At 39.1% G+C, this 57,671-nt stretch carries 45 protein-coding genes and 1 other RNA gene (2 of these 46 cut by a window edge); 29 read left to right on the top strand and 17 right to left on the bottom strand.

The features are described 5' to 3' along the window. The 12 genes from DXB63_RS07950 to DXB63_RS07900 all read left to right on the top strand — a co-directional run. Nucleotides 1-10: the 3' portion of a polysaccharide pyruvyl transferase family protein gene (locus DXB63_RS07950; protein WP_122125867.1), read on the top strand. Its footprint begins 1,184 nt before the window's first position; only the last 10 of its 1,194 coding nucleotides appear in the window; the start codon falls outside the window, past its left edge; the stop codon is at nucleotides 8-10. Further along, nucleotides 7-1,860 (top strand): hypothetical protein, encoded by a 1,854-nt coding sequence (locus DXB63_RS07945; protein ID WP_122125866.1) that lies wholly within the window; start codon nucleotides 7-9, stop codon nucleotides 1,858-1,860. Before DXB63_RS07950 ends, DXB63_RS07945 begins: the two co-directional genes overlap by 4 nt. 4 nt (nucleotides 1,861-1,864) lie before the next feature. Then, nucleotides 1,865-2,779, top strand: coding sequence for a glycosyltransferase family 8 protein (locus DXB63_RS07940; RefSeq protein ID WP_122125865.1), 915 nt, complete (start codon nucleotides 1,865-1,867; stop codon nucleotides 2,777-2,779). A gap of 303 nt (nucleotides 2,780-3,082) precedes the next feature. Continuing rightward, nucleotides 3,083-3,529 (top strand): DapH/DapD/GlmU-related protein, encoded by a 447-nt coding sequence (locus DXB63_RS18370; RefSeq protein WP_304650815.1) that lies wholly within the window; start codon nucleotides 3,083-3,085, stop codon nucleotides 3,527-3,529. A 37-nt stretch (nucleotides 3,530-3,566) separates the two neighbouring features. Next, a complete protein-coding gene (locus DXB63_RS07930) occupies nucleotides 3,567-4,796 on the top strand; it encodes a hypothetical protein (RefSeq protein WP_122348196.1) in 1,230 nt (409 codons plus the stop codon). 3 nt (nucleotides 4,797-4,799) lie between these two features. Further along, nucleotides 4,800-5,711, top strand: a complete 912-nt coding sequence (locus DXB63_RS07925) for a glycosyltransferase family 2 protein (protein ID WP_122125862.1) — start codon at nucleotides 4,800-4,802, stop codon at nucleotides 5,709-5,711. Beyond that, nucleotides 5,704-6,663, top strand: coding sequence for a capsular polysaccharide synthesis protein (locus DXB63_RS07920; RefSeq protein ID WP_122125861.1), 960 nt, complete (start codon nucleotides 5,704-5,706; stop codon nucleotides 6,661-6,663). Before DXB63_RS07925 ends, DXB63_RS07920 begins: the two co-directional genes overlap by 8 nt. Beyond that, entirely contained in the window at nucleotides 6,660-7,805 is a 1,146-nt protein-coding gene (locus tag DXB63_RS07915; RefSeq protein ID WP_122125860.1) for a hypothetical protein, read from the top strand. The genes DXB63_RS07920 and DXB63_RS07915 overlap by 4 nt, the downstream gene beginning before the upstream one ends. A gap of 51 nt (nucleotides 7,806-7,856) precedes the next feature. Next, nucleotides 7,857-8,660, top strand: coding sequence for a glycosyltransferase (locus tag DXB63_RS07910; protein WP_122125859.1), 804 nt, complete (start codon nucleotides 7,857-7,859; stop codon nucleotides 8,658-8,660). A 38-nt stretch (nucleotides 8,661-8,698) separates the two neighbouring features. After that, nucleotides 8,699-9,211: a hypothetical protein gene (locus DXB63_RS18400; RefSeq protein WP_369869587.1), complete on the top strand. Its 513-nt coding sequence runs from the start codon at nucleotides 8,699-8,701 to the stop codon at nucleotides 9,209-9,211. Nucleotides 9,212-9,254: 43 nt separating this feature from the next. Continuing rightward, on the top strand, nucleotides 9,255-9,794 hold the full coding sequence (locus DXB63_RS18395) for a glycosyltransferase family 4 protein (protein ID WP_369869586.1): 540 nt from the start codon (nucleotides 9,255-9,257) through the stop codon (nucleotides 9,792-9,794). A 568-nt stretch (nucleotides 9,795-10,362) separates the two neighbouring features. Beyond that, nucleotides 10,363-11,082 carry a WecB/TagA/CpsF family glycosyltransferase gene (locus tag DXB63_RS07900; RefSeq protein ID WP_122125858.1) on the top strand — a complete coding sequence of 240 codons (720 nt, stop codon included), beginning with the start codon at nucleotides 10,363-10,365 and terminating at the stop codon, nucleotides 11,080-11,082. A gap of 5 nt (nucleotides 11,083-11,087) precedes the next feature. On the opposite strand, the gene DXB63_RS07895 is transcribed toward DXB63_RS07900, so the two are convergent. After that, nucleotides 11,088-12,839, bottom strand: a complete 1,752-nt coding sequence (locus tag DXB63_RS07895; RefSeq protein ID WP_122125857.1) for a DUF4091 domain-containing protein — start codon at nucleotides 12,837-12,839, stop codon at nucleotides 11,088-11,090. 229 nt (nucleotides 12,840-13,068) lie between these two features. On the opposite strand from DXB63_RS07895, the gene DXB63_RS07890 reads away from it, so the two are divergent. Next, a complete protein-coding gene (locus DXB63_RS07890) occupies nucleotides 13,069-16,218 on the top strand; it encodes an ATP-binding protein (RefSeq protein ID WP_122125856.1) in 3,150 nt (1,049 codons plus the stop codon). Nucleotides 16,219-16,233: 15 nt separating this feature from the next. Here DXB63_RS07890 and DXB63_RS07885 read toward each other — a convergent pair whose 3' ends face one another. The 7 genes from DXB63_RS07885 to DXB63_RS07855 form a co-directional block, all read right to left on the bottom strand. Beyond that, nucleotides 16,234-19,749, bottom strand: coding sequence for a family 78 glycoside hydrolase catalytic domain (locus DXB63_RS07885; RefSeq protein WP_122125855.1), 3,516 nt, complete (start codon nucleotides 19,747-19,749; stop codon nucleotides 16,234-16,236). Nucleotides 19,750-19,879: 130 nt separating this feature from the next. Beyond that, nucleotides 19,880-20,626 carry a LytTR family DNA-binding domain-containing protein gene (locus tag DXB63_RS07880; protein ID WP_122125854.1) on the bottom strand — a complete coding sequence of 249 codons (747 nt, stop codon included), beginning with the start codon at nucleotides 20,624-20,626 and terminating at the stop codon, nucleotides 19,880-19,882. Next, nucleotides 20,623-21,765 carry a sensor histidine kinase gene (locus DXB63_RS07875; protein ID WP_122125853.1) on the bottom strand — a complete coding sequence of 381 codons (1,143 nt, stop codon included), beginning with the start codon at nucleotides 21,763-21,765 and terminating at the stop codon, nucleotides 20,623-20,625. Before DXB63_RS07875 ends, DXB63_RS07880 begins: the two co-directional genes overlap by 4 nt. Before the next feature lie 37 nt (nucleotides 21,766-21,802). Next, nucleotides 21,803-23,023 carry an ABC transporter permease gene (locus tag DXB63_RS07870; protein WP_122125852.1) on the bottom strand — a complete coding sequence of 407 codons (1,221 nt, stop codon included), beginning with the start codon at nucleotides 23,021-23,023 and terminating at the stop codon, nucleotides 21,803-21,805. 14 nt (nucleotides 23,024-23,037) lie between these two features. Then, nucleotides 23,038-23,784: an ABC transporter ATP-binding protein gene (locus DXB63_RS07865; protein WP_122125851.1), complete on the bottom strand. Its 747-nt coding sequence runs from the start codon at nucleotides 23,782-23,784 to the stop codon at nucleotides 23,038-23,040. Nucleotide 23,785: 1 nt separating this feature from the next. Beyond that, entirely contained in the window at nucleotides 23,786-25,009 is a 1,224-nt protein-coding gene (locus DXB63_RS07860) for an efflux RND transporter periplasmic adaptor subunit (protein ID WP_122125850.1), read from the bottom strand. 20 nt (nucleotides 25,010-25,029) lie between these two features. Then, a complete protein-coding gene (locus DXB63_RS07855; protein WP_233522824.1) occupies nucleotides 25,030-26,358 on the bottom strand; it encodes a TolC family protein in 1,329 nt (442 codons plus the stop codon). Between the two features lie 183 nt (nucleotides 26,359-26,541). Here DXB63_RS07855 and DXB63_RS07850 point away from each other — a divergent pair, with 183 nt between their 5' ends. The 9 genes from DXB63_RS07850 to DXB63_RS07810 all read left to right on the top strand — a co-directional run bounded on the left by DXB63_RS07850 (nucleotide 26,542) and on the right by DXB63_RS07810 (nucleotide 39,564). Then, on the top strand, nucleotides 26,542-26,763 hold the full coding sequence (locus tag DXB63_RS07850; RefSeq protein ID WP_122125848.1) for a DUF4492 domain-containing protein: 222 nt from the start codon (nucleotides 26,542-26,544) through the stop codon (nucleotides 26,761-26,763). 108 nt (nucleotides 26,764-26,871) lie between these two features. Then, nucleotides 26,872-28,434 carry a cytochrome ubiquinol oxidase subunit I gene (locus DXB63_RS07845; RefSeq protein ID WP_122125847.1) on the top strand — a complete coding sequence of 521 codons (1,563 nt, stop codon included), beginning with the start codon at nucleotides 26,872-26,874 and terminating at the stop codon, nucleotides 28,432-28,434. A 20-nt stretch (nucleotides 28,435-28,454) separates the two neighbouring features. Continuing rightward, nucleotides 28,455-29,606, top strand: coding sequence for a cytochrome d ubiquinol oxidase subunit II (gene cydB / locus DXB63_RS07840; protein WP_122125846.1), 1,152 nt, complete (start codon nucleotides 28,455-28,457; stop codon nucleotides 29,604-29,606). A gap of 270 nt (nucleotides 29,607-29,876) precedes the next feature. Next, nucleotides 29,877-31,589 carry an AraC family transcriptional regulator gene (locus DXB63_RS07835; RefSeq protein WP_122125845.1) on the top strand — a complete coding sequence of 571 codons (1,713 nt, stop codon included), beginning with the start codon at nucleotides 29,877-29,879 and terminating at the stop codon, nucleotides 31,587-31,589. 167 nt (nucleotides 31,590-31,756) lie between these two features. After that, the gene (locus tag DXB63_RS07830; protein WP_122125844.1) at nucleotides 31,757-33,679 is read left to right on the top strand and encodes a T9SS type A sorting domain-containing protein; all 1,923 of its coding nucleotides are present in this window, start codon (nucleotides 31,757-31,759) and stop codon (nucleotides 33,677-33,679) included. Nucleotides 33,680-33,771: 92 nt separating this feature from the next. After that, nucleotides 33,772-36,756, top strand: coding sequence for an AsmA-like C-terminal region-containing protein (locus DXB63_RS07825; RefSeq protein WP_122125843.1), 2,985 nt, complete (start codon nucleotides 33,772-33,774; stop codon nucleotides 36,754-36,756). Nucleotides 36,757-37,165: 409 nt separating this feature from the next. Continuing rightward, nucleotides 37,166-38,335, top strand: a complete 1,170-nt coding sequence (locus DXB63_RS07820; protein ID WP_122125842.1) for an acyltransferase — start codon at nucleotides 37,166-37,168, stop codon at nucleotides 38,333-38,335. Between the two features lie 76 nt (nucleotides 38,336-38,411). After that, nucleotides 38,412-39,014 (top strand): riboflavin synthase, encoded by a 603-nt coding sequence (locus DXB63_RS07815; RefSeq protein ID WP_122125841.1) that lies wholly within the window; start codon nucleotides 38,412-38,414, stop codon nucleotides 39,012-39,014. Between the two features lie 10 nt (nucleotides 39,015-39,024). Next, complete coding sequence (locus DXB63_RS07810) at nucleotides 39,025-39,564, top strand: nitroreductase family protein (protein WP_122125840.1); 540 nt, start codon at nucleotides 39,025-39,027, stop codon at nucleotides 39,562-39,564. Nucleotides 39,565-39,700: 136 nt separating this feature from the next. Here the strand turns inward: DXB63_RS07810 and DXB63_RS07805 are convergent, their stop codons facing one another. The 3 genes from DXB63_RS07805 to rnpB form a co-directional block, all read right to left on the bottom strand. After that, nucleotides 39,701-40,843 carry a peptidase E gene (locus DXB63_RS07805; protein WP_122125839.1) on the bottom strand — a complete coding sequence of 381 codons (1,143 nt, stop codon included), beginning with the start codon at nucleotides 40,841-40,843 and terminating at the stop codon, nucleotides 39,701-39,703. Between the two features lie 6 nt (nucleotides 40,844-40,849). Beyond that, entirely contained in the window at nucleotides 40,850-42,172 is a 1,323-nt protein-coding gene (locus DXB63_RS07800) for a YihY/virulence factor BrkB family protein (protein ID WP_122125838.1), read from the bottom strand. A gap of 34 nt (nucleotides 42,173-42,206) precedes the next feature. After that, nucleotides 42,207-42,558: RNase P RNA component class A (gene rnpB, locus DXB63_RS07795), an RNA gene on the bottom strand. Nucleotides 42,559-42,818: 260 nt separating this feature from the next. Between rnpB and DXB63_RS07790 the strand changes: the two genes are divergently transcribed. From DXB63_RS07790 to DXB63_RS07765, 6 genes are all read left to right on the top strand, one after another. After that, complete coding sequence (locus DXB63_RS07790) at nucleotides 42,819-44,351, top strand: trypsin-like peptidase domain-containing protein (RefSeq protein WP_122125884.1); 1,533 nt, start codon at nucleotides 42,819-42,821, stop codon at nucleotides 44,349-44,351. 155 nt (nucleotides 44,352-44,506) lie between these two features. Then, entirely contained in the window at nucleotides 44,507-45,367 is an 861-nt protein-coding gene (locus DXB63_RS07785; RefSeq protein ID WP_122125837.1) for an RNA polymerase sigma factor RpoD/SigA, read from the top strand. Between the two features lie 143 nt (nucleotides 45,368-45,510). Then, complete coding sequence (locus tag DXB63_RS07780) at nucleotides 45,511-45,906, top strand: hypothetical protein (protein ID WP_122125836.1); 396 nt, start codon at nucleotides 45,511-45,513, stop codon at nucleotides 45,904-45,906. Between the two features lie 18 nt (nucleotides 45,907-45,924). Beyond that, the gene (locus DXB63_RS07775) at nucleotides 45,925-47,133 is read left to right on the top strand and encodes a clostripain-related cysteine peptidase (RefSeq protein WP_122125835.1); all 1,209 of its coding nucleotides are present in this window, start codon (nucleotides 45,925-45,927) and stop codon (nucleotides 47,131-47,133) included. 161 nt (nucleotides 47,134-47,294) lie between these two features. Beyond that, nucleotides 47,295-47,927 carry a peroxiredoxin gene (locus DXB63_RS07770; RefSeq protein WP_122125834.1) on the top strand — a complete coding sequence of 211 codons (633 nt, stop codon included), beginning with the start codon at nucleotides 47,295-47,297 and terminating at the stop codon, nucleotides 47,925-47,927. A 287-nt stretch (nucleotides 47,928-48,214) separates the two neighbouring features. After that, nucleotides 48,215-48,610 carry a hypothetical protein gene (locus DXB63_RS07765; RefSeq protein WP_122125833.1) on the top strand — a complete coding sequence of 132 codons (396 nt, stop codon included), beginning with the start codon at nucleotides 48,215-48,217 and terminating at the stop codon, nucleotides 48,608-48,610. An 82-nt stretch (nucleotides 48,611-48,692) separates the two neighbouring features. On the opposite strand, the gene DXB63_RS07760 is transcribed toward DXB63_RS07765, so the two are convergent. The 6 genes from DXB63_RS07760 to DXB63_RS07735 form a co-directional block, all read right to left on the bottom strand. Beyond that, nucleotides 48,693-49,778 (bottom strand): ABC transporter permease, encoded by a 1,086-nt coding sequence (locus tag DXB63_RS07760; RefSeq protein ID WP_122125883.1) that lies wholly within the window; start codon nucleotides 49,776-49,778, stop codon nucleotides 48,693-48,695. 7 nt (nucleotides 49,779-49,785) lie between these two features. Continuing rightward, the gene (locus DXB63_RS07755; RefSeq protein ID WP_122125832.1) at nucleotides 49,786-50,877 is read right to left on the bottom strand and encodes an ABC transporter permease; all 1,092 of its coding nucleotides are present in this window, start codon (nucleotides 50,875-50,877) and stop codon (nucleotides 49,786-49,788) included. A 2-nt stretch (nucleotides 50,878-50,879) separates the two neighbouring features. Beyond that, the gene (locus DXB63_RS07750; protein ID WP_122125882.1) at nucleotides 50,880-52,340 is read right to left on the bottom strand and encodes an ATP-binding cassette domain-containing protein; all 1,461 of its coding nucleotides are present in this window, start codon (nucleotides 52,338-52,340) and stop codon (nucleotides 50,880-50,882) included. After that, nucleotides 52,340-53,251 (bottom strand): HlyD family secretion protein, encoded by a 912-nt coding sequence (locus tag DXB63_RS07745; RefSeq protein ID WP_122125831.1) that lies wholly within the window; start codon nucleotides 53,249-53,251, stop codon nucleotides 52,340-52,342. The genes DXB63_RS07750 and DXB63_RS07745 overlap by 1 nt, the downstream gene beginning before the upstream one ends. A 13-nt stretch (nucleotides 53,252-53,264) precedes the next feature. Continuing rightward, nucleotides 53,265-54,527, bottom strand: a complete 1,263-nt coding sequence (locus tag DXB63_RS07740; RefSeq protein WP_122125830.1) for a TolC family protein — start codon at nucleotides 54,525-54,527, stop codon at nucleotides 53,265-53,267. A gap of 66 nt (nucleotides 54,528-54,593) precedes the next feature. Next, complete coding sequence (locus DXB63_RS07735) at nucleotides 54,594-55,208, bottom strand: TetR/AcrR family transcriptional regulator (protein ID WP_122125881.1); 615 nt, start codon at nucleotides 55,206-55,208, stop codon at nucleotides 54,594-54,596. A gap of 418 nt (nucleotides 55,209-55,626) precedes the next feature. On the opposite strand from DXB63_RS07735, the gene DXB63_RS07725 reads away from it, so the two are divergent. Then, nucleotides 55,627-57,671 carry the 5' portion of a S41 family peptidase gene (locus DXB63_RS07725; RefSeq protein ID WP_122125828.1) on the top strand. It continues 229 nt past the right edge of the window, so only the first 2,045 of its 2,274 coding nucleotides appear in the window; it begins with the start codon at nucleotides 55,627-55,629; its stop codon lies beyond the right edge, outside the window.

Here is a 57,671-nt window from a genome sequence, read left to right as displayed (position 1 = left end):
TTTATCATGAAAATTGCTTCTTTCGACATATTCGATACTTTATTGCTGCTTTCTTGCGGCAATGAAGAACAAATGTTTCGTATACTTGGCTATAATATATTAGGGAATGATGTCAATTTAATGGATTTATGCGAATTTATACGCATCAGAAAAATGGGCGAACAAACAGCACATATGCAAACCACAACAGAAGAAATAACGACTGAGGATATTTATAAACAATGTGACTTCAGTGCGTTAACAGCAGTCCCGAATAGTGATATTATGGAAACTGAATTTAGTTTGATGGCACAACTTTTGATCCCAATATGGAAGAATATAGCATGTCTGAAAAAATATCGTCAGCAAGGCTATCATATTATTTTTATTTCGGATATGCATTTGCCGGAAAAAGTTCTTAAAGAAGTCTTGATGAAATGGCATATCATGGAAGAAGAATATGATAAAATCTATGTTTCTTCCGAATATCTTAAGACCAAACATCACGGAACTTTATACCAACATATTTTCAGTGATTTGAATAACAATATCAGCACATGGCATCATTACGGTGACAATCATCGCAGTGATTATTTAATGGCCAAAAGAAACGGCATCAAAGCACATTTATTGAGTTCCCCCGTCCAACTTCCTTATACAGGTAAAGCGATTTATAGTGAAACCAATTACATTGAACAGCCAAGAAAATTAATAGCTTCAATTGTACGTTCCATCTATCAATCAGATTATGAAGATATTTACAGAAAATTAGTCCTTGACATTATAGCTCCTTTATTTGTATCTCAAGTATACGATATACTAAATGATGCTCATAATAAAAAGATCAAACAATTACTTTTCTTTGCGCGAGACAGCTATATGTTTTATCTCATAGCAAAAGAATTCTCTGTTTTATTTCCAGATATAAAATTAACCTATTTTTATGTCAGTCGCCGGACACTTTATTTACCTTGCATTGAAGATATATCCTACACTTCATTTTTAAAATTAAAAGGTATTAAAGGTTTATCCGCTCAAGATTATTTGGATCAATTTGGCCTTGACATAAAAGATTTGGAGTTGCCGGTCGATAAGGATAAATTATCTACAGAACAATTGCTTCACACAATATTATCGAATGATTTTAATATAAAAAAGATTGAATCTGTTCGGAACACAATGACATCGCATTTATTGAAGTATTTTAGACAAGAAGTAACAGACATGAATAATGTCGGCATGGTTGATATAACCGGTTCCCGATCTAGTCAGGAAGCTTTAAACCGACTGTTCAAGAGAAAAGGACATAACTCATTGTTTGCTTATTATCTCTTAGTATCCGAAGATAGAAAGTCTATAAAGGATGCTGGACAATTTAAAGCTTCACTTTTATGCGATTTCATGAAGAACGGCATACAAAAGTATATAGGTGATTTAGTCTTATTATTAGAAGATGTATTTTCAGTTACTGATCAAAATCGTACTGTGTCTTACCAAGAAGCCAATCATCAGATAACTCCGATCTTCGATGCCAGCAATAATGAGAAGAAAACCGAAGTTATGAATACCAATACAACCCTATTTACACAAGTTGCTAAGGGTTTCATCTCTTGTCATGCATATAATTGCAACAATGAAATTTTGAGCATCAGTATATGGAATTTAGGCCATTTTGCCATGAATCCTCGCTATGAATATGTGAAAGCAATAGAGCTTTTTACTATTTCTGAAAACGGAAATTCACAACAAGCTGTTATATCACGACTATGGCGAAAAGATTTCAAAAAATCGTGGTTCAGAGGGTCTCTTGTCGGCTCTTTCAGATACAGCAATTTTCTTCTAACAGTTCTTATGTGGATAAAGAATAAAAAATATAAGTAGTTATATGAAAACGGAAACTATGCATATTGCTTGCAATATTGATTCCAAATACACTCGCTTTTGCGGTGTACTGATGGTGTCTTTATTTGAAAATAATAGAGATGAACATCTTAAAATGCACATCCTTTGCTATCACCTGACGGATGAAAATAAGGAAGACTTGCAGGAAATAGCAACACGTTATAATAATGACATCCAATTTTATGATATAGACGAGACTATTTTTAAGGGTTTCCCTATTTCGGATCAATGGCCGATTGTTATCTACTTTCGTTTGATGCTACCGGAACTATTAGACAAAAATATTATTAAGGTGTTATATTTAGACTGTGACATACTTTGTCGTGGTAATCTGAATGAATTATTTTCCACAAAGATGGGTGATAATGCCATTTGTGCAACAGAAGATATCCTGAGTCGTTTTCCGGCATTATATAACCGATTAGGTTATCATCCCAGCTATAATTATTTCAATTCAGGAGTGCTGCTAATTAATGTAGCAAAATGGAAAGAATTAGAACTTACCAAAAAGTGTATTAACTATATCGGTTCTAATAAAGTAAGACATCCTGATCAAGATGCTTTAAATGCAATATTATTTGATAAAAAAATGATACTTGATAGCCGATGGAATTATATATCCAATTATCATACTCGCTATATAAGCAAAGAAGAATATGAAGAAGACTTATTTAAAACAAAAACTTACTTCCCTATATTCATTCATTTTACAGGAACAAAACCGTGGTCAAACCTATGTGATTCTCCATTCAAAAGAGAATGGTTCTCATATCAAAATAAAACAAAATGGAAAGATATGATTCCGTCTCATAGTATTAAGCAGATAATAGTTTACAGGACAGCTTTACTTTTGGATGCAATAGGAATCCGTAGGTATAATAAGCAAAAATTATTCTAAACACTTATATCTATGATAGAACTATTTATCATTTTATTAATAATAATCTATATAAAATGGGTTATATTCACCCTCTTCTACTTTCCATTAAAATGGTGGGTAATTAAAAGAACAACGTGTAAAGACAATTTGTCTATTGATATATCTCAGTCCATTGAGACTTCAAATCAGTCATTATTATTACAACACTTAAGACGATTTCTAGGTAATCTATTTTTGTCATATTATCGATATTCTATTTTTCAAGTAGGGAAAATACCATCACATTACATAAGAAATTTTCTATATACAAATTTATATAAGGTGAAAATAGGAAAGGGAGCAGTAGTATACTTCGGGGCCGAATTAAGAGGTTCATGGAATTTAATAATAGATAAAGGAACAATAATCGGTGATAATGCTATATTAGATGCGAGGAGAGGAGGTATTGTAATTGGTAAAAATGTGAATATTGGTTCTGAAGTGCATTTATGGACAGACCAACATGACTATAATGATCCATATTTTAGAGCAACCAAATCCAAAGTCGGTCCTATAATCATTGGTGATCGTGCATGGATAGGACCACGCGTTACAATCCTTCATAATGTACATATAGGAGAAGGGGCTGTCATTGCTGCCGGAGCAGTTGTCACAAAAGATGTAGAACCATTTACTGTAGTAGGTGGAATACCCGCTAAAAAAATAGCAGAACGTAATCATAATCTAATGTATGAATTTGATGGTAAAACTAGAACAATGTTTTATTAATAGAGAAAAGATTATATTTATCTTCAGTTGATCAATCATGTCTAAAAAAGCATACATTCTAATCCTTTTTATTCTCGCGTTTGGTTTACTTTCCAATATCTTTACTGCATCATTTCTTACAAGGAATGTCAGTTTTGTATTGACAATGTTATGGGGAATTGTAGGGTGGTTTTATTTTCCTGCATCTCCAACCAACAGTTTGAATAATCGCAAACATCAAAGTGTAGCTTGGGTCATAGTCTGCATTATGTTGCTTTCAATGCTTGTTCCATACTATCATTATGGTCAATCGCTAGTAGACACTTTTTTCTCTCAGCGTTTCAACTATGCCATTTTGTTTCTTCCGGTATTTCTTAGAATAATACCTTCGGATAAAGATTTTCTTTACTCTATAAAAATATGCGCATACGTGAGTTTAGCCGGTTACATTGTCAGTCTGGTTTTTCCTCAGTTTTTCTTAACACCTGAAGCGATAAAAGAAATGCTGGAAAGCCGTAAAGCAAACGCATCGACAGATATTGGTTTTGCTGCTCCGGGATTTAATTCTGCTATCATCTATCTTTACTATAAAACAGGGAAACTGTTTCATCGTCCGACTATGAAAGACATAATAGAAGCCTCTGCCTTTATGCTTTACATCATACTTGTACAAAATCGTAGTACAATTATCGGCACACTACCTTTCTATTGTATAGGCATGGTAATGATGAAAACCCAAAAGAAAATGTTATTCATTACATTGGCTGTTATAGCATTAGTCGGTATTTTACCTTTCCTGAATACCATTTACAGTTCATTAGTTAATGAAACACAACTTCAATTGGAAGACGAAAATTACAACAGATGGCAAGCCTTATCTCTCTACCTGGTTGAAATGAAAAACGACTTCATATCCGTACTTTTAGGTAATGGAGTCTGGTCAAAAAGCGGGTATTACTTAGAAATGATGCTTCAGGCGCAGTTCTCACGGGGAACTTATATCAGCGATATCGGTTGGTTGGGAACATATTTTTATTATGGTATTGTTCCTGTGAGTTTTCTGCTTTATTATTCTGTCAAAGCTATATGGAATAACAAAGTGCCTGCCTATCTGAAATATTATGCTTGCTGGATTATCTTAATTCCTACTATTCATGGCTTTCTACAGTTGACTACCGGTGGTGGCGTCCTTTTTGCCATGTACTTTTATTTAATAATGTATTATACGGCACTTAGAGAAAAAGTGAATGTGTACGACTATCAGCGACTAACCGATAGTAAAAATTAGCTTATGGATATATCAGTCATTATTGTTAATTACAATACGGCACAAATAACCAAACAATGTTTGGATAGTATCTTCGAACAAACACATGATGTCGAGTTTGAAGTCATCATCGTAGATAACGCTTCCACTGATGAAAGTGAAAAAATATTGTCTGCATATCCCAATATCAAGTATGTGAAGAATACGGTGAATCTAGGCTTTGGAAAAGCCAATAATTTAGGATACAACTATTCTTCAGGAAAATATATTCTATTATTAAATTCAGATACAATTCTTAAAAATAATGCTGTAAAATTATTCGTTGATAATTTCGATAAACAGCCGGATGATGTGGCATGTATAGGTAGTTGGCTATTGTCACCGGATGGTAATTTAAATAATTCCTACGGTGATATACCCACTTTAAATCAAGCTATAAAATCAACGGTTCATCTTTATCTCCGATGTTTGGGTCTAAAGTCTAAAAAGTCATCTAAAGAGTTTGATACAACCAGAAGTATAGAAGTCGGTTATGTGATGGGAGCCGATATATGTATACGCCGTTCAATCATTGAACGATTAGGAATGTTCGATCCGGATTTCTTCATGTACTATGAGGAATCAGAAATGCAATACCGTTATCATAAAGTAGGCTATAAGGCAAAAATTGTTCCAGGGCCTCAGATTGTACACCTAGAATGTATTTCGACCAAAGAAACAGGGAAAAAATATTCTTATAAGAATAGACGTATGTTCTTTACAAGTTACTTTCTTTTTATGAGAAAGAGATATTCTTATATCAAGTATTTTATCTTTAGATTGATATTTATATTCAACGCACCTATATTTTTAAGTTCCTATTATTCCAATCTGGAAAAACTGAAAATGTTGATATTTATATGTTCTCCATTAAAATCGGATTCTATCAATGAATAAAGTTGAAAAACTCATTCTTCGTTTCGTCAATGGTTGGAAAGATAACAGAGAATTTGGCTTTACCATTGCAATAAGCAGTTTCATCTGGCCATTCTTGGGGTACTTCCCCAAAGACATATCAAGATGGTTAATGCAAAGGAAACATGCTAAGGTACTTCGTTATCTTACGAGCAATTACAGAGAAATGATTTATAATTTTCACTTTGAGCAAGAATCTCCATCAGACTTTAACGGGGCAATATGGTTTTGCTGGTTACAGGGAGAAGACAATATGCCGTTAACGGTTCGGACTTGCCTAAAAGCTTTAAAATGTCATGCGAATGGGCATCCTGTTATTATTATCTCTTTAAATAATTATCAAGAGTACATCACTCTTCCTGATTATGTGATTGATAAATATCATAAGGGAGAAATTGGAAATGCTCATTTTGCAGATATTCTTCGCACATGCTTACTCTATGAACATGGTGGCGTATGGATGGATTCCACACTATTGGCCATAAGTAATCTTCCAGAAGAATTATTTAAATCTTCCTTTTATTCGTGTCGATTTGAAGCCGATACCTTATTTATTACACAATGCCGATGGAGTAATTTTTTTCTTGGTAGTCAAAAAGGAGGTATTGTATTTGCATTCACCAGAACCCTTCTCTTTGAATATATAAAAAATGAAAATCGTTTTATCGACTATTTTCTGATGGACTACATTATATATCTAGGGTATATTACATATTCTGAAGTTAGAAATAGGATTGACCAATTATGTATTAACAATATAAATATTCATGGTTTAGCACCAATTATAAACGATTCATTTAACCATTTAATATGGAATGAATTAATTCAAAACACTTATTTATTCAAGTTATCTTGGAAAGTAAAATATAACGATACAAATAGTACTACACTTTCCTATTGGGGATATATAAAACAAGAATTAGAAAGAGTATGAAAAGAGCGATTTATATTGATACTTATTCAACTGAGAATGCTCATGAAATGTTTAATGCTTCATCACTAAAAATGTTTTCATTGATATACGATGCAATTGAATATAGAGCAGCAAAATCTTCGCAACAAAATATTCTGAATTTACTAAAGGGCTTGCCTGATAACATTCATTATAAAAAAATAATTCTTCCAACTTGGAATAGAAAAAGTATCGGAAGACTGTTTATGCAAATAATAGCAACAATTACAAACGTATACTACATTCTGACTTCTCATAAAGACATTGATATTATTATTAACTATAATACAGCTATGTCATTATATCCTATAAATTGGTCTGTTAAATTATCAGGGAAAAAAACTCTTTTAGTTTGTCATGGTGAAATGCAAGACCTAGAATTAAAAAGGCGAACAAAATGGATATTTAGAAAGAGTATGACTTTATTCACCCGTACTAACATAAACATTGCCAAAAACCTATATTTTGCAGTATTGGGAGAAAGTATAAAAAAAAATGTTGAAAAAGTAGTCAGTCAACAAGTAAAAGAAAAATTGATAAGTTTTGATCATACTGCTATTTTTAATTCATTTCCATTGGTAGATCAAAAAGAAAGTAATAAATTGATTATCGGTATGGTAGGAATTTTAAGAGAGTCAAAAGGCTCAATAGATTTCTTTAAGTTGGCTCATCATTTTAAAGGTAATCAACATGTAGAATTTAGGGTTATAGGATATTTACCGAATTCTCATGAATGTATTAATGAAGCAGGAATAGTAATTCCTGAAGGGATGAATAATAATTATGTATCACGAGAAGAAATGTATAATCAAATCAGACAATTGGATTATACAGTTTATTTGTTACCAAAAGATGGATATAAGTATACAGCGAGTGGTTCTATTTTTGATACTATCGATTGTGAACGTCCTATTATTTCTTTACACAATGATTATATAGATTATTTGTTTAGTCTTTGTGGGAACTTTGGTTTTCTCATTAAGGATACTAATGAGATGATTAAGACTATTGAAAAACTTATTGAAAATAGAAAATCAGAAGTTTTCAATTTTAAATATGTTAAAAGAATTCTTTCTCCAGAGAATGCTGCAAAAGAATTATTAAAAACAAAATTTTATAGATAATCATAATATAAAATTATTTTCATAATCTGTTGATTTTATAAATACTAGACTATGATTAGTGTAATAACAATCTGCAAAAATGCAGAAAACATAATAGGTGAGACTGTCAGCTCCATATTTCAACAAAAAGATGAAACATTTGAATTTTTACTTATTGATGGTGATTCAACAGATTCGACAATCAATACGGTTAAATCTCTAATTGAAAAATATAAATTTCCTGCCAATCGAGTTATTATCATTTCAGAGAAAGATAAAGGAGTATATGATGCCATGAACAAAGGAATAAACAACGCTCACGGTGACTTTATTCTATTCATGAATGGGGGAGATAAATTTTATAACGAGAATGTTATCAGCAATTTTGAAAAAATAATAGAGAAAACTAGTGCTGATGCTTATTATGGGAATACTTTAATGGAATTTTATGAAGGGAAAGGAATTCTTCATGATAATGAAGAAATAAATAGAAATCCAATAATGCCTTTTATACATCAATCTGTGATTGTAAAGAAAAGCCTTTTAGAATATCATCCTTTCAATCTTAAATATAAAATACTAGCTGACTACGACTTCTTTTACTGGATGCGCATGACAGGATGTAAATTTCATTATGAACCCTTTATTGTATCTATATATGACGCTAAAGAAGGATTGAGTGAAAATAATCCGTTAATAATAGCTTTCGAACGAGATGAGATATTAGGTATTGATAAACGAAAACATTATTGGATAAGAAAGATTGTTTTGCACTGTACTGTCGGACTGATACAGCCAATAAAAAATATAGCTCCTCGTTTTTTATTGAATTTCTATTTCAGAAAAAAGAAATCATACATTAAATGGCTTGATTGATTGCTCATTTAATAATAGTAAATACTATTCTATTATATATGAACTCTTCCATTCTTTTCATTCTCCACATGCCTCCCCCTGTTCACGGTGCAGCGATGATGGGGAAATACATTCACGATAGCAATGTGATAAACGAAGCATTTGACTGCCACTATATCAACCTTACGACAGCCAGAGACCTGACGGATATAGGTAAGATAGGACTGCGGAAAATAAGACAATTCGTAAATCTGTTGAATACAATCCGTAAGGAAGTGAAAAGACTGAAACCGCAATTGGTATATGTTACTCCTAATGCACGAGGTGGAGCTTTTTACAAGGACTTTATCATTGTGCAGATGCTAAAATTAATGAAATTCAAAGTAGTTGTTCACTACCACAATAAAGGGGTGACCGCTCGACAAGATAAAGTAATTGATAACTTGCTATATAGATTATTCTTTCGGAATCTAAAAGTTATTTTACTTGCTGAGTCTCTTTATAACGACATCAAGAAATACGTTTCACGAGATAATATCATGATCTGCCCGAACGGTATTCCCGAACAATAAACAAAACATGAATCATTCTTTTAATATCCTTTTTCTATCGAATATGATGGAAGAAAAGGGTGTATGGACTTTAGTGGATGCTTGTCAGCTACTTAAACAGCATTCTTATCATTTTGAATGTCATTTTGTAGGTAAATGGAGCGATATAACGGAAGACATATTTCATACTTACCTTGTTCAGAAAGGTTTGGAGGATATGGTGTTTGCTCATGGTGCTAAGTATGGGAGTGAAAAAGATTCTTTCTTTGAGAGAGCCGATGTTTTTGTATTTCCTACTTATTATCATAACGAATGCTTTCCGTTGGTGATTCTTGAAGCTATGCAACAAGGTCTTGCTTGTATAAGTACACGTGAAGGTGGAATACCTGATATTATTATTGATGATGTGACCGGATTTCTGATTGATAAAAAGGATGAAAAAGCTCTGACCGATAAATTGATCTATCTGATAGAGCATCCCGACCTCTGTACAGCAATGGGGAAAGCCGGAAAAGAGCGTTTTTTAAAAGAGTTTACATTAGAATCGTTTGAGGAAAGGCTGGTGACAATCTTGAATGATTGTATTTCTAAAAAAGATAAATAGTAGGATAAAATCACCCTCTCCAACTCCTCCACTTCCCATTCCTTCCATAAATCAACCCTCATTTTCTCCTATCCATATCTATTATAAACACAAAAAAATCACCTCGATGTTTTTAAAAAACATAAGGATGATTGCGAACAAACATCAGGTTGTTTTTAAAAAACATCGGGATGTTTGAAATGAAAAGCGTGACAGTGTGACGACGTGACACGTACTTTCGGACTATTATATATACTATTGTATTTATATAATGTATAAGTTAATATATGTATTTCTTATATTATAGTACATATAATACTAATAAAACCACTGTCACAGCGTCACGCTGTCACACAAAATATTAAAGTGCGGCATTTGTGACACTTGTGACACCTGTTTCTTAACCCTATATAGTATATATATAATAGGTATATATACATGTATCACTATATTATTACTATGTATATATAGGGTTTAAAAGTAGGTGTCACAAGTGTCACAAATGCCGCACAATTCAAAATATTCCCGATGTATGACGGTATATGTCGGGAATAAGCCGTATCTTTGTTAAGGATTAGATAATAAGATTATGATAAGATTAAAGGAGATAAAACTTCTGAAATTCAGAGAAGATTTATCGTCTCTTCCGGATACAAAATTACTTATAAATACGATTAACGCACATTCTTATAATACCGCGCGTAAGGATGCTGCCTTTGCGGAGGCATTGAAGAAAGGGGATGTCCTGATTCCTGACGGGGCAAGTATCGTGATGGCGCTGAAATGGTTGCGAGGCGAACGGATGGAACGCATTGCGGGAGCGGATTTGTTTGCTTTCGAAATGGATAAACTGAATGCCAAGGGAGGTACGTGCTTCTTTCTGGGAAGTAGCGATAAGGTACTTGAACTGATACGCCGACGTGCGGAGAAGGATTATCCGAATATTAAAATAATAACCTATTCGCCTCCTTATAAACCGGAATTTACAGCGGAGGAGAATCAAGCCATGATACGTGCCGTAAACGAGGCGCAACCGGATTTACTATGGATAGGTATGACGGCTCCCAAACAGGAAAAATGGGCTTACAGTCACCTGCCGGAGCTGGATGTAAAGGGGCATATCGGCACGATAGGTGCGGTGTTCGATTTCTATGCCGGTACGGTGAAGCGTGCCCCTCTATGGTGGCAGAAGCATAGTTTGGAGTGGCTCTACCGCTTATTGATGGAGCCCAGACGTATGTGGCGGAGGTATGTCATCGGAAACACGCTGTTTGTTTGGAATGTGACGAAAGAAAAGGTTGGCTTTTGACACTCTCATTCAAAATTATTCAGCATTCGTTTTGCCTTTCCGATAGCTTTGGCAGCCGGAACTTCTTTCAGGGTGGTTTCGTCAAATAGCTGTAATGCTTTGTCTATTTTGTCCAACTTGCGTTTGTCTCCCTTTTCGGCATATTCCTTTTTGAGCAACCGTATCTTTTCGTATGCTTGTATTCCGTCGATCAGATGCTCGAAACGCAGGGAACTTCTTCCTCCGGGATAAATCAGGTAGGTATCTCCGGCCGCCCATGTGTGGAATCGGCTGTCTTGCAGCGGATGTTTTACCCAACTGTTTAGTGCCCAACGGAGATAGCCGTCCAATCCCTCTTTTGCACTATACCATGCAAACCATTCGGTTTCGGCAGGAGGGGAGAAAGAAAATGTATTAGGGCGTGCTTCTTCGCAACTGGTATAGAAAGTAGTGACTTTGCCTGCCTGTTTTCGTTGCCGTTTCACGTCTTCGGGATATTTCATGCGGAGAGCTACGCAATAGTCGTCCAGCTCATAGACCAACTCTTTATGGTAGGCTCCGGCAAGGGAAACCTTGAAATCCTTGTCCGCCTTACGGATGATTTCCAACGTTTTCAGCATCGTTTCCATAGGACGCTCGTCCATGGATATATAGGTAATGCCGAACCATCCTTTTTGTTTGAGGTGGGCGGCGAATGATCGGAGCATGGCAAGCCACATATCTTCATATACGGCCTCTCCGGGCTGTGTACTGACAGACTGCAATGAGTTGGTAGCTTGGTCGAAATACCGGAAGGAGAGTTTCCAAGGTACCATAGAATAGCAGTTGATCTGTTTTCTGATGCCCATTTCCATCATAAATTCTACCCATTTGTCGAATACCGTGTAATCGAACATCCATGTGCCGTCGGCTTTCTTTATCCACGTTACCATGCTTTCAAAATAGTCATACGTCTGTCCGTTCCACGGCTTGTGCATGATGGAAGCGGTAATGGACTTCCCTCCCGCATCTGCATAGAGCTTCATGTGAGGACGCATATAGTCAAAGTGTTCTTTGCTCCACGGGGTGACCTGATAATACCGGGCAACGGCATAAGGATTCTGCCATAAGTCCAGATGAAAAGCCCATTCGGAAGGAGGTGGAAGGGTTCGTTGACCGACATTCACCGTTATTCCAAGTGTGGATATAACCTTTTCCCCGTCTTTTACCAGAATGGTTCCCCGGTAAGCTCCGGCTTTCACCTGACTGGGGATATGGATACTGACCCATCCTCCTTGAGTGGAGTGGGAGGGAATGAGTAGCGACGGGGTGATATGGTCTATCGGGTCTGCCACCAAGGTGGAATCGAATTTAGTAGGGTCGGGGCGTTGTCCGCATCCCCCGTTTCCGTCCTTATTCAGCTCGTCCGTCATGACATAGCGAACAAAAGCAGTGGTCAGATGCTCTTTTCCGATGCTTTCTTCTCCGTTACGTAACTCCCCAGCAGAGAAATTCAGTTCCTTGATTTCCTCACTACTCCAAATGACGAACTGTGCACATACCCGTTCTCCTTTCCAAGCGGACAGCGTGAGGTTTTTCATTATATCGACGCTTGGGGGCACTTCTTTCTTATAGCGTACATCCGTGCTTCCCCAGCTGACTTTCGGTGTATTCACTTTATCCCATTGCGTAAGGTCTGTCTGTACCGGGTTGGGTAGCTCCCGGTAACTGTCCGCTATCTGTGCGTAGATGGAAATAGTACCGGTAAAGAAAAGGACGGAGAGAAGAATGTTTTTCATATCGAAACAGTTTTGTCTGAAATTTATCCGGTAGCAAAGATAGAAAATAAAATGAGGTTAAGAGTCGAATATGATGAGCAATTCCCCCGATTCTTTCCGAATTATTTTGAAAATTATAAATAGTTGAGCTTTAAACTATCTATTGGGAATTTAAAAGATTAATTTTAGCTGAATAACAGTTATGATTTGCAATTAAATTCCTAAGTTTGCACCAATTATTGATACAAACATGAAATTGAACATCTATTACAGGACTTCCACCCTGCGACAGTGGAGCTTGCTTCTGATTGCCAGTGTTGTATTTACACTGATGGCACAGGCTCATGATAATCAGACTTTAAATATTAAAAAGGACTATTTGTTAATCATCAATACCTATACTTCGGATGCACCGTGGAGCAATGCAATCATTGAACCGGTTCAAAAATTACTTTCCAACGAACGTGGTGTTGCTACCTTTGTTGAACATCTAAATATGCTAATCATAAACGATACGGTACAATTCGATATGTTAAAGCATGCTGTTTTGGATAAATATTCCGCTAAAGCTCCGAAAGCTATATTATTATTGGGTAATCCGTCTTTATTATTAAAGGATGAACTCCGGAACCGTTGGGGAGATGTACCTTTGGTTTTGTGTGCGGAGGAGGATTATTTCGGTTCTGATATGGCTTATATTAAAAGATATCCGATTCGTCTTGAAGAGCGTGTGCCGCTTTCTACGCTTGCGGATAAGTATAATCTGACCGTTTTGCAAACAAAAATGTTTCCTCTGGACAATGTAGACTTGTTACAACGGATGATTCCCGCTATGGAAGAAGTGTTACTTATTGGTGACGGCCGTTATATGAATCAGCAACTTAATTATGATATGGAGCGTTTGATGGCACAGAAATATCCCCATCTTAAATATCGTTTTCTTTCAGCGATGGATATATCTTTAGAAGAACTGATGTCACAACTGGAAACAATTGATGTTGATTCTACCGGAGTGCTTTTTTCTTCATGGACTTGGTTATCCGATATTGCAGGAAGTACCATACTCAATGCCAATTCATACCGTGTAATTGCCAATCTTTCCGTTCCGGTCTTTGCATTGAAAAGTGCTGTTATGAAGAATAGCAGTATGATCGGTGGTTGTTTTTTCGATAGTAAGGTTTTTGAAACGCATTTGCAACAAACTATCTTATCTGTATTAGCAAATACTCCTGCCCGGGAAATTCCATTCTTTATTCCTACGGAAGCGATTCCTACTTTTAATTATCCTTCGTTGCTATTGAAAGGTTTTTCAATAAATCAATGTCCGTCCAATAGCGTCTTTTTAGACCGGCCTACTTTTTACCAACGGCATAAAGCTCCAATTATTTTCGGCGGAGTTTTGATTGTAGCATTGCTGATATTCGCTTTCCTGTTTCATCGTATCCGTACGTTGAAAACTCTGAATGAAGCGCAGCAGCGACAGTTTGAAATCAGTCGTGAATTGGCTAATCTTTTTGATAATATGCCGGTTGGCTATATGAAGGCAAAACTATTGCGTAGTTCTTCGGGAGAGATTATCGATATGGAAATATGCCAAACGAACGGGCGTTTTATAATGAATTTCGCTCAAGGTGTCGAATCGGACTGTTATCAGGCAAGTGAACTTTTCGGTGCGGATTTAAATGTATCCTTGCGTCTGGCTGAGTTGGCGGATACAGAAAAGAAAGCCATTACCTATACACAGTATTTTTCCGAATCGAATTCCTATCAGAATATTGTAGTAACTCCTGCCATGAAAGATGGTTATGTAGATGCCTATTACGTAGATGCTACAGAATTGCACCATGCTCAGCAGAAAATAGATGACACGAATCATAAACTGGCGATGGCGCTTGATGTAGCCAATATTGTACCGTGGAATTGGAATTTACGCGAACATAAGATTCTTTGCGATGTAAATCGTCCGGTAGAACTGAGTGAAACAGGGCGTAATGTTGATGAAGACAAATTGTCAGTTCCGGATATGCAATATTTTTCCAAGATATATAAGGAAGATAAGGAACGGGTTCTTGGAGCTTATAACGATCTGATAGAGGGACGTTCGGATAAAGTGCGCGAAGAGTATCGCGTCATATCACACGATGAAACCGGATACAAAATAGATTGGGTGGAAGCACAGGCAGTTGTAGAGAAACGGGATGAAGATGGTAAACCGCTTACCTTGGTTGGCTCTTCACTGGTTATTACACAACGTAAGAAGATGGAACAGGATCTTATTAATGCACGCGATAAAGCCGAGGAATCAAATCGACTAAAATCAGCATTCTTGGCCAATATGAGCCATGAAATACGTACGCCTCTGAATGCTATTGTAGGTTTTGCCAATCTGCTTAGTTCGACAGATGAAACCGAGGAACGTGAGGAGTTTGTTAAGATTATTGAGAATAATAACGAACTGCTGCTTCAGCTTATTGGTGATATTCTTGATTTATCAAAGATTGAAGCCGGTACGCTGGAATTTGTCGATGCTCCTGTAGATGTAAATACTTTGATTGAGGAAACAATTCTTTCGTTGCAATCACGGGCTGAATCAAAGAATTTGGCGATTACATTTGAAGAAAGGCTTCTTGAGTGTAATATCTTGGCAGACCGCAACCGTTTGAACCAATTACTTATTAATTTGATTACTAATTCTATCAAATTTACCGAAGAGGGTGGCATTACGATTGGATATTCATTGCAAAAAGACGGTTTGCTTCGTTTCCGGGTTACCGATACCGGATGTGGTATTGCACCGGAGAAACAAGCCGATGTTTTCACGCGTTTCGTTAAGTTAAACAGTTTTGCACAGGGCACCGGATTAGGTTTGCCTATTTGTAAAACCATTGTAAACCGAATGGGTGGAGATATCGGAGTGGAATCCGAACCGGGTAAAGGTGCTACATTCTGGTTTACAATACGGAATATCCCAGCCGAACTGAATAAAAAAAGTGTTCAGGAATACACACTTCAAACTTTGGCGAAAGACCAGATTTCAATCCTTATTGCCGAAGACAATATAAGTAATTTCAAATTGTTCGAAACAATTCTCAAGAAGGATTATCATATTCTCCATGCATGGAATGGGGAAGAAGCCGTGGAATTGTTCAAGACGCACAAGCCGAATATTGTATTGATGGATGTGAATATGCCTGTAATGGACGGATACGAAGCTACTGCTGAAATACGCAAAATATCGGCGGAAGTCCCTATTCTTGCGGTCACAGCTTATGCTTATGCATCGGATGAACAACGTATCCTTAGTCATGGATTTGACGGATACGCTGCAAAACCGATTAATCCCAATGTGTTACGGTCGAAAATTATTGATTTGCTCAGTGCAAGAGTAATGTTGCTATAAGTGCGGGACTATGGTTTATCTTTTTACTTCAAAAGAGTAATTACCGGATTGAAGGTTTAATAGTATATTGCCGTCTTTTTCACCGGCAAATGTTATTCCCACGCTTTTCTTTATCTCCTTTCCATTCTCCCGGACATCTTTTGCTGATGCAGCCGGCAGATAAAGTAGAGCGGTGGTATTGCAAGGTATGGTGAAGGTATAACGGAAAATTCCGTCTTTTACGCTCCAACTACTTTCTATGCGTCCGTACATGGAGTCATAGTAACCTTTTGCATACGTCATTTCTCCAGTAGGGTCAACTTCCGGCTTCAGTATGAAATGTTTGAAAGCTGGACTGTTCTCATCCCGTTGTATTCCTAAAGAATGGTTGTACATCCAAGCCCCTACGGCTCCGAAAGAATAGTGATTGAAGGAATTCATGTGGTTGTTTCCTCCGAATCCGTCGGTATGTGTGTAAGAGTTCAATCGTTCCCAAATAGTTGTGGCTCCCTGTTCCACAGAATACAGCCATGACGGATAGCTGGTCTGTTGCAGTAACTTATAAGCCAGTTCGGGATGACCGTTGTCAGACAGGACCTTACTTACCCATGCGGTTCCTATAAAGCCGGTCATCAATGAGTAGGGCGGACACAGTCTACCTTGATCCGTTGTATTCTCTCTAGTGATTGTTTCCACCAGATTGGCTATTGCTTTACCTTTATTCGTCTCATTGATAATATTGAATACTAACGGAAGAACATAAGAGGTCTGTATATCTATCAACTTACCTTCCTTTTCCGGCATAAAAGCAGAGCAAATGGTTTTCCCTGTTTCCGGTTGTATATAAGTATTGTTGAAGAAAGCTTTTCTTTCGTCATGCAACTTCTTGAACCACTCAGCATCCTTTGTTTTACCGAGAGCCATTGCCATTTTATTCATCAGTTCCAAATCATGGATGAAATATGCTTCCCATAACAGCGATTTATCATTTTTCTCATCTTCCAGTCCGAGCCAGTCGCCCAAGTCTCCCCATACTCTATATTGTACCAATAAATTAGTGGCCGGGTCGATGGTTTCTTTTAGGATATAGGAAATATATCGCTTCATGGCGTCATAGTGTTCTTCCAACATAGCTTTGTCTCCATACTGTTGGTAACATTCCCACGGCACTGTAATTCCGGCACTTCCCCATAGTACGCCACCGAATCCTCCTCCTAATGGAGCAATGTCGGGAAAGCGTCCGTCTGCACGCTGTATATCGCGCATTGACCGCAGGTATCTTCTTAGAAATTGTGGAACGTCAGACAAATATGTTGCCGTACGTGAAAAGACGGAAATATCTCCTGCCCATCCCAAACGTTCGTTACGTTGAGGACAATCCGTAGGGATAGACATGAAATTGGCGCAAGAAGACCATGTGATGTTCTCCCATAATTTATTTACTTTGGAGTTGGAAGTTTCATAATGGGAAGACCATCCATGAATAGAACTAAGTACGACTCCTTTCACCGCTTCTACCGGCAGTGGCTTGTCAATGCCCGTTATCTCCACGAAACGGTAGCCATGATAAGTGAAACGGGGAAGAATCGTTTCCTGACCGCCTTTGGTGATGTAAATATCTTGGGCCATGGCACCACGGATATTCTCAAGCATGATCATACCTGTATTTCCTGCATATTCCGGTAGATCAGGGTATTTTACTTCAGCGAAACGCAAGTTTATCTTTGTTCCCGGTTTCATGCCCGACAAGATAATCTTCGGTACTCCTGCCATGTTTTGCCCCATATCATAGACAAATACTCCGGGACGAACTTCTTCCACAGAAACAGCTGTTAGTTCGTTGACGGCTTTCACGGTTGAACCGAATTGTCCTGTAAGTGTAAAATTAGAATAATCATTTACGTGTGGCATATTCGCATCTCCTGACGTACTTATATTTCCTTCCAAAGGAACTTCATAAGCTTTTTTCCAATTTGCCGCATGATAGGAAGCTGTGCTCCAACCTTCTGTTTCGGCTTCTTTTGAAGCATCATACACTTCTCCCTGAAAGAAGCTGCCGTAGACGATAGGTCCTTTATTAAAGTAGGTCCAAGTAGCCGGATCGGTAACAATAACCTTTTCCTTTCCATCCGCATAAGTGATAACCAGTTTCGCCAACAGAGATTGGCGGTCTCCGAAAAAGTTCCAGTTATCTCCGGAGTAGGTAGAACTGCCGCTCCACCAACCTTCCGACAGTAAAGCCCCGAGCGCATTGTTGCCGGAATGGATATAATCTGTAACATCAAACGTCTGGTATAAATGTGTCTTATTATACTGAGTTAATCCGGGGTTGAAGTAATCGTTTCCTATTCGTTTACCGTTCAGGTAAACTTCATAGATTCCCCGTGCGGTGACGTATAGACGTGCTTTCGTTAGCTTTGTGTCGGAAGATGTGAAAACCGTTCTAAGCATCGGTGCGGACTTCTCCGGCAAAGCAAAAATTTCAGTAAATCCCGTAGTACCGCCGTTTACCCGGTAATCCCTATCTTTGATGATAGCTATCACATTAGAAGGGCTTCTATGATTGGCTATTTCCACTTTGGAGAAAGAAGCCGTTTGCCCGGCAGGAAGGCTAAAGCCAACATCTGCCAAAACCGGAAAAGTAATGAAATCACCACCTTCTCCCAAAGGATTCATATTGAGCCAAGCGGTTTCTTTTTCAGCATTATCTATGTAGATTCGTGTTATTCCATAAACAGAACGAAGGCTTATCTGATGAGAGGAATATCGGTTATCCTTATTAATCAAAGTGGGAGAGACGGCGAAACTTTTATAAGGAATGTCTTTTTTATCTTCCGGATGGTATCCTACCCGGTAGACATTCAGCATCGCTTCTTTGCCCGAAGCCAGTGGAGCAATATCCAGTTCTACTTTAATATAGGATTCGTCTTTTTTGTTTTCCAGATGATACAGATTTTTATACTTGTGCATCAAGCGTTCGTCATTGGCTCCGTAGATGAAACCTGCACGGGTACTTTGGGATGCCTCGTCCAACCGTAGCGAGAAACTTAATTTGAAAACAGGAAAATAAGGGGAATATAATAGCAGATCTTCGTCTCCTCCGCCAATCCATTTTGCATTACTCCAACCTTGATAGGCATGGTCACGACTCATCAATCCGGTTTCAAACCAAGACGTACCTGAAAATTGCTCTTCATTTTGGTTCCAGATATTTACTGTCCATGAATAACGGGTAGTGGGTTGCAGAGGAGCACCGCTATATTCGATGTTTAATGAAAGGTCACTCTTTGTCTTTCCGCTATCCCATACCAATTGGCCTTTTTCATCGGAAACAGTAATCTGAAAGGCCGACTGTGAATTTCCTCTTTCATGGTTGGAGGATTCCATTTGCCAACTGAAACGGGGTTGCTCTACATCGATGCCCAATGGGGTTTCGGCATATTCGACTTTCATATTCTTGACCAAAAACGAATTATCAACAGCGTGTAATCTTATTGAGCAGGAAAAGCATACCAGAATAGTTAGTAATGCGAGAATCTTTTTGTTTTTCATATAGTAGTAATTTCTGTAAAATAGAAATAGTTTATCTGATTATCGCATACAAAGTTACGATTTATTTTCAGAAACGATAACTTTTACAGAAAAAATGAAAAACAGCCTTATACTGTTGGATACAAGTCGGTCAGAGGCTTCTCTTATTCAAATATTCCTGAAATTCTTTCTTGTAACTGTCACTGATAGGGATATATACTTTACCGAAAACAATCCGGTTGCGGTCTATTACCTTTATTTTATCCTTGTGCACGATGAAAGAACGGTGTACCCGCATGAAATGATTGGCAGGAAGCAGTTCCTCCATGGATTTCAGGCTCATCAGGCTCAAGACGGGCTTTGGTTGGTCTTCTGCATATATCTTGAGGTAATCTTTTAAACCTTCGATATAGAGAATATTATCTATTTTTATCTGTATCAGCTTGTAGTCGCTTTTGACGTAGATACTGTCTATTTCATTTTCTTGTGCAGATGGTGTAGTGACTTCTTCAGATGAACCGGCATTTGGTGTACGTGTCAGTCCGAACCATTGCAAAGCCTTGTTGGCTGCTTCCAGAAAGTCTGCATAACTGATAGGCTTTAATAAATAATCGAGCGCATTAACACGGTATCCGTCTACGGCATACTGGCTGAAAGCAGTGGTAAAGATAATGCGTGTACGTTTGTCTACCATTCTGGAGAACTCCATACCATTGAGCTCCGGCATTTGTATATCGAGAAATAAGAGATTTATTTCCTTATCCGACAACTCTTTCATCGCCTGCACGGCACTGGAATATTTTCCAACCAATTCAAGGAAAGGAGTCTTCTTTACGTAACTTTCCAATAATCCTAAAGCAAAGGGTTCGTCGTCTACTATTGCGCAAGTGAGTTTCATGATTCTATAATTTTTTGAGTGGAGATAACAAGCATTGATTCATACGTTTGATTGTCGGCCGACACATCACGTTGCCAGATATACTGTCCGGCATAGAGCAGTTCCAGGCGTTTGCGTACTTGTTCCAGTCCGATACCGCTTCCGCTTTTGTCCGCATCGGATTTCGGATGGTAACTGTTGACGATACGGCAAATGACCGTACCTTCTTTCCGTTCCTCCAATGTAATGTCTATAAAACTCGGTTCAGTGGCAGACGTCCCATGTTTAAAGGCATTCTCTATGAGAGAAATAAAAATCAACGGGGCTATCATCGTATTACTGCCTGTGATAAGATTAAAAGAAGACTTGACCGTGACATTATCGTTCAAACGTATTTTCATCAATTCGATGTAATTGCGGATAAATTCAGCCTCCCGTGAAAGAGGTACGTATATTTCCTGATTCTCATAAAGCACATAACGAAGTAATTTACTCAGTTCTTGTACCGCTTTTTGGGCTTTGTCCGTATCAAAAGCGATAAGAGCATAAATATTGTTCAGCGTATTGAGTAAGAAATGAGGATTCAACTGATTTTTCAGATTCTTCAATTCCGCTTCCGTCTTGCTCTTTTCCAATTCTCTCCGGGATGCTTCGGCTTCATACCAACGCCTTGTCATCTTGATGGATACGGCAAGACCGACGGTAAGTATCAGCGAAAGCATATCCCGTAAGATAAACAAAGCAACCATACGTGCATGGAAATAAGGCTCTTTTTCCCGTTCACGAAATTCATGAGGTATACGAGGCTTCTGTTTTTCTTTGGGCTGCATGAAAGCAGACGTTTGCTGCTGTTCCTGCCGTCTGTGAGCTTCATTCTTGATATGAATACCTCCGCAGATGGCAATAATAATGACTGCATTCAGTAAGATGAAAGTTCTGGTCTGCTGTTTACGAAACAAGTATTTATCTATCAGGTAAAGGTAATTGAGATAAAAGATCGCCATAAACGATAGTGGCACAGGCAGGCGTCTCAAGTATTCCGACCAGTTGAGCGTACTGCTTCCCCAATCCATGAGGATGGGAAAGAACAAGAACAGTGCCCATACGATAATATGTATAAGCAGATAAATAGAACGACGGCTTCTGACGCTTGTTTTCATGGATACAAATTTAGTTATTTAATTTTAGAATTCTCAACTATTCATATCTAATAGCTTCTATCGGATCAAGATCGGCAGCTTTCTTTGCCGGATACCATCCAAAGAATACTCCTGTAACCGTACATACGGCGAAGGATAAGAATACGCTCCATGGCTGGATATAAATAGGCCAATGCGCTATACTCTTGACTACCCAGCTGGCACCGCATCCGATAATGACACCGATGATACCTCCGGTAATGCTAATCATGATAGCTTCAATCAGGAATTGCGATAGAATATCCACGCCTCTTGCACCGACACTCATACGCAAACCTATCTCGCGGGTACGTTCGGTGACGCTGACATACATAATGTTCATAATACCTATACCGCCTACTATCAAGGATATGCCGGCTATACACGCCAGTAGGGTGGTCATGAGATCGGTAGTGGAGTTAAGCATCGTGCTTAGTTCCTGCTGACTGCGGATGGTGAAATCGTCCTCGTCCGTATCTTTCAGTTTGTGTTCCCGTCGGAGGATGGTGGTGATCTCATCCGTGGCATAGTCTGTCATGTCCTCAGAAAGAGCAGAGGCGAAAATGCCTTGCAGGTAGGTCACGGCAAGCAAACGTTTCATGACAGTGGTATAAGGAGCGAGGACTACATCATCCTGATCCTGCCCCATTGAATTGTAACCTTTCGATTTGAGTACTCCTATTACCCGGAAAGGGATTTTGTTGAAACGAATCACTTTACCTATCGGGTCGCTACCATCGGGGAACAAATTATCTGCAATGGTTTTACCGATTATACATACTTTGGCGGAACTTTGAATGTCTGCCGCAGTGAACATACTTCCGCTCTCCACCTTTAATTGGCGTATCTCAAGATATTCCAGTCCTACACCGTTGACGGAAGAAGGGTAATTATTGTTTCCGGAAACAAATTGTCCGGATGAAGATACATTGGGACTGATGGCGGCAAGGAAATTGCTTTCATCACGCAACTTCTCATAATTCTCCAATTTGAGCGTTTGCATCTCCGAAGCATCTCTGCGAACTCCTCCACGCATATCACCTCCCGGATGTATCATAATCATATTGGAACCCATCTCGGCAATTTGCGTTTGTATGCTCTTCTTGGAACCTTGTCCGATGGCAAGCATTGTGATAACCGAAGCCACACCGATAATGATACCCAGCATGGTGAGGAAAGCACGTAATTTATTATTAGCCAACGCCCGGAGTGCTATTTTAAATAAGTTTGTTCCGTTCATATTTATGGTTTTCTTTAATCTTCGTCATTTTTAGGTAATGCGGCAAGTGCGTCAGTGGCAGAAAGAATATGATCGTTGGTCACATCTTCCATCACGTGTCCGTCACGCAGGCGGATGGTACGACTGCTATATTGCGATATCTCCGGATTGTGCGTCACGAAGATAATGGTACGTCCCTCTGCGTGCAGCTTTTGGAACAGTACCAATATCTCGAATGACGTACATGTATCAAGGTTTCCGGTTGCTTCGTCTGCCAATATTACTGCCGGGTTGTTGACCAATGCACGGGCAATCGCTACACGTTGCATCTGTCCGCCGGACATCTGGTTGGATTTATGTTCCAGTCTGTCACCCAAACTTACCGCTTGTAGAGCCTCGATAGCACGTTTGCGTCGTTCGGATGCACTGACGCTCGGATTATACATTAATGGTAGCTCTACATTCTCTACGGCAGTTGTCTTAGGCAGCAGGTTGTAATTCTGAAATACAAACCCTATCTTGCGGTTGCGCAATATGGCCCGGGCGGACTTGCTCATGGTACGTACGGAAATTCCGTCGAGCAGGTATTCACCGCTGGTAGGGGTATCCAGACAACCTAATGTATTCAGCAGCGTAGACTTCCCCGAACCGGATGTACCCATAATCGTAACGAATTCACCTTCGTCGATGGTGAAAGAGATACCTCGTAAGGCACGTACCGTTTCTTCTCCCACCTGAAAGTCCCGTTTTATATTTTGTAATTCAATTACTTTCTTGCCCATTTTATTTCTTTTTCTTGTTACTTCCCGGATGGCTCGGCATAAACGGGCTCTTTTCCGTATTTTCATTACCTGACTGCATGTCCGGCATTTCTCCTTCCGGTATGCCGATGCTAGCCTCTGTAATTACTTTTGTCCCTTCGGCAATGCCACTGATTATTTCAGTAACCGTACCGTTGTTGATTCCGATCTCTACAGGATGAGCCGTAAAGGTATTACCTTCCCGAGTCCATAATTTGTTTTCACCCTTGCAGTCTTTGACTATGTCTTCTTTACCGATCAACGGTTCTTCCGGAGTGAAGCGTAATGCTTTGGACGGAACGCCGAGAACATCCTTTTTATCCAATATATAAATGGTTACATTTGCCGTCAGGCGAGGTTTAAGTTTCAGTTCAGGATTTTGTGCAGAAATTACTACTTCATAGGTAACTACGCTCTCGCTCGTTGTGCTGCTGCTACTGCTGCTAGAAGTACTTCCCAAACGGATCTGAGTAACATTTCCTTCAAACGTATCGTTCGGATAAGCATCGACTGTGAAGGTAACGCGTTGTCCTTCCTCCACACCGCCTATATCTGCTTCATCCACGTCGGCAACCACTTGCATCTGGGTCAGGTCGGCGGCAATGGTAAAGAGTGTAGGCGTCTCGAAACCGGAAGCTACCGTCTGTCCCTCTTCCACATCACGACTGATGACTACTCCGTCAATCGGGGAGGTGATAGTAGCGTATGAGAGATTTCGTTCCGCCTTTGCCAATGCAGCTTTGCTGCTATCGAATGCACTCTTCGCCTTCTCGTAGTTGTATAAAGCCTGTTCGTAATCGGTATCGCTGATCAGGGTTTTCTCATGAAGTCCTTTACTGCGTTCATAATTCTTTTGTTGATATTCATATTCCGCCTTGTTGCCGTCGTATGTGGCTTTAGCCGATGCCAGCTCACTCTGCAAAGTTGCTTTATCCATTTCTGCGATAAGTTCACCCTTTGTCACTACAGAATTATAATCCACGTATATCTTGTCGATGATACCGGATACCTGCGTACCTACTTCTACTTCTGTTACCGGTTCGATTGTTCCGGTGGCGGTCACGGAATTGGAGATGTCGGCTTTGCCTACGGTCGCTGTCACATAGGTAATTTTGTGCTTGGCTTTAGAACCTCTGAAGAACCATATACCTCCACCGACCACCACAATCACGGCTAAACCAATGAAGATGATTTTTTTTGTTTTCATATTGTTGCTTGTTTACTATTTTACAAATTAATTTCGTCTCCGGCATAGAAGTGAAGCAGTTTGGCGTTGAGTATTACCATGTATTTAGCTTGTAACTGCTCTTGCTGCGCCGACAGTAAATTATTTTTCTCCGTGAGCAGATCTACGGTATTCTTCATTCCTAGGTTAAACTGTTCGCTCACAAGGTCAAAGCTAGTCTGCGTACTGCGTAGCTTCTCGGTGGCAGCAGCATATTGTTGCTGTGCGCTGTTTGCATCCAACCATAGTCCTTCAATCGTTTTGAACAATATTTTCTGTTGGTTCTGCAATTCAAGCTGACTGCTTTGCTGTTGCAATTTAGCCTTCTGAATAGAACTCTTTGTCTGACGATTGTTGAAAATAGGTACACTCAAAGTAACCCCGATAGAGTTGTTCCATCCATTCTTGACTTGCTCGCTGAAGGTAAAATCACTTCCCGTTGTATGGTTTGTACCGATTCCCGCACTCAAACTGATATTTGGGCGATAACCGGAACGGGCAATGTCAATATCCAGTTTTGAAGTCTCCACACTTAGTCGGCTTGCCTCTATTTCAGGTCGCAGTACCAATGCGGATTTATAAACTTCGCTTTTGCCGGGTAACGGTGAAAGTACATCAGCATCCACCAGTTGAGGGAGTGTCAATTGCATTTCTTCCTCGCCATCTAGTTCGAGAAGCTGTTTCAGTTGTAGCTTGTAGTCCTGAAGGGTAGCCTGAGCCGTGACTAATTGATACTTATCCGTGCTGCACTGAGCTTCCAACTGAGCCAGGTCACTCTTGGCGATACTCCCTGCCGCCAACAGCTCTTTACCACGGTCACGTTGTGCTTCGGATACCTTTAGCGTATTCTCGTTCACCTTTACAGCTTCGGCAGCATAGAGAATCTGCACGTAAGTCTGCGTGATAGACTCCTGAATACTGTTTTCAGATGTAGCTACGTCCAGTTTGGCGATACGGTTGTTCAACTTCTCTTGTTCGATGGTGTTCAGACGCTTACTTCCGTTGTAGAGCGTCCATGATGCATTCAGTCCGTAATTACCGTTGTAATTGGTTTTGTGGCTCGTACTGATTACGTTAGAACCGTCGATGATAGAACTCTGCTCGCTGTAAGGTCGGTTCACTACATTGTGGCTGGTTGAGAATGAAAGATCCGGGAAGAGTGCCGCTTTTGCCGTTTTGGTATCGATCATGCTCTCTTCCATAACTATCTTGTCTTTTTTAATTTGGATGTTTTGTTCCAGAGCGTAGTCTATGCACGAAGCCAAATCCCATACTCGGGTAGAGATACCGTCTTGTGCAACAGCTTTTTGAAAGGAACAAACTATTATCATCGCTATCAATAAAGGCTTTTTCTTCATAATCCTAATTTTGTTGGTATTTTCAACAAAAATAGGTTTGTGTGTGTTATTATACAATATATATATATGTTCGTTAAATTTTTATCGACAATTATTTTGTTTTTATCTATAAATACTTTTAATTTGTACTCGTTACAAATATGAAAAACTAATAAGATGAAAAGTAGTTTACCTGTTCGTATCTACCGTTTTTATGTGGAGGGCTTTCGTCAGATGACGTTAGGCAAGACACTTTGGGCAATTATTCTCATTAAGCTTTTTATTATGTTTTTTATTTTGCGGCTCTTTTTCTTCCCGAATGTTTTGAATCAGAAAGGGACGGAAGAAGGGAAGCAGGAGTATGTGGCAACAGAGTTAATAGAGAGGGGTATGGAGTAGATTCAAATTCATCCTGATGTTTTTTAAAATCATCAGGGTGATTGAATAAAAACATCAAGATGAATTTAAAAAACATCGAGATCATTTAAAACTTAAAATAATATACGTATGATTGAAAACATTGATGCTTCATTGATTGACTGGTCGAGAGCGCAATTTGCACTTACTGCCATTTATCATTGGATTTTTGTCCCGCTCACTCTGGGGCTTGCCGTTATCATGGCAATTATGGAAACGCTGTATGTACGTACAGGCAAGGAGTTTTGGAAACAGACCGCCCAGTTCTGGATGAAACTGTTTGGTATAAATTTCGCGGTAGGTGTAGCTACCGGATTGATTCTGGAATTTGAGTTCGGAACCAACTGGAGTAACTATTCATGGTTTGTGGGTGACATATTCGGTGCTCCGCTTGCCATCGAGGGTATATTGGCTTTCTTCATGGAAGCTACGTTCATCGCTGTGATGTTCTTCGGGTGGAACAAAGTAAGCAAACGTTTTCACTTGGCATCTACATGGCTTACGGGCATTGGTGCTACAATCTCTGCCTGGTGGATTCTTGTTGCCAATGCCTGGATGCAGTATCCTGTAGGCATGGAGTTCAATCCGGATACGGTACGTAATGAAATGGTGGATTTTATGGCAGTGGCCACTTCACCGATGGCGGTAGTTAAATTCTTCCATTCCGTGTTGAGCGGATGGGTATTGGGAGCTGTGTTTGTAGTGGGCGTAAGCTGCTGGTTCCTATTGAAGAAACGTAATAGGGAATTTGCTTTGTCAAGTATTAAAATAGCAGGAATCGTAGGTTTGGTGGCCTCTTTACTATCTTTATGGTCGGGTGATTCATCCGGTTATCAGGTAGCCAAGACGCAGCCGATGAAACTTGCTGCAGTAGAGGGACTCTATGAAGGAGGCAACAGTGTGGGAATTGTGGGAGTAGGAGTACTCAATCCTGATAAAGAAACATATAATGACGGTAAAGAACCGTTTGCTTTTCGAGTGGAAATACCCAGTCTGCTTTCTCTTCTCGCCACCCGTTCGCTGGATGGCTACGTGCCCGGCATCAAAGAGATTATCGAGGGAGGATATGAAATGGCGGATGGAACGAAAGCCCTTTCTGCCGAAGAGAAAATAGAAAAAGGAAAGATCGCTATACAGGCATTGAGTGATTACCGCAATGCAAAGAAAGAAAAAGATGAAGTCACTGCTGAAACTGCTTACCGGACGTTGCAGGATAATGTGAAATACTTCGGTTACGGCTATATTAAAGATGTGAACGAACTGGTTCCCAATGTGCCTTTGAATTTCTATGCTTTCCGTGTGATGGTGATTTTGGGAGGTTACTTTATACTTTTCTTCCTTGTGGTACTGTTCTTTGTATATAAGAAAGACTTGTCGAAAATGAGGTGGATGCAATACGTTGCTTTGTGGACTATCCCGTTCGGATACCTAGCCGGACAAGCAGGTTGGATTGTTGCCGAAACCGGACGTCAGCCGTGGGCCATACAGGATATGCTGCCTACTTCCGCCGCTATCTCCAAACTGAGTGTCGGCTCTGTACAAACAACCTTTTTTATCTTCCTTGCACTCTTTACGATTATGCTGATTGCCGAAATCGGTATTATGCTTCGTGAAATAAAGAAAGGCCCTCAATCGGAACACACAAATCATTAATCCCTTAAATTATAGATGATATGGATGCAACATATATTTTCTTACAGCAATATTGGTGGTTTTTGGTCTCTTTGCTGGGGGCTATATTAGTTTTTCTTTTATTTGTACAGGGAGGCAATTCCTTGTTGTTCTGCTTGGGTAAAACGGACGAGCAACGCTCCTTGATGGTCAATTCCACCGGAAGAAAGTGGGAATTTACATTTACCACGCTCGTCACCTTCGGAGGTGCTTTCTTCGCGTCTTTTCCATTGTTCTACAGTACCAGTTTCGGCGGAGCTTATTGGTTATGGATGATTATTCTTTTCAGTTTTGTGCTTCAGGCAGTAAGTTATGAATTTCAGTCGAAAGCGGGCAATCTGCTTGGCAAGAAGACTTATCAGACATTTCTCGTTATCAACGGAGTGCTGGGCCCGGTATTGTTGGGAGGTGCAGTGGCAACATTCTTTACCGGTTCGGGGTTCTATGTAAATAAAGCCAATATGGCAAATGAATTTATGCCTGTTATCAGTAGTTGGGCAAGTCCGTGGCATGGTTTGGAAGCCTTGTTGAACCCTTGGAATGTAGTGTTAGGTTTGGCTGTATTCTTTCTTGCACGCATTTTGGGTATTCTTTATTTCCTGAATAATATCAAAGATGAAGAGCTGAACAGGAAATGCCGTCGTGCTCTGCGGGGCAATACGATTCTGTTTTTAGTCTTTTTCCTCTCATTCGTTATTCGTACGTTGGTTGCCGATGGTTTTGCCGTAAATCCGGAGACAAAAGAAATCTTTATGCAGCCCTACAAATATCTGATGAATTTCATCGAGATACCGGTGGTGCTCGGCGTATTCCTGATAGGAGTGGTGTTGGTGCTATATGGCATTATCCGTACTTTATTCGGTAAGACTTATATAAAAGGTATCTGGTTTGCAGGTATTGGAACGATATTGACGGTACTGGCATTGCTGCTTTGCGCAGGGTATAACAATACCGCTTACTATCCGTCTACTGCCGACTTGCAAAGTTCGCTTACATTGGCAAACAGTTGTTCCAGCCAATTCACACTGAAAGTAATGGCATACGTTTCCATTCTTGTACCTTTTGTTCTTGCCTATATCTTCTATGCATGGAGGGCGATCGATAAGAAGAAGATAACCGAGAAGGAATTGAAAGACGACGGACACGCTTACTAATGAAAATAATGACAGAGTTGGTATAAACTCTCCATTCTCATTTTATAAAGACCGATGGTTCGCAAATGACGCCAATTGAGCGGATGAAGACGGATTTTATTATCATTAATCCGTTTTAATCATCATAATCGGTGTCATTCGCGAACCATCGGTTTTCTAATCTATTGTTCCTTATATAGGTGAATTTGCTATAAAAAAGCAATATAAATATGGCTTTTTCAAGCTGTTTGTTTATCTTTACCGTGATTTATTCAGCTGAGTGAGGTAAATATGATTAAACTATTCTATATTTTGATTGGTCTGTTTTTAGTGTGTACGGGTATTGGGGCACAGGATAAGATGCTTTATGATTCATTATTGAACCGGGTACAAGATTTATCTGTCGAGCAAGTCATTCAAAAGGGGGATACCTTTCTGGCAAAACAGCATCAGGATACGGCTATTGTACTATATACGATTGCTTTCAGCCGTTTTCATAACGGGATAAGTGAGGAAGAAAAAAAGTTTTGCGCCGTCGGCTATCTTAAAACCGGCAATGTATACTATCTGCAAGGTAACTACACAGATGCTTTGGACTTATATATCAAGGGGTTGAAAATATGTGAATCCTGTAATGATAAGACAGAGTTGATGAAATTCTATAATAATATAGGTAACATCTATTGTATGTTTGATGATTATGAGCGGGGGATAGATTATTATGAAAAAGGATATGAACTTCGCGGACTTTATCCTAATAAAGAAGTGGAAATTAATTTACTTGCCAATCTTACCGGTGTGTGCTGCCAACTTAAAGATACAGAGAAGGCGAGAAAATACTATTATAAATCCGAAGAGATAAGAGAACCGCAAGATACGGTAAAAGCCTATATGTCGTTGTATAATTGGGGATTGATTCTTGTCAGTGAAGCAAAGTATCCGGAGGCTATACGAACTTTCCATAAGGCGGCAGAATTTACCAAAAAAAATCAGATGAGTACGGAATACTTGTGTTCTGTATATGAAGAATTATTCCAGACTTATCAGTTAATGAATCAAGAAGATTCTACCATCTATTATCTCCATTTATGTAATGAACTGGCAGAGAAAAACAATATGATTCATCTGTTTGCCCAAACTTTAAAGGTCTATTCGGATTATTACGATATGAAGGGAGATACGGAGAAAACCCAATATTATAAAAGTAAATATCTCTCTATCACCGATTCGGTGTATAATATGCGTGAGTTCAACCGGATAAGGAATCAGCAGTTTCTTTATGAAGTGGAGAAGACGAATAGGGAAATCTCTAATTTGCATATACAGCAGGAGATGAAAGAGCAGAGAATACGACTACAACAGAAGATTCTTACCGGAATCTTGGTGGGGTTGATCATCATATCGTCACTGCTGATTGTGATGTACAGACAAAAGAAGGAAATACAGAAATCCTACCGCGACTTATTCAATATGAATAAGAGTGTGATCGCTTCTGAGAAGTATAATAAAGATCTTCGCCTGAAATATGAACAGAAGATTAAGGTTCTGCAACATGAACTGAATCAATCCCAAAGTCAGGAAAGCGGGGAGGTACACAAAGAAGGTTCAAGTGATGCCAAATATCAGGCAAGCAAGCTGAACGATACTCAAAAGCAGGCATTGATAGAAGCAATTCAGGATGTTATGGAAAATACCAAGGCATTCTGTGAGGATGATTTCTCCTTGGAGAAGTTGGCGTCTTTGATAAACTCCAACAGCAAATATGTATCGCAGGTTATCAATGAAACTTATCAGAAGAATTTCAGTAACTTCATAAATGAATATCGAATACAGGAAGCATGTGTTCGTCTGATGGATACGGCCAAGTATGGCAACTATACCATTCAGGCCATAGCCGAGAGTGTAGGGTATAAATCTCATTCTTCATTTATCAAGGTATTCAGAAAGATAACCGGTATTCCTCCTTCCATTTACCAGAAAATGGCTAGAGAACAGCTTGATTAATTGTCAATTCAAGAATTGACAATTATCGCATTTGGATAATGAATGCGATTTCTTTAGGTTTGCAATGACTAATTGCAATAAGATCTTTTATCCTGTTAAGATCATGTCACATAATTAACAGGCTGAGTTTGAATGAATACGTTTAACAATCTAATTATTGATCAGGTATGAGAAGAACAATTTTACTTTTAAGTTTATGTCTTGCAGTATCAGTCTTTGCACAAAATAAGAATGATAAGAGACCGCATCGGTTAACGAACAAAGTTGCTGTTGAGAGGAAAATACAAAAAATAGAAGCTCCGGTTCCATTTATGGAAAGAGCATTTTCTGTTTCGTCTGCCAAAGCCTTGAAAGCTAAAGCGTCCATTGAAGCAAACAGAGCACAAGAAAAGTATAATATAAATGGCTGGCTTGAGTCCGGAACTGTAAGAGCCAATGCGCAAAGTGATTCTAAGGAACAGATAGATAGCGTAGTAATGCATAATAATGCCAATCAGAAAGTAAGCCGACAGTATTTTATATATAATGACCAGCACTGGTCTATAAAACGCATTAATTCTCTTTGGGATGCATCTACTTCTTCATGGGCAGAAGTGGAAGTCTATACTTTCGCAAGAGATGATGAAGGCTATGTGCTGTCGCAACAGTTGGTATATCCGGAATGGAATGAAGGTTCAAAAGAAGAATTCGTATATGAGGTAATTAATGGAATGAAACTGGGTATCTCCTGTACTATTTCTTATATGCTAGACGGAGTGTGGTTTTATGATTCAAAAGAAGAATATAAATATGATAATCGAGGCAATATTTCCGAACAAGTAATTCTCATGTATGATCCGGATGCATCCGAATGGATTCCATCGGATAAGTTAATAGCCGAATATGATGAGAAAAACAGACAGAATGCTTTTGAAAGCTATTATTGGACCGGTATGGAATGGGAAGGGCTGACAAAGCAATATTTCGTATTTAATAATGATGGTGATACGGAATTATATTTACAATATTTATGGGCTCCGGCAACTAAGGACTGGTTTTGCTATTATAAACTTGAAAATGTTTTTGAAAATGGAAGAATCGATATGCAAACAGAATCCTTTTGGAATAAGACAAAAGGAGATTGGAGTGGAATTGAAGAATATAATGGTGTAATGATGTATTGCGGTAAGACAACATTTGAGTATGATGATAAGGGAAGGGAAATATATGAATTGTATCAGATGAATAAAGAAAACGGTTGGCAGAAGGAAGTTGATATAGAAAAAACATGGACTGAGACAGACAAAGGCGCTAACCTATCTCAAAAGATGTACTATTATACATCTGCTGATAACAAAGAGTTTAGAAAAGATCTTTGGGTAGAATATAATACTTTGGGCCTTGAAACTTATGTTATTGAGAAACATCTGATAGACGGTGTATGGACGAGCTTATATGAAGAAGCATACTCTTGGGATACAGTCGGAAATTTGCTAGGTTCCCAATATTGGGAGTATGTGGATGGACAGAAATTGGCTTATATTGCTGAAGAGTATGTTTATGATACCGACAATAATGTGATTGAATCCCATCATGCTTTCGGACAGGGAACAGGTGCGGATGACTGGATAAATGTAAGCAGGTTTACATACATTTATGAAAATAATGTGAGAATAGAAAAAATGGCTTATATGTGGAATGAGGATCATTGGATTGCTAATTGGGGAGAAGGTATGAAATATGATTATTCCATACTTAATTCCGATTTGATATTGCCAACGGAATTGGCAGATAAATATAAGATCATTGAAGCTTATGATTATGTGGGAGCAGGTACTGACTGGGAGGTTAATACATTTGTTTACCATTATTCAAAGGATGGAGTTTCCAATCTTACTAATGTTAATGAGAATGCGTTCTCTGTATATCCCAATCCGGTAGTAGATGTTCTTTCTATCAATTCCAACGAAGATGCCGAGATTAACGTATATAGCGTGCAGGGTGCTAAGCTAATCAGCACAGTGGGACGTCAGGTTAATATGTCGAACTTAGTCGCTGGCTTCTATATTGTAGAAGTGAATGGTACAAGAATGAAGATTATGAAGAAATAAGAGTGACAGGTAACAAAATGTGATAAAAAGGAAACCGGATTTTCATAATCCGGTTTTTCTTTTTTAATTTTGCGCCTTATTACTATATAAAAATGAAAAAGCAGCTTAAAAAGACTATTAAAATAACAGCAATAACACTAGCGTCTCTATTAGTTTTGGTATTCGTAGCCATTGCCATTGCCATAAACTTCGTGTTCACCCCTGTCAAACTCACTCCGGTAGTGCTGGATGTGGCAAATAAATCCATGAATGCGCATTTGGATATGAAGAGTGTAGAGCTGACGTTCTTTTCCACTTTCCCGAAGTTTGGGTTGAGAGTAACAGACGGAACACTCGTTTCAAAATCGCTGAATGATACACTGTGGAATAAAAAGGACTCACTGCTCTCTTTTAAAGAATGTATAGTGACGGTCAATCCCGTTGCCTATCTGTCAAAGAATAAAATAAGCATCCACAATATCTCGTTGGAGAATGCTTCCGTCTATGCTTTCAGGAACAAGGAAGGGAACAGTAACTGGGACATCATGCTGCCGGATACCGTGACGGTACAGGAAGATACCACCGCCACAGCTAAGTTTGATGGCGATATAGATATTAAGAATGTAGAGTTGAAGCATGCGAATCTGATTTTTGAAGACCGTGATACAAGAGTGTATGCCCGTTTGGAGGATGCTAACCTGAAGGTGAAAGCTTCTCTTACCAAAAACTCATCTTCGCTCTACCTTGATTTCGATAATAAAAATATTCTTTTCTGGCAGGAAGGTCAGTTATTGGTCAACAAAGTGGCTACATCCGTAAAGACGGATATAAAGGTAGACCGCAACACGATGACATGGACATTGAAAGACACACGTTTGTCGGTCAATGGGATAGAACTGGATGCTGGGGGAACAATGAAACGTGACACTGTGGCCAAAACGGTGGATGTAGATATAAAGTACAGTCTTCATGCACCCTCCGTAGAGACGGTGCTTGCCATGATACCGGAATCCGTCGTAAAGAAAGAGAAGGTGTCTGCCAAAGGAGAAGTAAAGGTGGAAGGAACATTGAAAGGATTGTATGGAGACAAGAAGATTCCGGTAGTTTCTCTCAAGGCTCAGATTATAGAGGCTTCGGCGAAATATGATAAATTGCCTTACGGGATTGATCATCTGTCGGCGGATTTCTACGCTTTTGTAGACTTGATGTACGAACAACCTTCGTATGTAGACTTGAAAATATTCCGCTTTCAAGGTGCGCATACCGATATATTGGCAGATGCGAAAGTAGAGGACCTGTTCACAGATCCGAATATCACGTTCAATACCAAGTCCACCGTAGATCTTACTGCCTTGTCCAAGACTTTCCCGTTGCAGGAAGGGGTGAGCATCAATGGCAAGCTGGATGCCGACCTGAAATTGAAATGCCGCCTTTCTTCTTTGAAGAAGCAGGATATAGGCCGTATCAACCTGAGAGGCAAGCTCAACTTGCAAGGATTTGAACTGAAAGATGCTAAGAAGGATTTCGACTTCACCGCAGATGCTTCATTGGGTTTCCATGGTGATAATACACTGGCGGCTAAGGCGGAGATACGTCACTTGGTGTTACAATCCAAGAGATTATCTTCTACTGTCGAAAAACTATCGGCACGCATTAAGACGACTAATCCGCAGGATACTACACGTATTGTAGAGTTGAAATGTGATTTCGGAATGAATAAGATGAAGGCTTCTATGGGTGATTCCCTCTTCGTGTATAGTGGTAAGACTACCGCTAAAATGACCATCGAACCGGGTAAAGCGGATGTTACGAAGCCGCTTATCGGGCTGTCAATGGAAACAGATTCGCTGTTCTGTCGGATGAATAAGACTAAGATGGGGTTGGATGTGGCAGGCTTTAAGATTCGTGCGGAGAAGGTACGGGATTCTGTCTGGACGCCCAAAGGTGTCATCGGGTTTAACCGTTTGTTTTTCTCCACTCCGGAGTTTGGTTTACCTATCCGTATGAAGAAAACGGCAGTGACCGTGGGGGATAAGAAGATTACGCTGAAAAATGCTTCCATGCGTATCGGTAAATCCAATTTGAAAGCAAGCGGCTCGGTAGCCAATCTATATGGAGCGATGAAGAAAGGGGATATGCTGGATGCTAATCTGGAAATAACTTCGGATATGTTGGATTGCAATCAGTTGATTAACGCGCTCTCTTTCCCGGAAGACACATTGCAGGTTGAGACGGACACTGTGCCGAGTGATTTGAAACTGTTTGTGATACCGAAGAATATTGATTTTGAATTGCAGACGAACTTGAAGAAGGTTGTTTATGAGAAGATGGTGTTTGAGAATGTTCACGGTGATGTGGATATCCGTAATCAGGCGGTTCATCTCAAAGATTTAAGTATGCGGGCATTGGAAGCGGAGATGAAGACGGCGCTCGTTTATCGTGCCGCACGTAAATCGAGAGGATATGCAGGCTTTGACTTTAGGATAAAGGATATAAACATAGGCAAGTTGGTAGACTTTATCCCGGCGTTGGATACGGTAGTGCCGATGTTGCGCTCATTCAAAGGGCTCGTTAATTTTGATGTAGCGGCGGAAGCGGTATTGGACTCCAACCTGAACATCAAGATACCTTCACTGAAATCTGCCATCCATATCAAAGGAGACAGTCTTGTGCTGATGGATGGGGAAACCTTTGCGGAAATATCCAAAATGTTGATGTTCAAGAATAAGAAAAAGAATGTATTCGACAGTGTATCGGTCAATATAACCGTAAAAGACGGTAATGTCACCGTTTATCCGTTTATAGTGGAAATAGACCGTTATAAGGCAGCCGTAGGTGGTCAGCAAGGTTTGGATATGAATTTCGATTACCATATCTCCATTCTGAAATCACCGTTGCCGTTCAAAGCCGGCGTTAACATCACGGGCAATCTGGATAAGATGAAGTTCCGCATAGGTAAAGCTAAATACAAAAATGCGGTGACACCTACCGAAATACATAAAGTAGACAGTACCCGAATGAATATGGGCGAACAAATCAGCAGTAACTTTAAGAAAGTGATGCAAAGAAGTAATCGACGCAGAAATGTTAATCGGTAAATTGCAACTATTAAATCATGTTATAAAACATGCGTTTTCGAGCACGAAACTTGCAGTTTACCGGAAAATCACTACCTTTGCATCAGTTTTTCATAGTATTAGATTTTAAGGTTAACAAAGGTTGGAGTCAGGCGTGACTCCTTTTTTATTTTATATACTCCCGTTCCGCTCATCCTGAATGTCTTATTCATCGAATCGTTTCACCATGCCCATCCTTGCGTTTTACCAAGGTAAGCCTGTCGTTTGACCATGCTTAAACGACAGGTTGCCCCGGGTGAAACGAATCGACGATACCGGAAGTTATATTCTAAAACATAAACGAATAGCAGCGGCAATACTTGGTTTGAATAGGAATATATGATAACTTTGCCCGCTCAATATTAACAATAGATATTAGGCATAAAAGGCAATGACGACAACCTATTTGGCATCTAAGCCTCGTTACGAGATACTGGACGGGCTTCGCGGTGTGGCCGCAATGATTGTAGTAGCTTACCATTTGTTTGAAACGTATTCTGCAGGACCGGTTTATCAACTCTTGAATCACGGTTATCTGGCGGTGGACTTCTTTTTCGTACTCTCCGGTTTTGTTATCGGGTATGCGTATGATGACCGTTGGGGGCGGATGTCGTTGAAAGACTTTTTCAAGCGACGGTTGGTACGTCTGCATCCGATGGTGATAATGGGTACATTGATCGGTGCCGCGCTGTTCTATTTCGGTGCTTGTTCCGTCTTCCCTTCTATAATGGAAACACCTTGGTGGAAAGTAATCCTGATGCTCATATTGGGTTGCCTGATGATTCCTGCCATAACTGCGTGGGACATTCGCGGATGGACAGAGACCAATTCGCTGAACGGGCCTACATGGTCGCTGATGTGGGAGTATATAGCCAATATTTTATATGCTTTGTTTATCCGTCACTTCTCGAAGGTGGCCTTGGGAATCTTTGTCGCTTTGTCCGCCTGTCTCACCATTGATTTAGCCCTTAATATAGATGTATTCGGAGTGTTGGCTACAAGGGAGTATGCAGCATATACGGTCATTGGCGGTTGGAGTATAACTCCCACTCAGCTATATATCGGAGCCTCCCGATTACTTTATCCATTCTTTATGGGATTGCTTCTTTCTCGCGTCAACAGGCTGATTACGATAAAGAGAGGTTTCTATTGGTGTTCGCTCCTTGTAGCGGCCATTCTTGTGATGCCGCGTATCGGCGGAGAAACAAATATGTGGATGAACGGTACTTATGAGGCTTTCTGTATCCTTATTATGTTTCCGTTGATCGTAATCATGGGAGCGGGGAGCAAGGTGACGGGTAAACGTTCTGTAACAGTCTGCAAATTCATGGGAGAAATTTCCTATCCTCTTTATATCACGCACTACCCGTTGATATATATGCAAGTAGCTTGGGCAAGCAATCATCCGGACGCACCGCTTGGCGTGCATATATTCCTTGCGGTTTCCATCTTCTTCCTGGCCATCGGTATAGCTTATGCTTCTCTTAAACTGTATGATGAACCTGTACGCGAATGGTTAAAGCAGCATTGGTTACTGGCCGGCAAGCGCAAAAAAATATAAAAGGCAACGTCTTTCTCGTTTTTTCTTTGTATTTTTGATATTCGTATAATTAATAACTCATTAAAATTAAGACACTATGTTCTCAGGAATTGTAGAAGAATATGCAGAAGTGGTTTCAGTCGTAAAAGACCGTGAAAACCTGCACCTTACCATGAAGTGCTCATTTGTCAACGAACTAAAAATAGATCAAAGTATATCACACAACGGTGTTTGCCTGACCGTTGTCAGCATGACGGAAGATACCTACACTGTAACGGCAATGAAAGAAACGATCGACCGTTCCAATATCGGTTTGTTAAAGGTAGGCGATAAAGTGAATGTGGAACGCAGCATGATGATGAACGGACGTTTGGACGGGCATATTGTGCAAGGACACGTAGACCAGACGGCTGTATGCACGGAAGTGAAAGATGCCGATGGCAGTTGGTATTATACTTTTAAGTATCGCATGGATCCGGAGATGGCAAAGCGCGGTTACGTGACGGTAGACAAAGGTTCGGTAACTGTAAACGGGGTGAGCCTCACTGTATGCAATCCTACGGATGATACATTCCAGGTGGCAATCATTCCTTATACTTACGAACATACGAACTTCCACGCGATACAGGTAGGAAGTGTGATAAATGTAGAGTTCGACATCATCGGGAAGTATATCAGCCGTATGATTCAATTCAATTAAATGAAACAATATGAATGATTTCTTGTCTTTGGCCAAAGCACGTCAGAGTGACAGGGCTTATGATACGACTCGTCCGGTAGAGGCGGAGAAACTTGAACGCATTCTTGAAGCGGCATGCCTTGCCCCCTCCGCCTGCAATGCACAGCCTTGGAGGTTTGTGGTGATAACCGATTCTGGTCTCTCGGAGAAAGTTGGCAAAGCTGCTGCCGGACTGGGAATGAATAAATTTGCCGCTACTGCTCCCGTACATATTCTCATCGTGGAAGAGTCGGCCAATTTCACTTCTATTCTCGGCGGAAAGGTTAAAGACAAGCATTTTCCTTTGATAGACATCGGCATCGCGGCCGCACATATCTCATTGGCGGCAGAAGATGAAGGGTTGGGCTCCTGCATACTCGGTTGGTTTGATGAAAAAGAAATCAAGAAGTTGACAGGAATCCCTTCTTCCAAACGGTTATTGCTGGATATTACAATCGGTTATCCCGTAAAAGAGAAAAGGAAGAAGTCAAGAAAGGATAAAGAGAAAGTCATTTCTTATAATAAGTATTAGTAAGAGATTGTTTAAGAAAATGTAACAAACTTGCTTTTAAAATAATTTATTAGGCACTGATTGTTAAGGGATAACTAAATAGAAACCCCATAATCAGTGACTAAAGGAAAAATGTATAAGTTTTTAGATCGTTCTTTTAGTTAGACATATTGAATTTTTCTTTTGCTCTTTTTATTATGGTTTGAGCTTTTTCTCGAAATGTAATTTCACATTCTAAAAGAGTTTCGCCTCCTATATCTTCACCCATACTTGTCCATGTGCCATTGTGATTATAAAAATACCATAAGCTATAGAGTCCCATAGAGTTTAAGTAGGTATCATTTACAATTCCTGCTATTTGATCGTTATAGGTAAAAGTCTTTTCTATTTTTATATCAGGAACTTGTGTTTTATTCTGATATATAGTCTTGATTTCGGAAGCGTATGCCTCTAAAGGAGTTTGTTCTTTATACTCTGATATTTCGCTTATTCTTTTATTAATTGATGATGATTTATAGGAGTTTTCCGGAAGTGCATTATTTTGTAGCAGTATTCTGGATTTAACTTTTTCTGATTTTACTTCCCCATTTTGCACACAAATATAGAATGAATTGTGTTTATCACTTTGACTTACGAAATCTACTGCCTTTCCATTCTTAAAAAGTATTCCTGCTTTTTCGTCAAGAGCATATCCGGAATGCATTTTTTGTTCCTTTATCATTTGATGATATAATTCCTTCCGTTCGTTTTGGTCATAATGAGGGCAAGTACTGTAGGGAAGTAAGTTTAGTCCATCCACACAGCTCAATTTCACGGGACGAGAATCACTAATTCCATTTATAAACCAACATATAGCTCCTGCACTCCCTCCGGCTAAGATTATACCTTTGTCTAAAGCTTTTTTTAAAATGTGGTCAATGCCTTGTGCTTTCCAAATACCAAGCATATTCAACGTATTGCCACCTCCAACAACAATGGCATCCGAATGCATAAGTATATCTTCGAATGATTTGTTGTTTTCAGAAGAACTTACCCAAACTTTAAAAACAAGTGTGTCTATTCTTAATTGAGTACAGATTTTCTCCCAAAGTTTAATATTATCCGCATTGTCTCCGCTTGCTGTTGGCAAATAACAAAGTCTAGGATTTTCTTTTTGGGTTAAGTTAACTATGTACTGAGTGAATTTTAAGTTTATATCTCCTCCCCAAACAAAGATCGTTTTTTCTTGAGCATTTAAATAATTTATATTTAGAATAGCCAAGAATAAGGAGAATAGGTAAACTAAAAATTTGATTTTCATATTATTTTATAAATCTTTTAATAGAATCTTGCTACTGCTCCTATAATATTCTTCCTTGGCATGCATCAGTGCGGCCCATTGTCCGTGAAACTCCTTGTCCCGGTCTACTTTAAAGTCTTCCGATCCGTACGTATCCAAGCGATCGAGCAATAAAGCCACGTTCATTTGATTAATGTCCATCGAAGGTAAGAAAACCGCAGCATTGCTCTTGGAATCTTCCGTTACAACTTCATGGATGAGATGTATCTCCTGCAACTGATAGAGCACTTGATGAACCAATCGGATAGGAATCTGGTGTTCCAATGAGATTTGTTCCGCTGTATAAGGCTTTTCGTTATGCTCGAAACGTTTGCAAATGAGTGACATAATCAGAAGACAGATAAAGTCCCGGTAACGACGGCTGATATTCTTAGTATCTTTCTCAAAGTTGAAATTCTTAATATTCTGTCCGGCATAAGTAAGTTCCGCGCCGAAAAGACAGATCGTCCATGAAATCTGCAACCATAAAAGGAACAACGGGATGGCGGCAAAACTACCGTATATCGCATTGTACTTGGATACCCATATCTGGCTACCGATATATAAGTATTGGAATGCCTGATAAGCCGAACCGGCAATCACGCCGGAGATAAGAGCATATTTTAGTTTGACTTTCGTGTTCGGCATGAAAACATATAGTCCGGTGAACATTAACCAAGTAAGAACGAATGGGATTAACCTTACAAGGAATTTCAGGATAGGAGCGAGGATAACAAAATCATCCATATACTTCACCATTGTACTCATAAAAATGGAAAGCCCCGAAGAGATGACAATCAGCAAAGGCAGGAGAAGGAACATGGAAAAATAATCGGTAATCTTACGGTAAATACTACGTCCTTTCTTTACTTCCCAGATACGGTTGAATGTTATTTCTATGTTGGATACCAGATTGATGACCGTCCATAGCAACATTACCAAACCGATACCAATAAAAACTCCGCTTTTGGTATGACTTAAATAAGAATCGACCATTTGAAGTAATGCTTCCACCGCTACACTTTGCCCTTCCAGTCCTCCGCGAAACTCATTCTCCATCAGGTTGGAGAAACCGAACCCACGGGCAATGGCAAATATAATGGCAAGAATCGGAACAATAGAAAGCAAGGTACTATAAGTCAAGGCAGATGCTTTGTTCATAATCCGGTCTTGCGTGAACCGTCGGATAGAGATAATGGAAGTCTTTATAATGAAATATATCGAAGAACGTCCCCGGCTAACCTCATTTTCCGTAATCCTCCAAATATCGTAGGTTACGAATGTCCAAAGCCTTTTTATTTTTTCGTTCATTGGTATTTATATATATAATGTATAGATACAAAAGAAAAGCAGTCGGTCTGTAAGCCGAGTTCTGTTCCTCCCGAAAGAGGTGTCTGTCATTTATCTGGATTCAATGTCACCATTAAATTCTAGCGGTCTACCCTCCGACATGGGGCGAGCAACCCTCATGGCGCCGGTTTACATGACCTTACAACTCCTAAGACGCACGGCTCGATGTGTCACCACCCGACCGGTGGGCTCTTACTCCACCTTCTCACCCTTACCTCCGAAGAGGCGGTTATTTTCTTCTGCGTTACTCTACTCTCGCGAATAGCTTCCCGTTAGGAAGTAGGATGCTCTGCGTTGCCCGGACTTTCCTCATACATAAAAATGCAAGCGACAGACCGACCGACTGCTTTATTCTGCAAAAGTAGGGAAAATAAATGAATTAGGCTCTCAAACTGCCAAAATTAAAATGCTAAATGGCAGTCATAGATAACGAATGTAAATTTGGCAGATTCTGCCGTTAACCGCTGTTAAGCCCCTATTATCCTCTGTTAAAAGATAGCAAAAAAGAATGACAAGGAGAATAACCGAACAGAATTTGTTGTTATTTTAACGTCAGTAAGTTAAATAAATGCCTAATATTAACAATTTAACGAATAAAAAGAATTATATGAAACAGAGTGCAAAAACAATTTTGGGAGTCGGTCTTATTTGCATGGCAATCAGTGCAGGAGTAGCCGGCATTACAACTTATTCCATGATGAAGCCGGGTCAGGAAAGCCAGTCTTTCAATGAAATGTTTCAGCAAAATCCGAACGTAAAGTTGGCAGCTTTCGATGCGGTGAATGCACAGCCGGTAGATTTGACACAAGCAGCGGACAATTCTATTCATGCTGTTGTGCACATTAAGGCAAAACAAACCTCAAAGGTGGAAACAGTTCAAAACGCTCCGGATATTTTTGATTTCTTCTTCGGTGATGGGCGCGGACGCAGTCAGCGTGTGCAGACTCCGGAAAGAGTAGGATTTGGTTCAGGTGTTATAATTTCTAAGGATGGATATATTGTTACTAACAATCACGTAATTGACGGTGCGGACGAAATAACCGTGAAGTTGAATGATAACCGTGAGTTCCAAGGACGTATCATCGGTTCCGATCCGAGTACGGACTTAGCGCTTGTGAAGATTGAAGGGGATGACTTCCCAACTATTCCTGTGGGTGATTCCGATGCCTTAAAAGTAGGAGAGTGGGTATTGGCAGTCGGTAACCCGTTCAATTTGACTTCTACCGTAACGGCAGGTATCGTGAGTGCAAAAGCACGTAGTATCGGTATTTATAATGGTGGCGTAGAGTCATTCATTCAGACGGATGCCGCTATTAATCAGGGAAACAGTGGCGGTGCCTTAGTTAATACACGCGGAGAATTGGTTGGTATCAATTCAGCCCTTGCATCTCCAACAGGAGCTTATTCAGGATATGGTTTCGCTATTCCTACCAGCATTATGACGAAAGTTATCGCTGACTTGAAGCAATACGGAACGGTACAACGCGCATTACTTGGTATCAAAGGCGGTTCATTGGGAGGTGACGGTGCTATGTCCGATCAACCGATTGACAAATCCGGTACTACTTTAGCCGATAAGCGCAAGGAGCTTGGTGTTGTTGATGGTGTTTGGGTAACAGAGATTGTGGAAGGCGGTTCTGCTGCAAGTGCAGATATTAAAGTAAACGATGTCATTGTCGGTTTAGACGGTAAGGCAATCAAGAATATGCCTGAACTTCAGGAAGCTTTGGCTAAACATCGTCCGGGCGATAAAGTAAAAGTGAAACTTATCCGTGATAAGAAAGAAAAGACGGTTGATTTGACTTTGAAGAATGAGCAAGGTAATACGAAGGTGGTGAAGAGTGTTGATATGGATATCTTGGGAGCTGCATTCCGTGAAGTCCCCGCTGATTTGAAGAAACAATTAAACCTTGGTTACGGTTTGGAAGTAACAGGTGTAAATGGTGGAAAGATGGGTGCTGCCGGTATTCGCAAAGGATTTATCATCCTGAAAGTGAACAATCAGCAAATGCGTAAGGTGAGCGATTTGGAAGATGTATTGAAAGCTGCTTCTAAATCTCCTGATCAAGTATTGTTCATCACCGGAATGTTCCCGTCCGGTAAACGTGCCAATTACGCAGTAGACTTATCACAAGAATAGTTCAATAGGTATAATAAATATAAAAAGGGTGTCGGCAGTACATAGTCGGCACCCTTTTTGTCCTGTAGATTAATAATAATATAGAAAAAGTTGCGTTATAATTGGGATAAAGAATAATTTGTCGTAACTTTGCACTTCAAATTTGTTTTATAAGAATGAGACAATTAAAGATTACCAAAAGTATCACTAACAGAGAGAGCGCTTCTCTTGATAAGTATCTACAGGAAATTGGTCGTGAAGACCTTATAACCGTAGAGGAAGAGGTAGAACTCGCTCAACGCATCCGTAAAGGTGACCGTGTGGCACTTGAGAAACTTACACGTGCAAATCTGCGTTTCGTTGTATCTGTGGCTAAACAGTACCAAAATCAAGGCTTGAGCTTACCCGACTTAATTAACGAGGGTAATTTAGGACTGATTAAAGCTGCCGAGAAGTTTGATGAAACACGTGGGTTTAAGTTTATCAGTTATGCTGTATGGTGGATTCGTCAGTCTATTTTGCAGGCTTTGGCAGAGCAATCTCGTATCGTCCGTCTTCCGCTTAATCAGGTTGGTTCGCTGAATAAGATCAGCAAAGCATTCTCTAAGTTCGAGCAGGAAAACGAACGTCGCCCGTCACCTGAAGAATTGGCAGACGAACTGGAGATTCCCGTAGACAAAATCTCTGATACATTGAAAGTATCCGGCAGACATATATCTGTAGATGCTCCGTTTGTAGAAGGGGAAGACAATAGTCTATTGGATGTGTTGGTCAACGACGATTCGCCTATGGCAGACCGTTCGCTCGTTAATGAATCTCTTTCGAAGGAAATCGATAGGGCTCTTTCTACGCTGACCGAAAGGGAGAAGGAAATTATCCAGATGTTTTTCGGTATTGGAACTCAGGAAATGACGTTAGAAGAAATCGGGGACAAATTCGGACTCACACGTGAGCGTGTCCGCCAGATTAAGGAAAAAGCAATTAGAAGATTAAGACAAAATTCGCGTAGTAAGTTGCTCAAATCTTATTTAGGGTAATAGGAAAAATCGCTTTCTTACATTCTTTAAAAGGTATAAAGGAGGTTTATGTCGATGGCATACCTCCTTTTTTTATTATTTATCTTTTACCTTTCCGTATTTTTCGTACATTTGCAAATCAATTTATTATTAATGACTTAAATATGAAGAAGCTAAAGATAGTTCTTACCATTTTATTGGTACTTTGTGTTTGTTCTTTATCTGCAAAGAAAAAGAATGATAAGCCGGTATATGCATTTGGTATTTCCGAATCGTTTACGGACTCCATTGTCTATAATACGAATATACAGGTAATTGATAGTGTATACTTAGATGCAAACGGCTTTCTACCGGCTCGTGACTCGTATGCTTATCAGTTAAAGAACTATTTGGAAATCAATAAGGAGTTGACAGACCGCACTTGCATGATTTTCTTCAATACGGATATGAAGAAGCTGACAAAAGAGTTTAATAAAGTTGTTGCCCGTTACAAGAAAAAAAATGTAATCGTTCAGTCCATCAAACCTGAAGATTTCAAATTTACAAAACCGGAAGAGTAGTGTCTGAATAATAATCGTATGACGAAGAAACTATTATTACCATTTTTACTGCTTGCATTCCTTTTTGTATCTTGCGAGAAAGAAGGAACATTGCTTCCTGAACCGGAACCTGAAATTGCCGAACGCACCGTTCTGGTGTATATCATGGGACAAAATTCTCTCAGCGGTTTCATCCAAGCTGACGTAGATGAGATGAAGCAGGCGGTGGCAGCAGGTGCTTTGGGTGATAATAATAGATTGATATTATATATTGACGATTATAAGAAACCACGTTTGTTACGCCTAAAGCGTTCTCCTTCCGGAGAAGCAGTTTGCGATACTATTAGCAGGTATAACGAACAAACATCTGTGGATGCAGATCAGATGCGCAGTATTTTCACAGAAACATTTAAGAAATTCCCTGCAGACAGTTACGGTTTAATCCTATGGTCGCATGGAGATGGATGGTTGCCCGATGAATCCCGTAGTAAAAAAGTAATTACGCGTTGGATTGGAACGGATGACGGGAATAGCGGACCTAAAATGGAGATACCGGAATTGGTTAGCGTATTGAAGCAATTTCCGAAATTTGAATTTATATTCTTTGATGCCTGCTTTATGCAATCCATAGAAGTTATTTATGAATTACGTAATTATACTAAATATGTTATTGGCTCACCGACGGAGACTCCGGGTCCCGGCGCACCATATCAGTATATGATAGCTCCCCTGTTTGAGAAAGAGTGCAATATAGAGAAATTAATCAATGATTATTTTAGTTATTATACGGATGGCAGAGCGGTGACGAATGATGAATGGCCGTATGGTTGCGCTATCTCGGCTATCAAGTGTGAGAATCTGGACGCTTTGGTTGATTTTACGAAAAGTATTATTACTGCACATACTGATTATTTAAACAATCCGAATATTACCGATATTCAGAAATATGACCAAAGAAGTTTGTGTCGCTATTATGACTTGAATGGTTTTATCAAATCTGTTGCTTCTGAAGAAGAATATTTGCAATGGAAGTCATTATTAGAAGAATGTGCTCCTGCTGCTTTCCAAAAGTCATCACCAAAGTGTTATTCTGCATACATTGGCAGGGAATTTAAAGTTGACCTTACTCAATATAGTGGAATCTCTACTTATATCATGCAACCGAAAGACAGTTATGCTTCTTTAAACTCTTATTACAAGTGGCTTGAGTGGTATACTGTTTCCGGTTGGAATCAAACAACTTATTAATTCCCTCATCTAAAATTACCGTTAGAATCACTTCATAGATGTTGTCTATAATCCCATAAATATTACCAATTGTTATAATTTGGCGAAGAACAATCGCATACCTACCTTTGTTGCATAAACAAAAACAATAGGATTATATTAATAATTTAAAATTAAAAGGTATGAGATCATTAATAGGAAGAAAAGCTCCGCATTTTGAGGCAACAGCAGTAGTAAACGGAAAAGATATTGTTTCAGACTTTTCTTTGGAACAGTATATCGGTAAGAAATATGTGATATTCTTTTTCTATCCAATGGACTTCACGTTTGTTTGCCCTACGGAATTGCATGCTTTCCAAGAGAAGTTGGCAGAATTTGAGAAACGTAATGTTGCCGTAGTCGGATGCTCCGTAGATTCCGAATATTCACATTATTCATGGTTGCAGATGCCAAAGAAAGAAGGAGGTATTCAGGGAGTGACTTACCCGATTGTATCCGATTTCTCTAAATCTATTTCGGAAAAATTCGGAGTATTGGCAGGATGCTATAAGCCGGATGATTCCGGAGAATGGGTTTGTGATGGTGCTCCGGTAGCATATCGTGGTTTGTTCCTGATAGATAAAGAAGGTAACGTTCGTCATTGTGTCATCAATGATTTACCGTTGGGACGTAGTGTTGATGAAGCCATCCGTGTTGTGGATGCTCTACAGCATTTTGAGGAATACGGTGAAGTTTGCCCTGCCAACTGGAGCAAAGGCAAAGATGCCATGAAAGGTAGTACCGACGGTGTGGCAGATTATTTGAGCCATCATTAATCACTTGTCCCTTTCATAATAATATATTGAAATCTAAATTTTAAACGTCCGTAGGTTTATCTAAAAGCCTTCGGGCGTTTTTTCTGTCTTTATCATCGAATCGTTTGCCCAAGGGAAAACTTACGTTTAACCATAGTGATCCTGTCGTTCACCCTGGCCCAACCTGTCGTTTACCCTTGGTTAAACGATTCAACGATCAGTATTGTTTTTAAAAATATTTTATCGTTTATAGTTGGTGTATAAGAATAATGTGTTACATTTACCGAATAAACTAAAAATAAAACATTATGAAAAAAAGTATTTTGTTATTATGTGCCGTGCTTATGACTTTCTGTTTTAATGCTTGTGATGATGATGAACAGGTTGTTTATCCTTATACCTATGGAATTACAGGATATGCTTCATCTGGATTACAAGATTTGACTCTAATCACAACGTATCTTAAAGGAAAAGGTTGTTTTATGGACTATAAAACATTTACCGGTAAAAATGTAGCAGAAATAGATGCTGCCGCTAAAACTGATTTTGCAGAGTATGCAAAGAAGATAAGTGTAGATGAAATAAAACAATTAGGTTTGGCAAAAGGCTGTACTTTTGAATATTCTGTAAGTAGAAGTAAAGATCCTAAAGTAGCAGGTTCAGGCGCAGTTATAATTGATAAATTCAGTTACGTACAGGAATAAAATATTTCTCATAAAAGTAATGTGAGGGACTTTATTTATAAAAATAAATAAAGTCCCTCACATATATTTTCACCTGCTTCCTTTAACTATTTGTCTTTCTATAACTAAGCACAGCCCAAGTATTAAAGAATAGCATAAAGCTGCATAACGCTATAAACTGTGTGCCCAGCTCTCCAATGCCGCTGCCTTTCAGATAAACCATTCTCATGACCTGAATAAAATAGGTGAGAGGATTGAATACCGTAATCCATTGCGCCCAATGAGGCATACTGTTTATCGGAGTGAACAGCCCGCTCATCAGGATGAAGATAATCATAAAGAAGAACATTACGAACATGGCCTGCTGCATGGTAGCGGAGTGATTGGAGATAATCAGACCGAAACCGGATATTACTAAAATAAACAGGCAGGCAAAGAAATAAATCGTGCCTAAATTGCCGGCAGGAGCAACACCGTAGAGAACTTTTGCCAAAAAGAAACAAATGCTCAATACGATTAATCCGATTATCCAATAGGGGATGATCTTTGCCAGGATAAAGCTGAATTTACCGACAGGCGTCACATTTATTTGCTCGATTGTACCTACCTCTTTCTCGCCCACAATATTCAATGATGGTAAGAAGCCGCAAAGCATTGTAAGTAGCATGACCATCAGTGCTGGAATCATAAAGACTTTATAATTCAAATGAGGGTTGAACAAGTTAAGCACAGACATTTGAATAGCCGGTTTTGCTTCGGATGTATTGGAGAAATCACTGACGATAGAAGCCAGATAAGAACTTCCCAATCCCCCTTTTGTACCATTTACCGTATTGGCGGAAATCATTACATTTACTTTATTCTCCTTTACCATGTTCTTTTCAAAATGGCGAGGTATCTCAAGAATAATATCCGCTTCTCCTTTTTCTATATAGAGCATCGCTTCTTCGTATGAAGATGCATTTTGCTTCAAGTTAAAATAGTCGGAGCCGGACACCTTCTCAATCAATCTGCGGGAAGACGGGCTATGGTCATTGTCTACCACACAAAGATTATTATCCTTTATCTCCAAGTTGGCAGCCCATGGCATCAACAGCATCATCATACAAGGGAATAGGAGTATGAGTCTGGGTAATACCGGATTTCTAAGCAACTGCTTAAACTCTTTCTCTATCAAGAACTTTAGTATCATTATCTTAATTGTTAGTTGATAATCTTTCATTGAATTTTTTCAGGCTTATCGTTATGATAACGGTGGCCATCAATAATAAAATACCCAATTCTTTAAGGGCAAAAGATATATCCAATCCTTCTATCATAATCTTTTTTACTGCTATGATGTACCATTTTGCCGGAATGATATTGGATATCCATTGCAGGATGGCAGGCATACTTTCAGTAGGGAAAATCATTCCCGACAAGAGCATGACAGGCATCATCATTGCCATACCGGAGATAAGCATCGCAGCAACCTGAGTCTCTGCGATAGTGGAAATAAGTAATCCCAAAGCCAATGCCACGAAGATGAAAAGCATTGACAATATGCTTAGCCAGAATAAACTTCCTGCTACTGGAACGTGCAATACATAGACCGACAATAATAAAATTGTAATCAAATTAATGCATGAGATGACGAAATAGGGAACGGCTTTGGCTATGATGATGAAAATAGGACGTATCGGAGATACCAACAATACTTCCATTGTGCCCGTTTCTTTTTCCCGAACGATGGAAATAGAGGTCATCATGGCACAGATAAGCATCAGAATCAGTCCCATTACACCCGGCACAAAATTATATGCACTTTTCATTTGCGGGTTATAAAGGAGCTTGGTCTCTATATTTTGAGGCGAACCACTTACCGTAGAAGCCAAAACGCTTTTCGCGTAATTCGTCAGCATACTGGCCGTGTTGGGGTCTGTGGCATCAACGATTAGTTGTATACCCGCGTCACCGGTATGATATATGTTTTCATCAAAGTTTTCACTGAAAGCCATTACCATATCCGCTTCGTCTTTCCGGAACACTTTCTCTATTTCAGAAGTATTGTTCAAGCGTTTGGTAACCATGAAATAGGCATTTGCATCCAGTTTTTCGATTATTTTCTGCGTAAATGTATCGTTTGACGGGTCCAATACTGCCACGCGGATATTGTTGACTTCCGTTGTAATGGCAAAGCCGAACAACAGAATCTCTACGACGGGCATACCGAGCAGAATCAATATCGTCCGTTTGTCCCGGAATATATGATAGAACTCTTTGCGTACGAATGAAAGAAATTGTTTCATAATTAATCAGCTTTACGAGTTGCTTTACGTGCCAACTGTCTGAACACACCATCCATGTCCGGCACGTTGAACTGTTGTTTTAATTTTGTCGGGGTATCCAACGCTTCTATTTTCCCGTCTACCATAATAGATACCCGGTTACAGTATTCGGCTTCATCCATGTAATGGGTTGTTACGAAAACGGTAATTCCACGGTCGGCAGCCTGATAAATCAGCTCCCAGAACTGACGGCGCGTCTTCGGGTCTACACCTCCGGTGGGCTCATCCAAGAAGACGATGTGCGGTTCATGGAAAATAGAAACCGAGAACGCCAGCTTTTGTTTCCATCCGAGTGGGAGAGACTTTACCAATGTATTTCTCTCTTCCATAAATCCCAAACTGGAGAGAAGCTCATCCGTTTTCCGGTCGATATCTTTGCTTTTCATGCCATATATTCCGGCAAACAAACGAATGTTTTCCCATACTTTCAGGTCTTCATAAAGTGAGAACTTTTGGCTCATGTATCCGATATTCTTCTTAATCAGTTCCGGTTGCGTGGTAACATCGAATCCGGCAACCGTTCCTGTACCCGAAGTCGGTCTGGACAATCCGCAAAGCATACGCATGGCAGTTGTTTTTCCCGCACCGTTGGCTCCTAAGAAACCGAATACTTCCCCCTTTTCCACTTGAAAAGAAATATGGTCTACTGCGGTAAACTCCCCGAATTGTTTGGTTAAGTTCTCCACTTTTATGGCATATTCCTTATGTGCGGTAGTTTCTTTCCGTTCCAATCCCGGCGGACAAAGAATATCACTGAAGCGGGATAATATCTGTTCTGGTGTGTCAATGCCTTTAATCTCTCCATTGTTTATGAAGGCAATACGGTCACAACGGCGAATTTCGTCCATGTAAGGCGTGGAAACTACAATTGTGATTCCTTCTTCTTTCAGACGTTTGAGCATTTCCCAAAACTCTTTTCGTGAGACGGGATCGACACCGGTGGTAGGCTCATCGAGAAATAGTACAGTTGGTTTATGGATCAAAGCACAGCTTAATGCCAGTTTTTGTTTCATACCTCCGGATAACTTCCCTGCACGACGATTCTTGAATGGCTCTATTTGGGTATAAATGTCTTCCACCAAATGATAATTCTCCTGAATGGTCGTATTAAACAAGGTGGCAAAGAAAGTCAGGTTTTCTTCCACTGTCAGATCCTGATAAAGAGAAAAACGTCCCGGCATATATCCCACGCGTTTACGTATTTCTTTGTATTCTTCCACTACATCCAGCCCATCCACTGTGGCGACTCCTTCATCCGGCAGAATTAACGTATTCAGAATACGGAATAGAGTCGTTTTACCTGCACCGTCCGGTCCGATTAATCCGAATATTTCCCCTTTGGATATATCGAATGAGATGCCGGTGAGTGCACGTACATTGCCGTAACTTTTAGCAATTTCTCTTACCGAAACTACATTTTCCATCATTTCTCGCTTAATATCTTGACTTCTCCGTACATTCCTATCTTTAGATATCCGTCATTTTTTACAGCTATTTTTACTGCATAGACTAAATTGGCGCGTTCGTCTCTCGTCTGAATAGTCTTGGGAGTAAACTCCGCTTTGTCGGAAATCCAAGTTACTTTACCGGTATATTCCCGCTTACCGTCTTCTCCATAGTCGGCAAAGACTTTAACTTCCTGTCCCAACTTCATTTGGGTAAGCTGGTCGGCTATAATGTAAGCGCGAAGGTACATATTCTCAATATCCGCTATTTTGAAAAGCGGCTTTCCTTGTGTGGCAAGTTCTCCTGCTTCTGCATATTTAGACAGGACAGTGCCGTTTATCGGACTGATGATATGGCTTTTCTGCAATTGATCTTCTACTTGTGCTACTTGAATCTCCATAGCCGAACTTTCTTCCGTTACACTCTGGTTGCTGTTCTGTAACGTTGATATTTGTGCAGCAAGTTGTTTTTGCAATACGGCCAGTTGAGAATCGATATCATCTACTTGTTTTTGTGTGGCAGCATTGGATTTCAAAAGGTTCTCATTCCTTTTTTTCTCTTTTTCAGCCTTTGCTATCTGCTCTTTTGTTGCAGCGATTTGTTTGGCAATATCAGAACGACGGCTTTGTACCGACTTCACGCTTGTCAGTAATTGCATCTTTTTCAAATACAATTGCACCGTGTCAATGTATCCCACCTCTTGTCCGTCTTTCAGCAGATCTCCCTCTTCCACGTTGAAGCGCATGATTTTCCCGTTTGCTTCGGCTGAAACAATAATTTCAGTGGATTCAAACGTACCGGACGCGTCATAGTCGCCGTTGCCATTACCGCAAGCTGCGGTTAATGATAAAAATATTGCATAAAACAATACATTCTTTACTGTTTTCATATTCTAAGATGATTTAATTATTTGTTGTGTTTTTAAGATTATAAATAGCCATTAGCAACTGTACTTCATGTAACGCCTTGTTTTGTTTTGCCTGATCTTCGGCTGTCACCTCACGAAGCATTTCTATGACCGTTAATGTGCCGTTGGCCACCTTAGCTTCGGCGGAATTACGGATATTTGTACGCAATTTGATGATTTCATTATCATCTTTCATCAGCCGGGTCAGCTTTTCTATTTCATTATTATTTTGAGTCATTTCCAAATTAGTATTAAAGAGGAATGTTTCCCGTTGTACGTTTATACTGTTGCGGTTTATCTCAATCTGCTTGCTTTCCGTCTTTTTGGTATACAGGTTGCCAAAGTTCCAGGACAGTCGGACACCTGCTATATAATAAGGTGTAAATTCATTCTTTAGCATATTCAATCCGGGATTAGCGTATGCTCCTTGTACAAACAAACCAAATTTAGGCATATTTTTAGCTTGCAACATTTGTTTTTGTATATCCAGTTGTGCATCTTGTTTCTCAAACAGGTTGAGTTCCGGGCGTTTGATTTCATAGGAAGACAGAAGCGCATCTTCTTTGGGCTTAACGAGTTGTTGACTATTATCCACTTTCGTCCCAATCATTGCCGAAAGCATTTCACAATAGGCTTTTTGTGTAACTTCCATTTCATTTTTTCGTTGAATAGCATTTAATTGCTCTACTTTTACCGCATCCAAATCCGCCTGATTTGCAATCCCATTTTCCACGTATGCTGCTACCTGATGATAACTTCTTTGCAGCTCGTCTTGCAATAAATTGTTTTGCTTCAGTTGGGCATCCATAAGAAGTATTCCAAAGAAAAGCTGGTTTATTCGGTCATTAATCTGATATAAATCCACTTCCAGCTTAGTTGCATCTACTTCTGCTCCGGCTCGTACCATTCGTTTTTGAGTTTTAATGGCACCGCCGTCCCAAATCGTTTGATTTAATTCCAAAACAGCCTGATACTGATCTTTACGCATTCCGTCAATGTCTACATTCGGAATCTTTATAGGCAGTTCTGTCACATCCGATTGGTAACTGATCTTTCCCGATAGACTCAACTGTGGTAAGTATCCCTTGTTTGCATTAGACAAACTGTATTCTTTGGATTTTTCAATCAGTCCATACTGTTTTACCAAAGGATAATTTTCTTGCGCCAACTGCTGACACTTTTCGATTGTCAGTTGCCCATACAGCACAGATAATGGACAAAAGAGGATGGCAATAACCGTTTGAATTACTTTTTTCATTATTTATGTGAATTATTTATTAACTACTATGTCTAACATATTTGTTAGTAACAAAGCAAAAAAATATTATTTTCTAAGCCTGCTTATAATCAGTTCTATATTCTCCTTTTTTCGGTGTTCTAAAAAGTCCTCACATACTTTCTCATCTCCGTTGGTTATCATATCAACGATAGGATGTGCCAAAAATACAAACGCATTTAGTGAAATAACGGATAAAAGTAAATCAAACGGCTCGATATGACGAATAGTTCCCTTTGCAACCTCTTCATCAATAGATTGACCCAATTTCCGTAGCGTATTATTGATAATCGGTAGGAACATTTTTTTGCAAGTATCTTGCCGTTCCTTATTCGCTACGATTTCACTCACAACAAAGAATGCCAATTTCGGATTATTAATCAAGAAATTAAAATGCATCTCTACACTTTTTGCTACCTTCTCAAGAAAAGGAAGATCTTCATTTACGATGGATGCAAAGGAGCCGGCTATCAATCTTGATTTCTCCTGAAATACTTTATCAAACAAGTTTTCTTTAGTTCTGAAATAGTAATGCAACATGGCATGGGTCACTCCGGCAGCCTTGGCTATCTCCGTAGTCTTGCTTAAAGCATACCCTTTTTCTATAAACTCTTTTTCTGCAGCCTTGAGTATGGCTTGCTCTGTATTTTGTTCTTCTTTCATATTAACTTTTATGTTTAACACATTTGTTAGTTGTTTGCAAAACTATATTTTTTATGTATTAGTTGATTCCTGATAGTCTATAAATTAAAGTAGATTAACAGTTTTAGAGTGAATATGTTTTAGGATAAAAGAAAAATTTAAATATGCTGTCGCAATATTTACTTTTATTTGCTATTTTTGTTGATGATAAAAACCAATATATGGAACTAACAATCAAAAAAACACGGCTAAATAGTATAATGTATATTGTACTCTTTTTATTTTTCTTGAGCTCTAACGTATTATATGCGCAATCAGGGGATAACATAATAGAAATTATTCGAGAGGGGATTGCCGATAATGATACGACTTCTGCCTATAAAGGAAATCATTGTTGTGAGATTCGGAAAATATATTGTGAAAAGATTAGATATTCATTATGAAGAAATATATAGTACTAATCGTATCATTATCTATTATTCAATCTTTGTCTGCACAGAAGCCGGAATATATTTCGTTTCGGGAGTTTCTTGATTTTGAGAAATATAACATTATGAGTGAGCAAGAACTCTATGAACTAAATAAGTTGTATTTTCATTATTATGCATTTTTAGAGAATAAGATTTGGTTTACCAATTTAGAAAGGAATTGTGATGTTCAAAAAGATAGTATAGAGATACATCATGGAAAGTATTCCTTAAAAGTATCTCCTGAAAAATCTGATTCCATATATTCTTTTAGTATTAGACATTCATTCTGTGAATATCGTTTTAAAGGTGATAGTTTAGTTTTTGAGGGATGGTATAAGGGGAATAACATTTCATATTCGGATTCCATTTCATTATATATTTATCAAGCAAATAATATTTTTAAAGAAGCTAAACTACAAATTACAGATAAATGGCAAAATTTTATTCTTAAGATCCCTAATATTTCTCCTAAATGGAATACAGATATAGCGGTAGAATATAAGGGAAAGGCTGTTTTGTGGTTCGATAATTTTTCATTTTCAGTAGATAATAAAAGATTAGATGAAATATATCCGGAGACTCCGGCAGAATTGGATCATGAATTTGATGAGTCATTTAAATTTAATTTGACTGATAGTATTTCTTTAGAAACTTACCGGAATTTAGAAACATTGTGTAGAGTATGGGGATTTTTGAAGTATTATCATCCTGCTGTACAGTCAGGTATGTATGATTGGAATTACGAATTATTCCGTATTTTACCTAAAATTATGAATTGTGCAGACAAAACATCTATGCAACGCACTTTATGTTGTTGGATACAAGATTTAGATAAGGCAGCTATAAAAAATGAAATAACTGTAAACGAAGATTCCATTTTGTTTCGCCCTGATTTTAATTGGATAAATTCACAGGAATTGGGGGATAATCTATGTGTGCAGTTAAAAAAGATATTGAATAAACCAAGACCGTTCTATAATTATTCAGTGACTTTATATCACCTTGATTATCCGATATTTATTGAACCTCTTTATGACAAAATCAGTTGGGATGATGATGGATATAGATTGTTGTGCTTATTTCGTTATTGGAATATTATTAATTATTTTCATCCGTATCGACCTTATTTTGAAAATAACTGGCAATTACTTTTATCCAAATATATTCGTCTATTTGTGAAAGCAAAAAATATCAGTGATTTTGAAAAAGCTATAACTTCGTTAACAGCAGAAATTAAAGATGCACATACGGAAACATATTCTCCAACATCATATACTGGTTTTAATATAGGGCAATATGAATCCTATCAGATTCCGTTTGAATCGAAAGTTTATAAAGATGGACTGATAATTACCGGATATTGGTTTGAAGAAACACAAAAATGCGGATTGGAATTAGGGGATGTCATTATAAGTATCAATGCAAAAAGTATTAAAGATATAAGAAAAGAAAAAGACGTATATTTTTCATTCTCTAACGAAAATGGCATGATTAACACCTATCCTTTATTGTCTGTCAGTCAAGATAGTGCATCTATTACTTATATCAGAAAAGGAGAGGAGAAAAGTATTCTTTTGAAAGGTTTGTTCGGATATTATGGTGGAACTAATGGCGGTACCCCTATGGAACAAGAACCTCTGATATCTAAAAGAATAATCAATGATACGATTGCTTATATTAATCCGATGTTGTATACTTCGATTGATCTGACACAACAATTGGATTCGATAAAAGCATTTCCAGAATTGATAGTAGATTTAAGAGAATATCCTATAGATAATGCCATTGATACGGTATTGGCGAACTTTCTTTTACCGGATGAAGTGATTTATGCTTTTAGTAGCTACTCTGATTTATCTAATCCCGGAGTGTTCAGAAAAAGATCGGAATTGTGTAACATAGGAAAAAAGAATGCTGAATATTATAAAGGTAATGTTTCTATTTTAGTTAATGAAAACTCTATCAGTAAGTCTGAGATTATAGGCTTAATATGTAGTTGTGCACCAAGACATCA

The sequence above is a fragment of the Bacteroides sp. OM05-12 genome (genome assembly GCF_003438995.1).
In the GTDB taxonomy this organism is placed as follows: Bacteria; Bacteroidota; Bacteroidia; order Bacteroidales; family Bacteroidaceae; genus Bacteroides.
Note: the sequence above shows the minus strand (reverse complement) of the source record. Positions and strands in the feature narration are given on the sequence as shown.

Excerpts from the sequence above, each read along its gene's own strand:
- DXB63_RS07945 (WP_122125866.1), top strand. The coding sequence starts at position 7 with ATGAAAATTGCTTCTTTCGACATATTCGATACTTTATTGCTGCTTTCT.
- DXB63_RS07940 (WP_122125865.1), top strand. The coding sequence starts at position 1,865 with ATGAAAACGGAAACTATGCATATTGCTTGCAATATTGATTCCAAATAC.
- DXB63_RS07930 (WP_122348196.1), top strand. The coding sequence starts at position 3,567 with ATGTCTAAAAAAGCATACATTCTAATCCTTTTTATTCTCGCGTTTGGT.
- DXB63_RS07925 (WP_122125862.1), top strand. The coding sequence starts at position 4,800 with ATGGATATATCAGTCATTATTGTTAATTACAATACGGCACAAATAACC.
- DXB63_RS07920 (WP_122125861.1), top strand. The coding sequence starts at position 5,704 with ATGAATAAAGTTGAAAAACTCATTCTTCGTTTCGTCAATGGTTGGAAA.
- DXB63_RS07915 (WP_122125860.1), top strand. The coding sequence starts at position 6,660 with ATGAAAAGAGCGATTTATATTGATACTTATTCAACTGAGAATGCTCAT.
- DXB63_RS07910 (WP_122125859.1), top strand. The coding sequence starts at position 7,857 with ATGATTAGTGTAATAACAATCTGCAAAAATGCAGAAAACATAATAGGT.
- DXB63_RS18400 (WP_369869587.1), top strand. The coding sequence starts at position 8,699 with ATGAACTCTTCCATTCTTTTCATTCTCCACATGCCTCCCCCTGTTCAC.
- DXB63_RS18395 (WP_369869586.1), top strand. The coding sequence starts at position 9,255 with ATGATGGAAGAAAAGGGTGTATGGACTTTAGTGGATGCTTGTCAGCTA.
- DXB63_RS07900 (WP_122125858.1), top strand. The coding sequence starts at position 10,363 with ATGATAAGATTAAAGGAGATAAAACTTCTGAAATTCAGAGAAGATTTA.
- DXB63_RS07895 (WP_122125857.1), bottom strand. The coding sequence starts at position 12,839 with ATGAAAAACATTCTTCTCTCCGTCCTTTTCTTTACCGGTACTATTTCC.
- DXB63_RS07890 (WP_122125856.1), top strand. The coding sequence starts at position 13,069 with ATGAAATTGAACATCTATTACAGGACTTCCACCCTGCGACAGTGGAGC.
- DXB63_RS07885 (WP_122125855.1), bottom strand. The coding sequence starts at position 19,749 with ATGAAAAACAAAAAGATTCTCGCATTACTAACTATTCTGGTATGCTTT.
- DXB63_RS07880 (WP_122125854.1), bottom strand. The coding sequence starts at position 20,626 with ATGAAACTCACTTGCGCAATAGTAGACGACGAACCCTTTGCTTTAGGA.
- DXB63_RS07875 (WP_122125853.1), bottom strand. The coding sequence starts at position 21,765 with ATGAAAACAAGCGTCAGAAGCCGTCGTTCTATTTATCTGCTTATACAT.
- DXB63_RS07870 (WP_122125852.1), bottom strand. The coding sequence starts at position 23,023 with ATGAACGGAACAAACTTATTTAAAATAGCACTCCGGGCGTTGGCTAAT.
- DXB63_RS07865 (WP_122125851.1), bottom strand. The coding sequence starts at position 23,784 with ATGGGCAAGAAAGTAATTGAATTACAAAATATAAAACGGGACTTTCAG.
- DXB63_RS07860 (WP_122125850.1), bottom strand. The coding sequence starts at position 25,009 with ATGAAAACAAAAAAAATCATCTTCATTGGTTTAGCCGTGATTGTGGTG.
- DXB63_RS07855 (WP_233522824.1), bottom strand. The coding sequence starts at position 26,358 with ATGATAATAGTTTGTTCCTTTCAAAAAGCTGTTGCACAAGACGGTATC.
- DXB63_RS07850 (WP_122125848.1), top strand. The coding sequence starts at position 26,542 with ATGAAAAGTAGTTTACCTGTTCGTATCTACCGTTTTTATGTGGAGGGC.
- DXB63_RS07845 (WP_122125847.1), top strand. The coding sequence starts at position 26,872 with ATGATTGAAAACATTGATGCTTCATTGATTGACTGGTCGAGAGCGCAA.
- cydB (WP_122125846.1), top strand. The coding sequence starts at position 28,455 with ATGGATGCAACATATATTTTCTTACAGCAATATTGGTGGTTTTTGGTC.
- DXB63_RS07835 (WP_122125845.1), top strand. The coding sequence starts at position 29,877 with ATGATTAAACTATTCTATATTTTGATTGGTCTGTTTTTAGTGTGTACG.
- DXB63_RS07830 (WP_122125844.1), top strand. The coding sequence starts at position 31,757 with ATGAGAAGAACAATTTTACTTTTAAGTTTATGTCTTGCAGTATCAGTC.
- DXB63_RS07825 (WP_122125843.1), top strand. The coding sequence starts at position 33,772 with ATGAAAAAGCAGCTTAAAAAGACTATTAAAATAACAGCAATAACACTA.
- DXB63_RS07820 (WP_122125842.1), top strand. The coding sequence starts at position 37,166 with ATGACGACAACCTATTTGGCATCTAAGCCTCGTTACGAGATACTGGAC.
- DXB63_RS07815 (WP_122125841.1), top strand. The coding sequence starts at position 38,412 with ATGTTCTCAGGAATTGTAGAAGAATATGCAGAAGTGGTTTCAGTCGTA.
- DXB63_RS07810 (WP_122125840.1), top strand. The coding sequence starts at position 39,025 with ATGAATGATTTCTTGTCTTTGGCCAAAGCACGTCAGAGTGACAGGGCT.
- DXB63_RS07805 (WP_122125839.1), bottom strand. The coding sequence starts at position 40,843 with ATGAAAATCAAATTTTTAGTTTACCTATTCTCCTTATTCTTGGCTATT.
- DXB63_RS07800 (WP_122125838.1), bottom strand. The coding sequence starts at position 42,172 with ATGAACGAAAAAATAAAAAGGCTTTGGACATTCGTAACCTACGATATT.
- DXB63_RS07790 (WP_122125884.1), top strand. The coding sequence starts at position 42,819 with ATGAAACAGAGTGCAAAAACAATTTTGGGAGTCGGTCTTATTTGCATG.
- DXB63_RS07785 (WP_122125837.1), top strand. The coding sequence starts at position 44,507 with ATGAGACAATTAAAGATTACCAAAAGTATCACTAACAGAGAGAGCGCT.
- DXB63_RS07780 (WP_122125836.1), top strand. The coding sequence starts at position 45,511 with ATGAAGAAGCTAAAGATAGTTCTTACCATTTTATTGGTACTTTGTGTT.
- DXB63_RS07775 (WP_122125835.1), top strand. The coding sequence starts at position 45,925 with ATGACGAAGAAACTATTATTACCATTTTTACTGCTTGCATTCCTTTTT.
- DXB63_RS07770 (WP_122125834.1), top strand. The coding sequence starts at position 47,295 with ATGAGATCATTAATAGGAAGAAAAGCTCCGCATTTTGAGGCAACAGCA.
- DXB63_RS07765 (WP_122125833.1), top strand. The coding sequence starts at position 48,215 with ATGAAAAAAAGTATTTTGTTATTATGTGCCGTGCTTATGACTTTCTGT.
- DXB63_RS07755 (WP_122125832.1), bottom strand. The coding sequence starts at position 50,877 with ATGAAACAATTTCTTTCATTCGTACGCAAAGAGTTCTATCATATATTC.
- DXB63_RS07750 (WP_122125882.1), bottom strand. The coding sequence starts at position 52,340 with ATGGAAAATGTAGTTTCGGTAAGAGAAATTGCTAAAAGTTACGGCAAT.
- DXB63_RS07745 (WP_122125831.1), bottom strand. The coding sequence starts at position 53,251 with ATGAAAACAGTAAAGAATGTATTGTTTTATGCAATATTTTTATCATTA.
- DXB63_RS07740 (WP_122125830.1), bottom strand. The coding sequence starts at position 54,527 with ATGAAAAAAGTAATTCAAACGGTTATTGCCATCCTCTTTTGTCCATTA.
- DXB63_RS07735 (WP_122125881.1), bottom strand. The coding sequence starts at position 55,208 with ATGAAAGAAGAACAAAATACAGAGCAAGCCATACTCAAGGCTGCAGAA.